Origin of the sequence: Microcoleus sp. Aus8_D2 (genome assembly GCF_036702665.1) — a bacterium.
GTDB lineage: Bacteria > Cyanobacteriota > Cyanobacteriia > Cyanobacteriales > Microcoleaceae > Microcoleus.
This window is the reverse complement of sequence record NZ_JAUBUN010000032.1, coordinates 19718-60712: the sequence shown is the minus strand read 5'-3', so window position 1 is coordinate 60712 and position 40995 is coordinate 19718. Positions and strand designations below refer to the sequence as shown.

Sequence of the window (40995 nt, the reverse complement as noted above, 5' to 3'; positions counted from 1 at the left end):
ACACTTCCAGAATCATCGCTGTCACGGTCAATCAAATCGACACTTCCAGAATCATCGCTGTCATTTTCAATCAAATCAACAGTTCCAGAATCATCGCTGTCGCGGTCAATCAAATCAACAGTTCCAGAATCATCGCTGTCATTTTCAATCAAATCGACACTTCCAGAATCATCGCTGTCGCGGTCAATGACATCAACTGTTTGGGCATCGCCAATATTGATGTCGATATCAATGATGCCAGCCTTTTCAGAATCCTCAATATTGATGTCGATGTCAATGATGCCAGCCTTTTTAGTGCTGTAATTGTCTGCTTTAAGAATTGGTGCAATCGCCATTTTGATTACTCCTTATTGTTGGGTAATTGATACAAAACTTCGCCAGACATTGAAATGAAAGTCCTAGAAAAAACGGGCATTATTCCCGGCTTTTGCGCTCAGATTATAGTGAAAAATTAACATCGTTGTCAACAAATTTAAACACAGAACTATTCAGGTTTAAACCAACTATATTCTGCACGATACCAATCAAATCCTTGGTGCCGTTAGCGCCATTTCTGAAAATCCCCGTACCCTGAACAAGTCCCAATCCCGGAACAACATTAGCTTGATTTTGGACTACAGAATAATCGTTTAATTTGCCGTTAAGCACGATGTTATCCAGTTGTGTGAAATCGGTAATTACGGCGAAATCACGTGTTCCTTGGTCGTCGTAGTAAGCTGCAAATTGATCTCCAAGAGAGAAGCGATCGCTTCCCGAACCTCCTGTCAGGATATCAATCTCTCCTAAACCGGGGTCGCTGTTAATTGGTGGCGCGGAAGCAACACCCGTAATCAGATCGTCACCGCTACCTCCACTCACCGAGTCATTACCTTTACCGCCGCCCAGGTTGTCGTTACCAATACCGCCATTAATTGTGTCCTTACCTTCGCCACCTCGGATCACATCGTTGCCATTTCCACCACTTAAAAAGTCGTTTCCAGATTCACCGTACAATTGATCGTTGCCAGTGCCGCCGTACAATTTGTCGTTGTTACTACCGCCGAATAATTGATCGTTGCCAGCCTCGCCGTACAGGTTGTCGTTGCCACTGCCACCGTACAAGCTGTCGTTGTTAGTGACGTTGTTGCCGCTGTTGCTGCCATCACCGCCGTAGATGTTATCGTTACCGCTGTCGCCGTATAAGCGATCGCTCCCTCCACGACCGTAAATGATATCATTGCCTTCCAGGCCGTGGATTACATCATTGCCAAGCGTTAATACTGGCCCGTTCGGACTTTGCTGCCATTCCGAATCGGTTCCCACTAATGATTTGTGCAACTTACCGTTGCCGTTGACAGTATTGTTGTCATTGAATTTGGTACCTTTGATATCCATTTCAGTTGCTCCTTTGTATTTCAAATTAATTGATTTGTTGAGGAAGGAATGGTTGCTATTTATATTTTTTTGCTGCCCTTTTCGCTTCCTGTTATCAGTTTGTTGCTAAAACTCTTGAACTGCAATGGAGATAAAATCAGGTATTATAAGAGTCGATCGATAGCTTGAATATCTGAATTTATAGGGAAAAATCAGGTGCAGCCTGACAAAGCACCATAAAAATCAGGACTCAGGCATCAGACCAAAGAAACCGGGTTTTTACCTAATCTGTCGGCTGCGACGAAGGATTATCGTAAAAAACCCGGTTTCTGACCCCCGATTTGTATGTCCTAAAAATCAGTGAAAGTCAGGTTGTTTGGCAAATCTCTACATAATCAGGTTTGCGATCGTACAATCTAATCTAGATTTGGGTGCAAGCAATTATGAAAGAATTTCCAGTGAGTTATGAATATCAGATTGGCGGGAGTCTTCCAGCAGATGCGTCTAGTTACGTGACGCGGCAAGCAGACTTGGACTTTTACGAAAGTTTGAAAGCGGGTGAGTTTTGTTACGTTTTGAATTCGCGGCAAATGGGTAAGTCTAGTTTGCGGGTGCGGGCAATGCAAAGATTGCAAGCTGATGGTACTGTTTGCGCTTTTATCGATTTAACTGGGATTGGGAAAGAAGATGTAACTCCCGAAAAGTGGTATGCTGGTATTGTTAATTCTTTGGTCAGTAGCTGTCAGCTAGGAAATCAAGTTAATTGGCGGAGTTGGTGGCGCGAACGCCGGGATTTGTTCTCACCACTCCAGCGGTTTAGTCTGTTTATTGAAGAAGTTGTTTTAGTTGAATTTTCAGAAAATATAGTTATTTTTGTTGACGAGATCGATCGCGTGTTGAGCATGAACTTTTCTACGGATGAGTTTTTTGCTCTGATTCGCTGGTTTTACAATCAAAGAGTTGACAAGCCTCTATACCAGCGTTTGACTTTTGCGCTGTTGGGGGTGGCGACGCCTGCGGATTTGATTGCTGATAAAACTCAAACTCCTTTTAATATTGGTAAGGCGATAAATTTAGGCGGTTTCAAGATTGATGAAGTGCAGCCTTTGATTGATGGTTGGTACGGGCAGGTTGGTAATGCTGAAAGTGCGATCGCCAAAATTCTAGATTGGACGGGCGGACAACCTTTTCTCACGCAAAAGCTGTGCAAGTTGGTGCTTGAGGAATCAGCATTGGGCAATTCGCGATCGGTTGAACAGGTGGTGCAGTTGCGGATTGTGGAGAATTGGGAATCCCAGGATGAGCCTGAACATTTGAAAACTATTCGCGATCGCATTTTGAGAAATCAGCAAAAAGCAGGGCAGTTATTGGGGCTTTACCAGCAAATTTTGCAATCCGGAAACCCCCCCCAACCCCCCCTTGCTAAGGGGGGGCTAAATGCTGAGGAATCTTCCCTGAGTCAGGAAGCAATCACCGGAACTCCCCCCCAACCCCCCCTTAGCAAGGGGGGGCTAAATGCTGGTGAATCTTCCCTTAGCAAGGAGGAAATAACCGGAAACCCCCCCCAACCCCCCCTTGCTAAGGGGGGGCTAAATGCTGGTGCATCTCCCCTTAGCAAGGAAGCAATCACCATAAAACCCCCCCAACCCCCCCTTGCTAAGGGGGGGCTAAATACTAAGGAATCTTCTATTAGCAACGAAGAGCTAAATGCCACTCTTACTCCCCCCCTTAGCAAGGGGGGGCTGGGGGGGGTGATTGCTGATGGCAGTCGGGAACAAACTGAACTCCGGCTGTCTGGTTTGGTGGTTAATCATGCAGGTAAATTAAAAGTTTACAACCGAATTTATGCCGAAGTTTTCAATCTAGAATGGGTAGAAAAACAGTTAGGAAAGCTGCGGCCTTATGCGGAAACTTTTAATGCTTGGGCTGCTGCTAATTTTGAGGATAATTCGCGGCTACTACGGGGAAATGCGCTGCAAGAAGCTTTGGAATGGGGAAAACATCAAAGTTTAAGCCCTCTGGATTATCGCTTTTTAGCAGCTAGCCAGGATTTAGATAAGCGAGAGGTTCAACAGGCTTTAGCTGTTAAAGAAGAAGAAAGCCAGATATTAGCGAATGCGAATAAAATTTTAGTCTTGGCTCAACAACAAGCAAAGGTGGACTTAACTCAATCCAAACGCAGATCTATCCGCATTGTTACTATCGGTTCTATAGTTTTGGGAATTTCTGTAATCGCAGCAATTTTGATTCAATTACAAGTAAATAAAGCTCAACAGGAAGTCGCAGAACAACAAGTAGTCTTGCAAACTTCATTCTCTAAAGCAGCTTTGGTTTCCGATCCTTTTGAAGCACTGCTGAAAGCGTTACAAGCAGCACAACAGATGAAAAATTTAGAAAAATCAGCCAGCAATGATACACAGATTAAAGTAACGAGGGGGCTACAACAGGCAATTTATCATGTTAGAGAACGCGATCGCGCGATCGGTCATCGTGGCGCTATCAGAAGTGTAACTTTCAGTCCCGATGGCAAAATTTTTGCTTCTGCTAGCGAGGATGGTACGGTAAAACTGTGGAATGCTAAACCAGCTACATTAATATCAACCCTGACAGGACATACTGCTAGAGTTACGAGTGTGAGTTTTCATCCTCAAGGCAAGATTTTGGCTTCTGGCAGTGAAGATGGTACTGTCAAGTTGTGGGATGTAGGGCGCAGCACTTTAATTAAAACTATTAACGCTCATCGTAGCTGGGTGAGAACTGTTAGTTTTAGTCCTGATGGTCAATTTTTTGCTTCCTGTAGCTCTGATGGGACTATCAAGTTGTGGAAAACAGCAGATGCTACGTTATTAAAAACTCTGAAAGCACATACCGGTGTCGTTACCCATATTAGTTTTAGTCCAGATAATCAAACTCTCGCTTCTGCGAGTTTTGATACAACCGTGAGGCTGTGGAATATTCACGATGGAACCCTCATAAATACTCTGAAAGATCATAAAAGTAATACCAGAAGTGTCAGTTTTAGTCCCGACGGTAAAACCTTAGCTTCTACCGATGAAGACGGCATAGTGAAACTGTGGAATGTAGCAGATGGAACTTTACTGCAAAACCTCCCAACGCATCGCAGGGCTGCCTGGAGTGCAATTTTTAGCCCAGATGGCAAAACTCTAGCCACTATCAGTTCCGATAGTAAAGTCAAGTTGTGGAATTTAGAGGATATAAACGATAATAAAATCGAACCACAACTTCTCAAAGGACATCGCGGGATAATTATAAGTATCGGTTTTAGTCCCGATGGCAAAACTCTGGTTTCTGGAAGTTTTGATAGTACAATCAAGCTCTGGAATTTAGATGTTAGGGAACCGCAAACGATTAAAGGAAATAGTGCTAATGTTCAAACTGTAAGTTTTAGTCCCGATGGTAATATGTTAGCTTCCGGCAGCGACGACTTTAAAATAAAGTTATGGAATAGGAAAAATGGTACTTTACTCCAAACTCTCAACGGTCATCAAGGTCCGGTGCTAAGTGTTAGTTTTAGTCCCGACGGTAATATATTAGCTTCCGGCAGTGTTGACAAAACAGTTAAGTTGTGGAATGTGCGAGATGGTAGATTACTAAAAACTCTCAACGGTCATAGGGCTTGGGTAAGGAGAGTTCTGTTTAGTCCAGATGGGAAGACTTTAGTTTCTGGCAGTTTTGATAGTACGGTAAAATTTTGGAATATAGCAGATGGTAGGTTGCTGAAAACCTTTAAAGAACCTCGCTGTCGTGTAGCCGATTCAAGTTTTAGTCCCGATGGAAAAGCTTTAGTGGTGGCTTGTTATGACGGTAATATAATGCTATTAAATTTAAAAACAGCTACTTTAACGCAGGCTTTTCCTGCCCATGGCAGTTGGGTAGCTACCATTAGCTTTAGCCCAAATGGTAAATTTTTTGCTTCTGGTGGTTCGGACAGTAGAGTCAAACTATGGAATGCAGAAAATGGCCGATTATTGTTCACCCTAGAAGGACATTTATCTGATATAAGCAATATCATTTTTAGTCCAGATGGCAAGACTTTAGCTTCCTCTAGCGATGATGGTACAGTGAGGATATGGAATGTAGAAAATGGTCTGGAAAGATCAACTTTAGAAGGACACCTTGGCCGCGTTACCAGCGTGATGTTTAGTCCAGATGGCAAAACACTGGCTTCTAGTGGGCTTGACAATACTATCAAGTTGTGGAACTTAGAATTTGATTTAGATCATTTTATCAGGCAAGGTTGCTTGTGGTTGGAAGATTACTTTGCTTCTCATCCCGAAGAGGCTAGAAAATTTAGCCAAATCTGTAAATAACTCAAGTTGCTAGTTACAAGACACTGGTAATGGGTAATGGGTAATGGGTAATTGTAAGGCAGTTATCATATAATCAAACCAAGATTTTGATGCAGGCAATTATGAGAGAGTATCCAGCTAATTATGAATATCACGTAGGCGGTAGTCTTCCAATTGATGCCTCCAGCTATGTAATGCGACAAGCAGACTCAGACTTTTACGAAGGTTTGAAAGCCGGTCAGTTTTGTTACGTGCTGAACTCGCGGCAGATGGGCAAATCAAGCTTGCGGGTGCGGACGATGCAAAGACTGCAAGCCGAAGGGTTTGTCTGTGCTTTTATTGACCTAACCGGAATTGGCAAGGAAGATGTAACGGCAGAAAAGTGGTATGCCGGACTTGTCCAATCTCTGGTAAGCAGTTATCAGCTTGGTAAGAAATTTCAATGGCGGATTTGGTGGAAAGAGCAGCGGGAATTATTGTCACCTGTGCAGCGTTTGAATTTGTTTATTGAGGAAGTTTTCTTAGAAGAGATTGAACAAAATATTGTGATTTTTGTTGATGAAGTTGACACTGTTTTGAGTCAGAGTTTTTCCCTGGATGATTTTTTTGCTTTAATTCGGTTTTTCTATAACCGACGAGTCGATCAGCCCAAATATCAGCGTCTCACATTTGCTTTGTTGGGAGTGGCGACTCCTTCGGATTTGATTGCGGATAAAACCCAAACTCCTTTTAATATTGGCAAGGCAATTTCTATCAACGGCTTCCAACTCCACGAAGTCCAACCGTTAACCGATGGCTTGACGGGAAAGGTGAGCAATCCCCAAGAAGCGATCGCACAAATTCTAGACTGGACAGGTGGACAACCCTTTCTGACACAAAAGCTGTGCCAACTGATGATTGAAGCATCAGCAAAAGGAACAATCCCATCGGTTGAACAGGTGGTGAAGTCGCGGATTATTGAAAATTGGGAATCCCAAGATGAACCTGAACATTTGAAGACAATTCGCGATCGCCTGTTAAGAAATCAGCAAAAAGCCGGACAGTTATTGGGGCTTTACCAGCAAATTTTGGAATCCATGAACCCCCCCCAATCCCCCCTTGCTAAGGGGGGGCTTCCTGACGCTCTATCTCCCCTGAGCAAGGGTGAACTAAATTCGGTTCTTGCTCCCCCCCTTACCAAGGGGGGGCTGGGGGGGGTTCTTGCCGATGGCAGTCCCGAACAAACAGAATTGCGGCTGTCAGGTTTAGTGGTGCAACAGCAGGGAAAATTAAAAGTTTACAACCGCATTTATGCCGAAATTTTCAATCTGGAATGGGTAGAAAAACAGTTGAGCAAGCTGCGGCCTTATGCGGAAACTTTTAATGCTTGGGCTGCTGCTAATTTTGAGGATAATTCGCGGCTGCTGCGGGGAAATGCGCTGCAAGAGGCTCTAGAATGGTCGATCGATAAAAATTTGAGCCATCTGGATTACCGCTTTTTAGCAGCATCTCAAGATTTGGAAAAGCGCGAAGTTGAATTGGCTTTGATACTGCAAGCTGAAGAAAGTCAGATTTTGGCACAAGCAAATGAAACATTGACTTTTGCTCAAAAAACAGCCAAATTGGAATTAACAAAAGCCAAAAAACAAGCTCGAAAAATAATTGCGATCGGCTCGACAATTTTAGCGCTATCTTTAGCGGCGGCGATCGCCGTACAATTGCAAGTAGTCAAGGCCGATCGCTCCCTCGCAGAAACAAAAATTATCCTCGAAAGTGTGTCGTCAAAAACAACTTTAGCCTCAAATCCTTTCCCAGCACTGATCGAAGCACTGCAAGCAGCAGATAAACTTAAAAAATTAGAGGCATTTAGTCCGGCAAAATCCGAAACTAAAACGCAAGTATCGATCGCCCTCCAACAAGCAATTTACAGCATCCGAGAGCGCGATCGACTCATCGGACACCAAGCAGGCGTCAGAAGCGTCGTTTTCTCTCCCGATGGCAAAATCCTCGCATCGGCTAGCGAAGACGATACCATCAAACTCTGGAACCCAGACGGCACATTGCTCAGAACCCTCACCGGACACGGCGATAACATTTGGACTGTCAGTTTCTCACCCGATGGCAAGACGATCGCCTCTGCTAGCGACGATGCTACGATTAAAATCTGGAACCTCGCCAACGGCACAGAAATCAGAACCCTTACAGGACATAAGGGCTGGGTGAGAGCAGTCTGTTTTGCTCCCGATGGATTGACGATCGCATCTTCGGGCTCTGACGGCACTGTCAAACTCTGGAATCCGGCAGACGGAACTTTGCTTCAAACCTTTACAGGACATAGGGGATGGGCAACAAACGTCACTTTTTCGCCCGACGGATTGACGATCGCATCTTCGGGAAGAGATCGCACTGTCAAACTCTGGAATCCCGCAGACGGAACGGAAATTGCCACGCTGACAGGCCATACCAACGCTGTCAGAAGTGTCAGTTTTTCCAACGATGGCAAAACCCTAGCATCCGCTGGCGAAGACGGTTTAGTCAAGCTGTGGGATGTCCAAAACCTGACTCTCCTCAAAACGCTGCAAGCCCACAGCAGGGAAGTCTGGATCGTCAGATTCAGCCCTCCTGGCAGCCACAGCCCAACTCTGGCTACCGCTAACGACGACGGAATCGTCAAATTGTGGAATTTATCGCGGTTGGGAGACATCGAGCCGCAAACGCTCAAAGGACACACCGGCAGGGTTACAGGGCTTAGTTTCAGTCCCGACGGCCGCACTTTGGCAACAGCAGGTACCGATCGCACTGTACGACTTTGGCACCTCGCAGGCATCGAACCGAAAGCTCTGGAAAGCCACCGCAGCGAGGTTTTCACTGCGAGTTTCTCCCCCGATGGCAAAACAATTGCTTCCGGTAGTGGCGATCGCACTGTGAAATTGTGGAATGCACAAAACGGTAGCGAAATCAAAACTTTTTTAGGACATCAAGGTGCTGTCACCAGCGTCAGTTTCGCCCCCGATGGCAAAATTTTAGCATCCGCCGGAGTGGATAAAACTATTAAATTGTGGAACCTAGAAAGCGGCACCGAAATCAAAACTCTTTCAGGACATCAGAGGGGAATTAACAGCGTTGTTTTCAGTCCCGACGGTAAAATTTTAGCATCATCAGCGAGCGATAAAACTGTTAAATTGTGGAACCTAGAAAGCGGCACCGAAATCAAAACTCTCACCGGACATCTGGAAATAGTTAGAAGCGTCAGATTCAGCCCAGACGGCAAAACTTTAGCATCTGCGGGGAACGATCGCACGATATTATTCTGGGATTTAAACAACTTAGAATCTCCCCCAAGAAGCATTCAGCAAGCGCATAAAAGCGGAATTACCAGCATCCGTTTCAGTCCCGACGGCAAAATTTTAGCATCTGCTTGCGCTGACAGCACGATTAAATTGTGGAATGCAGAAACAGGCACCGAACTGAGAACTATTCAAGGACACGGAACTTGGGTAAGAAGCATTAGTTTCAGTCCCGATGGGAAAACTTTAGCATCTGCAAGTTTCGATCGCACAATTAAACTGTGGAATGTCGCAGACGGCAAAACCGCCTCGGAAGCTGTGCCGCTACAAGTTTTTGAGGGACATCGCGATCGAGTTAACGATGTTAACATCAGTCCCGACGGCAAAACTCTAGTTTCTGCCAGCTATGATGCTACTTTAAGGATCTGGAATTTGGAACTAGATGTAGATAGTTTGATGAAGCTGAGTTGCCAATGGCTGAGCAATTATATTGCCAACCATCCTGAAGAAAAGGCGATCGTACAAATCTGTAATCCTTAAAAAAATGGCATAAATCATGACAAAATTCATGGCTTGTAGGGGCGGGTTAACCAACCATTTATGATAAAAATGAATAATATTGTAAACCCGCCCCCACCAACTAACAATAAAAATGTACCATTGATTTATTCAGTAAAATGTTGATGTGAATAAGGGTGGGGATGGGGCGGGTTTATGAGATTATTTATTGGTTTCATAGATTGTTGGTGAACCCGCCCCTACAGAATTTTTTGATGTTTATTGAACACCAATAAACTTGTGAGTTTGTAAAGATAGCCTGTAACTCGGATGCTGTTTCAGCAACTCCAAAATAATCGGAATACCCCGATCGTGCGTTCCCCATTCCGGCTGCAAATATACAGGAATATTCACATTATCAACCAAATACTTACTGTAAAAATCAAGTTCTTCACCAGTGCTAACCACCAACTTAATTTCATTAGCTCTCGTCCAGAAAATCTCTTGCACCGGATATTTAGGATTGACGTGTTCTTTAGGAGAAAGAGTAATCCAAGCCAACGGCGAAACATTCTGCCAATAAGCGCCAGAAGTTTCAATATTCACCTGTTTGTCAGTTGCTAACAAAGCTCGCACTAACTCCGGCAAATTCTGGTGAATAAAAGGTTCGCCACCACTAATGACAACCCTTGGAGACTGCAATTGATCTAGCAATTGTGCGATCGCCTGTGGCACCGATGGCAAACCTTTGCCACCATTTCCGTAGCCTGTATCGCACCAAGGACACCGCACAGGACAACCGGCCAATCTGATAAAATCAACTAAAGCACCAGTCCAGTAACCTTCGCCTTGAACCGTATTCTGAAAAGTTTCGTGAATCGGCAATTTGATTTGTAAGTTCGATCCCAGCATCTTCACCTCAAATTAATTAATAATATTTGTTAGAACTTTGAGTAATTGTAATTTGTAATCAGTAATTGGTATAGTCCTGGATGCACGGGTAGGCAGAAACCGGGTTGATGGACGAAAATACTGTATCGCAGCCTTCAATACAGATAAAAACCCGGTTTCGAGGAGTCTTAATGAAGTTCCCAGTAATTTAAGTTATTTAATTCTGTTCTTCCGGTTCCATCATAGTCGCCCAGCGGCGTTTCAGGGCCAAAGTCAGTCCGTCACCAATGGGAACAACACTGAGAGTAATTCTGGGATCGTTGCGCAACTTGTCGTTGAAACTGCGAAGGGCGAGGGTGCTTGTGTCTTGTACTTGAGGATCGGCAACTCGTCCAGACCACAGAACGTTGTCAATTACAATTAAACCGCCATTCCGCACCAGTTGGAGCGATCGCTCAAAATAAGCCTCATAATTTTCTTTATCGGCGTCGATAAACGCAAAATCAAAGGTTCCGGCTTGTCCCTCGGCTATGAGTTTGTCAAGAGTATTTAGTGCGGGGCCCAACTGCAAAGAAATCTTGTTTGCTACACCCGCAGCTTCCCAATAGCGTCGTGCGATCGAAGTATATTCCTCGCTAACATCGCAAGCAATTATTTTACCGTGAGAAGGCAGCGCTAAAGCTACGCACAGGGAGCTATAACCAGTAAAAACCCCAACTTCTAAGGTTTTTGTCGCTCCCATAAGCTGCACCAGCATCTCCATAAACTGACCTTGTTCGGGAGCTATTTGCATCATACCCATAGGATGATTAGCAGTTTCTTTTCGCAGTGAAGCGAGAATATCTGGTTCCCGCAGGGAAATAGATAACAGATAATCGTAAAGTTGATTTTCTAGGCCAAGAGTTGAGTTCGCCATCGGTTTGTCCTTGCTGCTGACTTTTGATTTGAGATTGTAGACGTGCAGTTATTGGAAATTGCAGACGGTAGAGTTAATTTTGGCACCTATTTTGCTGTCGTTTCTCCTGGGTTCGAGTATCGCCGTCTCGGTTGCCCGTGCTGGTAACTTGCTCTCACGCGCGATCGACCTTCCAATCAGTTTATCTCAGCCACAGCCGATTTAGTAGCCCTGGAAAATAAAATTGCAGATAGGGGAGGGTTTTGAGATTGCTGCGTTCCTCCCCAGGCGTTACACCGTGGGTGATACCAGCTTAACAAAAGAATGCAACGATCGGCCCGTGCTGCAAACCATGATGCAGTAAGTCATTCTTAATCGAGAATCGAAAACTTGTTCGCTCGCCAAGTCGAAGAATCGCCAATCGAAAATGGTATGAGTTGGGGAGAAGGTGACTTCATTCTGACAACTAATCGCCCATGACTAATTATTTAGGACTTACGCACTCCTGACAAACAAACCGTTTTATTTAACTATTATTGATGGTTAAAGCCCCTGTACTTTTCGTCAACAAACCAGGCGTTTGGCAAGCCTTGTGTCCGGGACTATTACTAATAACTAATAAACGGGGTTAATTAGGACAATTTATTAAGTGTCACAGCTTATTGTCCACACCTCAACCACCTACCCACAATCAAAACAAGTTTCTACTATTGAGGCATAGCAAGTATTTTTGTGAAAAAACCTGGTTGTGAGCTACGGTTGCCCCGGACTGTTACTAATCACTAACGAACCGGGAGCGCTCTGACAATTTCTTAACTGTCACAGTTGATTCCTCCACACCTCAACAACTTACCCACAATCAAAACAACATTCCACTAAAGCAACCGCAATGTATTATAGTTTTGCAGGTTTCGGTGCCGTAACTGGCATATTTTTATTGTTAGTTTTTGCCATTCTGCAATGGCTGCACGTTTCCGCCGGCAGTTTTATAGATTGGGTAATTGCCATTGCTATTTTTGAATGGCTGTTGCTGATAGTTACAGTTCCTTGGAATATCCATTTTGAAGCTAAGGAAGTTTTAGCGCAAGGGGCAGAATCTACTAAAAAAAATATTGCTGTCGATTCCGAACAACTCAAATACGTTACTGTATTAGCTAGCCGATCGCTCTGGGTAGCGATCGCCCTTCACCTGTTTAGCGCGATCGCACTTTACGCCCTATCCGCCACCGGAATCAGTGCTGTTGGCTATCTCAGTTCCGGTGCTGCACTCCTGTTAACTCTACTGCGTCCAGCTATCCGAGGTTATCAGTATTTAGCCCAGCGCCTCACAACCATCCGCCGCCAATTCTTGCACCCCCGCGAAGATATTGTCGAACTCCGCAGCCGCTTTGCAGAATTAGAATCTACAGTCAGAAATTTGGCCGCTCAATTAAATTCAGGCGAACCCAATTCGTGGGCTGCTATCCAAGAGCGGCAGCAACGGGCGACCAGGGTAGAATTAACTAATTTAGCCGCATCTGTAGAACATTTGCGATCGACAAATCAGGCAGAACACACTAAACTGGCAAGAGATGCAGAAAGTGCGATCGCCCAACTCACCTCGGACGGACAATTTCTCAACCACGTCCGCGAAATCATCCGCTTCTTCAAAGAAGCATAAAAGAAGTCATTAGTCATTGGTCATGGGGCATGGGGCATGGGGCATGGGGCATGGGGCATGGGGCATTAGTTAGGTATAAAATTCCCAATTACCAATTCCCAATTACCAATTACCAATTACCAATTACCAATTACCAATTACCAATTCCCAATTACCAATTACCAATTACCAATTACCAATTCCCAATTACCAATTCCCAATTCCCTGTTTTGCCCATTCCCAATTACCACTTCCCAATTCCCTGTTTTGCCCATTCCCAATTACCAATTCTCAATTCCCCATTTTGCCCATTCCCAATTCCCTGTTTTGCCAATTCCCAATTCCCAATTCCCTGTTTTGCCAATTCCCTGTTTTGCCAATTCCCTGTTTTGCCCATTCCCAATTCCCAATTCCCCATTCCCCATTCCCTACCTTTAGATAGATGTCAGACCCTCGCAGACTGTGAAACTTTTAATTAAAATAGAACTTTATCAGTCTTGAGGAAGACTCAATAAATGTGTTTTAGATAACAGCAATTTTTGGGAAACTATAACTAAAGATAGTTTGTGAATGAGTTAGCTTCGGCTTAATATTTAAACATAAGCCAAAGACCTTTTTGAAAAAATAACTCAGGAATAAATCATGACTACTAGCAAATCAACACCGGCCGACGAACAAATCGAAGCTAATATGGAAGCTCCCCACTACGACAGGGGCATTACTCCTGCTGAGACAGCAGCGCGCCAAGAACGCGAAGGCTCTAACTTCATGCACACAACCACCGAAGGTAAGCAGCAAAGCGCCAAAACCGACGACCAAACCGATGACGAAAGCATTCACACTACAGATGGTTATACAGTAGACAAGGAAGGTTTGGTTAACAATTACGCGATCGAACCGGAAATGTACATCAACGAACCGGGCGATTTGAGAGCAAAAGAAGAAGCCGAAGCCGCAGAACGCGCTCGAATTCTTGCAGAAATCAAAGATAAAAAAGGTGAGGAAGGAAAATTGACAATGGATGCAGACACCCGCGGCAAAGGCCCAGGAATTATCTAGGTTGTCTGGTTGGTAGTTGCGCTTCTGCGCGGGAGGTTGCAACTGCAAAGCCAAGGGGCTGGTTTTTCTAGATACGGGAATTGTCGATCTTTCCGGTAAAACCCGCCCTTATTTTGCTTTCGACTGATGTTTTGAGAATATACCTCTTGCAAAAATACCGTGGTTAAAAAACCAGGTTGATTAAGTAGGAGTGTTTCTGTTTTTTTTCTTGTGGGATGGGCGGGGGAGCCCGTCCTAAAATTTGATTAAAAGGACTTTTGCTATTCAGGTCTAATTTACGACTTAATATTATCCCCGGTCAATTACCTGCAATAAAAACAGTTCGATCTTGAGGACTTCAGTCAAGCGTCATGGATGAGGGCTGAAGCCATCACTACAAACCAATATTGTCTTCGGATATGATATTACGCACGGGTGGTAAAAAAAACCAGGTTGATTAAGTAGGAGTGCTTCTGTTTTGAGATTTTAAAGTTGACATCAATGCGAATTGAATTAAAATTACTCAATCCCTAACATTTTCCCTGAGCCAATTAAACTTAGCCTGAGCTAGCGCCAAATTTTCCAGGACATTGGGATTAATATCCTCCCGTTCTAATTCCTGCTGCTCCAATTCTATATTGCGACCGTATTCTATATGTCTGATCGTACCGCGCATCCTGTCTGCCAGACACAGCGAAATTCCATAATAAAACCGGGAAGCAAAGCCCATATCATGTTGAAGCTTAATTACTAACTGCCGCCGGGGAATTGCCAGCAAGTGAGTTTCTTCGATCGCCTTCACCGTAGCTAAAGGAGGGCGAGCATCGATGAAAGAAACTTCTCCCACCAGTTCTCCGCTGCCTATTTTAGCGAGTTCTTTACTCTCCTGTGCCTCGATCCAAACGCTCATACTCCCCTTCAAAACAATGTATAGCGCATCGAGCTGTCTCCCTTCATGGATCAAAATCTCGCCCGGAGCGAGAACTTCTTTTTTGCCTTTTTGGACGATCCAGTCGATATCGTCATTATTTAACTGGCTCAAAATAAAAAGTGCTTTTTTTCTACTGCTGTCGGCCATAACTTTAGCTCCCGATCGCTTCTTTATATTAAATTTAGAGGGCGCGCGGTCGCAACTTCTTCCGAAGCAGTCACTCCTCGCTGAATACAGTTTTTTATCCAGCCTAACTTCTTCGCAAAAATGCTTCAAGGTCAGGCATTGCCAATAGTAGATGAATCAAACTGAATCATAATCTCTCAATACTAGCATTGGTTGAACAATCTTTTTTAAATCGATCGGCATTCCCCAAAATCCAGCTTCATGTCCGTCTTAAAACCAATCCGGTTCTCCCCCACAGCATGGGTGCGGTAGGGGGCGCGGGAGACAACGCTCCGCGCCCCATGTAGTCGATCGCTAAATCGATCGCAAATCAGGATAGCCGGCCAACATATCATCAGCAGTCAGAGTATCGCCGCTAGCTTGAGGAGTCCACAGCACCTCAACCGCCAGCAACTGCTCGCTCGATACTCCCCCAATTTGGCGCAAAGCTTGGCGCAAATCTTCAGAGTTTTTCACTGCTGGCAATTGCAACTTGCCTTCAGTACCGACAATCACCGTCACCACAATAAATTCCCCAGGATCTGAATTCAAATCAGAACCAACTAGCGCGCCGTTTTCCTGCAAAGCTGGCAGGTTATTGCTGCTCCCTGCTTGCCGGAGCTGGTTGTTATAATTCGAGAGCGTTTCTTCAGTAAACTTGCTGCGTTCGGCCAAAGAAAACTGGTTAAATTTAGCTTCCGCTGCTTCCAAGCGAGTTTGCACAGAGTCAGCGCCCGCGTAAACCCAGTATTCAGGATGCCGCAGCATCGCCAAAGTAGATTCTTGCAGCACTTGAGCGCGACCGGCCGCTGTATCCGTATTCGCTTTGCGCGCTAGCGAATCGAGTTCCGCCTGCAAACCGCGGGCTTCTGCTAGCAAACCAACTTGTAAGCGGGCCACAGATACGGTGGTAGTAGGGGCGCTGTTGCCGAGTTCGTCGGTTCCGCCCCCGGCGCGGCGGAAGCTTTGGACGAGGAAATTCGCGATCGAAATAAAAATCAAAATTGAGAACAGGCCACCAAACCCGCCGCCAAAGCCGAAAAACGGCAGCAAGAATGGGAAACCGAAACCGCCACCAAATCCGCCTCCGTAGCCGCCCGGGTAGTAACCCCCTCCCGACGGCGCGTAAGTGCGGCTAGGAGACGAGTAACTGCGCGCCGGAGCTCTAAAAGATCCGCCCCCCATCCGTCCTCCGCTGCGAGCAGCCAGAGCTCCGTCAGCGTTACCGAGGGCTAGCGTCAGTACCAGACCGATCGCAAATAGTGATTTCAAAAGCGGTTTGATCTTTGAAATTAGTTGCTTGTACATAAGACCGTTACTATTCGATACATTTATAATTTACAGTCTATCCTCCCTTATGGGCAGCCCGGTTGCAGGTGTGCAGCGTGCGAGATATCCGTACCAACCCATCCCAGCACCCTCAGAGAGCTGAGTCTGGGAACCAGAAAGGGTAGAGGGTAGAGAGGACTAAAGTCCTTACTACGAACTTTTGAGGACTAAAGTCCTTACTACGAACTTTTGAGGACTGAAGTCCTTACTACGAACTTTTGAGGACTGAAGTCCTTACTGCGAACTTTTGAGGACTGAAGTCCTTACTACGAACTTTTGAGGACTGAAGTCCTTACTACGAACTTTTGAGGACTGAAGTCCTTACTACGAACTTTTGAGGACTGAAGTCCTTACTACGAACCATGGATCTCGCGGGTTTTACAGAACTTTACTTAAGTCTAGGGCGATCGACCAACAATAAGCTTTAGACTTTTAAACAAAGGCCGCCAGTCCCAGAAAGCAGGACTTTATCTACCGTAAAAAAACATTATGTTCCCCACTCACCGCCCCCGCCGCCTCCGCAACCATCCCCAACTCCGCCGGATGGTACGCGAAAATATCTTGACAACCAGCGATTTAATTTACCCTCTATTTGCCGTACCGGGGGAAGGTTTTGCTAAAGAAGTTACATCGATGCCCGGAGTTTACCAGCTATCGGTAGACAAAATCGTAGAAGAAGCAAAAGAAGTTTACGACCTCGGCATTCCCGCGATTATTTTATTCGGCATTCCCGCAGACAAAGATACAGACGCGACAGGTGCTTGGCACGATTGCGGTATCGTCCAAAAAGCAACAGCAGCAGTTAAAGCAGCCGTACCGGATTTAATCGTCATGGTCGATACTTGTCTGTGCGAATATACCAGTCACGGTCACTGCGGCTATTTGGAAGTCGGAGATTTAAGCGGCCGCGTTTTGAACGATCCGACACTAGAATTGCTGAAGAAAACCGCTGTTGCTCAAGCTCAAGCTGGTGCAGATATTATTGCACCTTCGGGAATGATGGACGGTTTTGTCGGAGCAATTCGCGAAGGATTGGACTCGGCTGGATTTGAAGATATTCCTATCATGTCCTACGCGGCAAAATACGCCTCAGCTTATTATGGCCCGTTCCGGGATGCGGCGGATTCTGCTCCGCAATTTGGCGATCGGCGCACCTATCAAATGGACCCAGGAAACGGCCGCGAAGCTCTCAAAGAAATTGCTCTCGACATTGCCGAAGGCGCGGATATGCTGATGGTTAAACCCGCTTTAGCATACATGGACATTATCTGGCGCGTCAAAGAAGCAACTAATTTGCCAGTTGCTGCTTACAACGTTTCGGGAGAATACGCGATGGTGAAAGCCGCCGCCCTCAACGGTTGGATTGATGAAGAAAGAGTTGTGATGGAAACCTTGACAGGATTCAAGCGTGCTGGTACCGATTTGATTTTGACTTATCACGCCAAAGACGCGGCTCGCTGGCTGAAAAACTGATTCAACTCGATCAAGGTATTGACTCCATAGCAAAATCTCTTGTTGCTACTGGAGTCAATACCTCTATCGATATATTTTTGAGCCATGACGCACCCTACAAGCTGACTAAAATCTCAAATCTCAAATCTCAAATGGGATGACTTTATGACGGTAAAATTTTGAGTCAAAAGCTTTTTGAGAAACTTTATACAAAAAAGTATTAATAATTACGGAAATTAGTTACAAAATATGTATCAATAAGTATAGTTTTGTAAATCGGGAATTCAATCATTTAGGGTTCCCAAGCAAAATCAACTTTGACTCCTGCAAGACAGTAAAAGTAACACAGTTTAGATAAAACTTAAAGGCACATAGAGCATGACATCAGCGACTAGGGATTCCAGTCACATTCAATTTTGCACAAGTCGCGATCGCGCCGACATCGCACAAATCCAAGAACTATTTAAAGTCGCCGCCTTTTGGGCGAGGGCGCGCAAGATAGAAGATTGGGAAATTGCGATCGCCAACAGCGAACCAGTGGTGACAGTTTGGGATGGGCCGCGGGCGATCGGCTTTGCTAGAGCCACCTCAGACGGCATCTATCGAGCCACCATCTGGGATGTCGCCATTCACCCCGATTACCAAGGTGCAGGACTCGGCCGCAAATTAGTGCAAACCGTCTTGAGTCACCCTCGAATGTGCCGAGTAGAGCGAGTTTACCTGATGACAACTTACAAACAAAGCTTCTACGAGCGCATCGGTTTTCAGCACAACGCCAGCACCACTATGGTACTAGAAAATCAGCTTCTAGAAGAAAATCTAGAATTAGAAATTAGCAATGGCGAATTGCTAACTGCTATTTGCTAAGCAAGCACAAAACTCGCACCAAAATCTCTGATCATATGTAGGGTGCGCAATGCGCACCTTACTACCTATCAATCATTAAATCCGTTAAATCCGTTGCCCTTTTCTCTACCTCCGTTAAATCCCCTAAATCCGTTAAATTAAATCTGTTAAATCCCGTACCTTGCTCGTTGCCGAACTTCCTTCTTTACACACTTGCCAAAGGAATAGAACACTGAGTGCGGTTAAAATTGGACTCTTCCGACTCAGAAGGCACGGCCAGAACCTCCAACTTTCCATTCATCAAAGTTAAAAGAGTCTGATTCATCAATAACCTCATCCCAGAAGACACCTGGGAATTATCGCTGCCCTTAGTACCATCAGACTCCAAATCGTGCTTGAGCAAATCCCAAGACTCGCTCCAAGCACTAACTGAACGCTGATCGTCCACCCAAATATGAACGCATCCAGATTCCGGCGAAGAATGTGCAGAAACAGAAATACTCCCCTCCTCCATCTGAGCAATAGCAGTATCTACCAAATTGACTAAAACTTGCCTCAACCTGGGCCAATCTGCCAATACATAAATCCCCGGATCTGGCGGCAAAATCTCCAAACGAATGCTGCGATTAGCAGCTTGCAAATAAGTTAAATCATCAACTTCATCAAAAACCTTAGCTAACTGGATCGGCTCAATATCCATCCTGTCAGTGCCGTGTTCAGTTTTAGCAACAGAGATAATTTCATCTATCAATTTCACCAGCTTGAGTGCTGCAACGTGAGCTTGTTCGACAAACTCTCGTTCCTCAGCAGGATCGTCGCACAAATCCGAGAGAATTAATTGCAGCGTACCAATCATACTGCTCAGGGGCGATCGCAACTCGTGAGAAGTTCGAGCCAAAAAACCCGCCTTAAACTGACTCATCTCCGATGCCATCTGATAAGCCAATTGAGTTTGCTTCAGTTGCTCGGAAAGGGCATCAAACTTCTCTAAGTTAATTTCTTGAGGAGTTGGTGGCACTTTGGGCGCAGGTTCTGGCTGTTGCGAGCTTTTTTGCCGCCCGCGCCAAATCAAACTGCCTCCCAAACCCAGTCCTAGTCCCATACCTAAATATATCAAGTCGCTCCAGCCGATCGGCGCCATATTACTTTGCCTAGGAGTTTAGCTTTTAGCATTCTAGCTCGATCGCGCCTTGTCGCAATATTTCCCAACCGCCGCCAGTCCATTTAGCCACAGTCGAAGGCAAACTCGAAGCTGTTGCGACTGTTGCTGCGGTTGCTAATTCAGCAGCAACTAATGTCAAGACTTCGGGAAACTGCGCCTCAATTTCTGCCACCGACTCCAAAGGCGCTTGGCCGGATAAATTAGCACTGGTAGTAGCCAAAGGGCCTGTCTGCCCTAAAATCTTGAGAGCAAGGGGAAAATTAGGCACTCGTACTCCGATCGTAGTGCGATCGATCGCATTCATGGCAGCAGGCACCAGCGGCGAAGCCGGCAGCACCAAAGTTAGCGCCCCAGGCCAATAGGATGCGGCCACCTGCTGCCACAATTTGAACTCTGCTGGACTCCCCTGCACGTAAGGCCACAAAGCCTCCGCCGATGCTGACATCAAAATCAGCGGTTTGTCTTGACGGCGCTGTTTGGCTGCAAAAATCAACTCCGCGCGATCGGGCCGCGCAGCCAAAGCGGGTACAGTATCAGTGGGAAAGCTGACAATATAATCTCCTGAAATTGCCCCTTGAACTAGAGCATTTATCGAAACTTGAGTCATCGGATTTGAGATTTTCCATTTTTCGATTTGAGATTTTGCATAAATCTTTGATTGATAATTTATAGCGGTTCGATCGCGTGGTGAGGTATGCCCACGGAGGCCACGGAGGCCACGGAGGCCACGGAGGCCACGGAGGCCACGGAGGCCAGTCGTACCTCATCTTTCTGAGAACCGCTATATACCAATTGAAAAAAATAATGCAACAATATTAGTAGGGTGTGGATCCATCGATAAATATCCAAAAAAAGACGAAAAATGTAGCGAGCGACGCACCATCGACAATATTTGAATAAACTTGCCTCAAGCTCAATTATTGTAGCAAGGATTTTTAAAATTGGTATTAACCGCAGATGTCAGGCAGATCAACATAGATCAACGCAGATAATTTCAAGATCGGAGAGCGAATAAATCCCATGCAAGTCTATTTTAGAATTGCAGCATATTTTTGAAATCTAAAGACGATAGGCTAAAGCAAAGCGATCGATTCCTGCTAAATCCGAAAATATCTGAACTCCACCGTAACTCCCGTGACTTTGCAGCATCTGTGCTACCGCCTCAGCTTGTCCCGCCATCATCTCAACCAACCAAACTCCCCCCGATTCCAAATAATCGGGAGCCGTTTCTACCAAATGCCGGATGCAATCTAAGCCGTCTAAACCGCCATCTAAGGCCAGATGAGGTTCGTGCTTCAAAACTTCCGGTTGCAGAGTCAGCACCGTGCTGCTGGGAATGTAAGGCGGATTAGACACCATGCCGCTAACTTTACCTTTGAGAAATCCTAGCGGTTCCCACCACAAACCTTGATAAAAATTAACTCGCGATCCAAAGCCCAAATTTTCAGCATTCAGTCGAGCCACTGCCAAAGCTTCCGAACTGCAATCTACTGCATGAATCGTAGTATTTGTCAACGCAGAAGCCAAGCCGATCGCGATCGCCCCGCTGCCAGTTCCCAAATCCACCCAATCCGATTTTCCCTTAACTGAATAGCTTGTAACAGCATCCACAGCCAAATCGATCAGCAATTCCGTTTCAGGACGAGGAATTAGCACCGCCGGCGTTACTTTGAGCGAAAAATTCCGCCAATGTGCAACTCCCGTTAAATACTGCACAGGAACCCGTTCCTGCAACCGCTGCTGCCACAGTCGATCGAGTTCTGATAAAGACAACTTTTTTAATTCAATTTTTGGCAAATCTTTAAACGACTCCAAGCGCAGAGCCAGTTTATCCAAACCTGCCAGCTCTTGCAGCAGCCAGTCCAGTTCTCCTTGGGGAATGTCCGAGGCGATCGCCAGAGCCTTAGCTTGATTCACCCACTGCCACAGCTCTAAACCGGAAACAAACATAAGACTTTTGGGGAATGGGGAATTGGGAATGGGGCATTGGGAATGGGGCATTGGGAATGGGGAATTGGGAATTGGGAATTGGTAATTGGTAATTGGTAAATAGTAGGTTGACTCGACCAGTCCAACCTACTAACTCAGTCCTCAACGACAAACCTAATTATCCAGGGTTTCATTCGCCCTACACCTTAACGTCATAAGCAGCCATGAAAGCACTTTTTCCGTCAATGTTCTCTGTAACTATTGACTAATGACCAGCCTTCGGCTTGCTTCGGCTACGCGGTTATCGAGCGAAGTCGAGATACAGCACCAGTCGCTCTTCGGCTAAAATGACTAATGACCACTGACTAATGACCAATGACCAGCCTTCGGCTTGCTTCGGCTACGCGGTTATCGAGCGAAGTCGAGATACAGCACCAGTCGCTCAGGCTAAAATGACCAATGACCAATGACTACTGACTACTGACTATTACCGAGCCGGTCGAGCTGGAGCTGGAGATGCTGCCGGTCGTGCTGGTGCTGGAGATGGAGCTGCCTGTGGATTTTGGTTGCCAGTACCAGCCGGTTGGCGCGATCGCACATATTCCAGCGACTCCCGCGACGGCATCAAAATCAGTTGGCTCAAAGACGGGTCATTTTCAGTACCCAAGGCTTCCAAAATTCTCTCCAAGTTCACTACCTCAATCTTAATTGTGGCAGTCACGTTCGGCTGCTGCTGCTTAAAACGCTCGACCATTTCCTGCAAGTCCTCCTTGTTAAAAAACAGGGGAAGCTCCTCTTTATCGCCCCGCTGAATCGTCAAATAACCATTTTCCGGGCCACCTCTCGCCAAAAACAGAGGTACACCGTTTAACTCGTTAACTTGTTGCCCACTCTGCTGAAGTACAGTTTTCGCCGACTGTACCTGCTGCGCAGCCGGAACAAAAGCAAACAGCAACTGATCCGGCTTACCTTTATTTTCTTGAGCGAGCCGATAAATTTCCCCCAGTGACACGGGTGTCACGCGCGCCGACGCCGCCAACTGAGAATTTGCCGTTTTCAGTTGATCGACAAAAGCTTGAGCATCTTTCTGGCTGATGAAAATTCTGGCTACCGAAGCATTACCAGTTTGACCCTGACCTTGCTTGGGAACAGAAGCGATGAAGAACGCACCCTGACCGTCTGTAATCGTAAATACCGGCACCGGGCGTAACTTTTCTAAAATTTGTGGCACTGGGAGTGCCAGTGCAGACATCTTGCTTGACGAGGGGCCGAGCAGAGTGCAGCCCACAATCCCCAATATTGCGCCCAAACGAACTAATGATTTCATGTTTTTCCACCATCCGCGATCCTGAAACACATTAACGCAAAGACTGGCGCCTTGACACGATCGGCAAAAACTGTCTCCGATCTTTTCATTTTTACCAAATGTAAGCATCAGAGGCAGTTTCTGCTTGAATCGATTATTTAACATTGTGCGATCGGGATGACAGGATTTGAACCTGCGACATCCTGCTCCCAAAGCAGGCGCGCTACCAAACTGCGCTACATCCCGGTGTGATACTTGGCTATCTCTTAACCATTAACGCAGAAAACCCCCCGCTTGTCAAGCTTTTTTTTATTTTAACTTTCGATGCAGCTACGCTGAAGTTTTCTTCAGGTTGTACGGTTTGACAATACTTGCAAAGCTCTGGGCTTCATAACTGCCAAGCTGCGGGGATACATCAAGAGCGTAACTGACCGCAGCGCACAGGCTTCTGAGGTGTTTGGCAGCGTGAATATTGCATTTACTCAACAAATCAACGCTGACCTGCACCGGGCGAGCTAATCTGGATACCAAAACATACCTTTAATCCCCTCCGGATCGGACATGAAGCCCAAATTTCGGTAAAAATCCACCACCTGAGGGTCAGCAAATAAGGTAATGTTGCTGATATCTTCACTGCGGAGTTTTTTAATGATGTATTTCATCAGCGCCTTGCCCATGCCTTTACCCTGGTAATCAGGATGAACTACCACATCCCAAAGCGTGGCATTAAAAGCATGGTCTGAAGTCGCTCTGGCGAAACCGACCAGCCGTCGCTGGCTGCCCCGCAGCTCCCACATAGAGACGACTAGGAAGCTGTGCTGAATAGCTTTTTTGACTTTACGCAGGGGACGGCGGGACCAACCCACTGCATTACAAAGTTCTTCGAGTTCGTAGAGGTCAATGTCCCGATCGCAACTGAAAAAGATGCGAGCGTTGCCGAGTCCGGCGGGTTTGCGAAACGTTGGGGAAAGCGGATCGCCTAACCCAACAGCCACATCTTCCTCAAATTCCGCTGTTTGGGGTACAGAGGCAGACTCAGAACTACTAAATAAGTTTTTCCAAAAACCCATGCAGGCGCGGTTAAGGTAGTAGAAGTTGGACGGCTTGACATCTCCCCAGCCCTTTGAGAGAAGGGGATTCATAAGACTATAATTTAAGTCTTACAGGTGCTGACAATTCACCTCGCATTCGCTCAAAAACAACTACCCGTAAGAAAGGTATTGCAATTGCGCTGACTTTTGTCTGGTTGTGCTTTCCGAGTCCATCCAATTCAATGTTGTGACGCTCTGTGTTCCAAAGAGTGCTTGTTGACCCAGGCTACGGTGATGCCGCTCCTTGATGCCATCATGGGTTACTCCTGAACGAAACACGCTGGAGAGCGTCGATGGTTGTTCCTACTTACAACTCAATTCTAGAATATGGACGTACGGTTGAAACCGCAGCCACGTTGCTCTACACAGAGGTAGCCCGGGGCTTCCCGCTCCGATGAAAGGTGAAACAGAACCCGACAGATCAACCCACTCCGATCGGCGTAGGATGAATTGCGGGTAGCTTTTTGAGCAACAGTTTACGGTACACTCATCTTACGCCGAAAGCAGCGATTTGTGGTCTAACATTGAGTCGGAGCTTTTTTGATTCTCGTCAAGTTTGGTAAAAATGTACTGCTAGCCTGTGCCCAGACAACCCCCTAGTCAGGTAAAATTTGCTGCCCAAGCAGGACAGAGGCACTTTTGGAATTGCTGCTTTTGAGTGCCGTCGATCGCGCCGGAAGTTATACCCTTGCTGGGAAGTACAGATCGAATGGCGCAACTGTGACATTCTAGTTATACGTTCCCAGACAGATTTGACTTCTGCTTTTAGTGAGGAGACCGGCACCATTTAAGTCAATCGTCAAATCGAAAATCCCATTGCCATAAGGCATGGGAGAGCAAATACCTAGTATATCTCCCGCACCTTCTCCTCAATTATGGCTTCGGGTTTAAAACCATCTACACTAGAACTTCTCAAGCGCTTTAACCGAGCGTTTCCACAGTTTTATGAGCAATTTGTCAGCAGCGAAATCCAACTGCAAAACCTCAAATTAGCTTACCAACTTTACAAAACTCGGCAAGCAGTCATCGAAATCAGAGGCGAAGGTAACAAAAGTGCCCTGCATTTTGCTTACCGGAACCAGTCTTTTCTACTCAGCGATATTTTCGGTGTGCTGGCGGCCTACGGGCTGACGATTCACAGTCTGAGTCTCTACGGTCAAATTTACCCGCCGATGCTGGTATTTATCAAATTGGTGGTATCTCGCGGTGGCAAGGTACTGGCAGATAAAACAGCAGAAAACGTCTGTAGGGCGGTTCGAGAGGCCTTGGCGGGGCATTTTGAGGTTGAAGAGATGTTGGCCGTGGAATTTAATTTAGACGCCGGCTTGGAGGATGTGGCAACTGAATTTTACGTCGATCCGGTTTTCCACTTGCCGGCTCTGCTGATTGAAGCAGATAACCAGCCTGGACTTTTTTACAAAGTTATGTATGCCATCTGGCAAGAGGATTTGTTGGTGGTAAATGCTAATTTGCTGGTTTGGCGCGGGCGAACTCGCCTGATTCTCTACTTGTTGGGGCCCAATGAAAGTTTAATTCCCGAGTATCTCGGGCAGAAAATCGCTGAGGGGGTGCGACAAAGATTGTTGGGCGAGCGATTTTAGGGATAGCGCTGACGCTGGTGAAACCGGGTTTCTAGTAACAGCGTTTCTGAGCTATCCTAGCAACCGCCCTGACAGTTAGGAGGCCAATCAACAGTGTAGAGTTTTCTAACAGGTATTCACATTTGCTCACAAACGGTATAGATTGAGTGAATGGCATATATACCACTCAGACTCATAAGTCGAATTTCTGGGCTTGCACGCAAACACCTTAAGAAAGTATGCAGATGAAGGGAAAATCAAGAGCATCAAAAACTGATCTGGACAAAGGCTCTACGATGTCGAGTCCTACCAGCGCGGTGCAATTGGAGTTACCACTATTTGCGAATGTCGCGTCAGTTCAACCAAACAGCGAGACGACCTTGCAAGGCAAGTTGAATTTATGCGAGAACGATATCCAGAAGCCGAAATCGTCCAAGACATCGGCTCTGGACTCAACTTCAAAAGGAAAGGATTGCAAGCCCTACTGGTCAGGCTTATGCGCTCAGATCAGCTCCAAATTGTTATTGCCTGTAAAGACAGATTGTGTCGATTCGGATTTGAGCTATTCGAGTTTATGGTCAAACAAAACGGTGGAGAAATCTTGGTTCTCTCAAACCCTGTACACTTTCCAGAAACCGAACTCACAGCCGATATTCTCGCCATCCTTCACGGCGACCGTTGCAGAATGCACGGCCTGGGAAGCTACAGCCAGAAAATCAAGAAAGATCCGAATATTCCCCAACCCTGAGCAAAAAGCTCTCCTAAAAAAATGGTTTGGTGTTTCCCGATTCGTATTTAATACAACAATTAAATACTTACAAGAGCCGGGAACCAAAGCCAACTGGCTGACAATCAAGACAGGAATTGTCAACTCACTACCGGACTGGGCGTCATCAGTTTTATTTCAAGTCAAATCAATTGCTATTAAAGACGCTTGTCAGGCTGTCAAAAAAGCCAAAGCAGATTTCAAGAAAGACGGACAAGTTCGTCGCTGCAAATTCCGCAGTCGCAAAGATACAAAGCAATCTGTTTACATCCCTAAGTCTGCCATTAAAGACTGTGGCATCTACCACACAATATTGGGTCAATCAAAGCTGAAAGAGGCATTACCAGAAAGTTTCAGTGATGGACGGCTAACACTTGCCTATGGTGAGTATTACCTGATTGTTTCTGAAGAAGTGCAACCAAGTCAGACCGATAACCAAGGTCGCGTGGTTGCCTTAGATCCCGGTGTTCGCACATTCATGACTTTTATTTCCGAGAATTCTTACGGATATCTCGGCAATGATTCCAATCTTCAAATCCAAAAACTGTGCTTCAAGCTAGACAAGCTGATTTCAAAAATGAGTAAAGCTGCTAACGAACAGAAGAAAAGATTTAAAAAGGCGGCTGACAGGTTGAAGTCTCAAATTAAACACATGGTAAAAGAGCTGCATTACAAGACTGCTAAATTCTTGGTTGATAATTTTGATGTCATCTTATTGCCATCATTTGAATCTTCCAAGATTGTCAGCAAGTCACGTCGTAAGCTCCGTTCTAAAACCGTGCGTCAGATGCTTACTTTATCTCATTATCAGTTCAAGAAACACCTTGAGTGGAAAGCTTGGGAATCGAGCAAGGTAGCCTTGACCGATATTAACGAAGCTTACAGGTCAAAAACAGTTTCCTGGACTGGGGAGATTAAGAAGATTGGTGGTTCCCGCGTTATTAAAGACGAGGATGGACGCTGCATGAACAGGGATCTAAATGGTGATCGCGGGATTTTATTGCGGGCATCGGTTGATACACCTTGGTTGAAAGAACACCTCAACTTATGTATTTGTTGACGAATGTTAGCAAAAAAGTATCGGTTCTTAATTCCTGAAACCCTTGATTTTATTGATTATTCCTGCTTTATGCTGCCGACTTCCATTTCTCTTGTGCTCGGAAACTGGGTTTTTGCTCGATGCCTGGCCTTGATTCTGAGAAAGTTAAACTCAGCCGATCGCCCTCCTCGAACTGCCGATCGCTCTGTGTTGATTTCGCGATACGATAAATTTATGGCAACCATCGACATCCTAGGGGTTCGGCACGCTTGCGATTTGACGGCTCCGACTGCAACTTCTCCGGTTCTGGTATTTGTCCACGGCTGGCTGTTAAGCCGCCGCTACTGGCAACCTTTGACCGATCGCTTGGCACCAAACTATCAGTGCCTAACCTACGATTTGCGCGGGTTTGGCGATTCTCAAGCCGACGGCGGCGAGAGTCGCGAGCCAGCAGAATCGCTCAATTCCTGCTACACTGCCTCCGCTTACGCTCGCGATTTGGAAATTTTACTCGAAAAACTGGATATTTCTAGTGCTTGGCTGGTGGGACACTCTCTCGGCGGTACGATCGCCCTTTGGGGAGCCAGCCAATTGTCCGATCGTATTAAAGGTGTCGTCTGCATAAATGCAGGCGGCGGCATCTATCTAAAGGAAGAATTCGAGCGGTTTCGAGCGGTAGGCAAACAGCTAGTAAAAATGCGTCCCCGCTGGCTGCCTCACTTGCCGTTAGCAGATTACGTGTTTGCCCGCGATTCTGTGGCAAGATCGATCGGGCGCGACTGGGGACGGCAGCGCTTGAAAGATTTTGTGGCGGCTCATCCAGATGCAGCTTTGGGGGCTTTGTTGGACTCCACCACAGAAGCCGAGATTCACCTGTTGCCGCAAATAGTGTCCCGACTCAAGCAGCCTGTTTATTTTATTGCCGGCACTAAAGACAAAATTATGGAACCAAAATACGTGCTGCATTTGGCTAGCTTTCACTGGATGTTCCAAGGTTGTGGCGAAAATGTGCTTCAGCTTGATTGTGGCCATTTGGCAATGATGGAACAGCCGGATGCAGTGGCTAGTTATTTGGAAAATATTCTGAAAGAACACACGTGAAGGGAATTGGGCATGGGGCATGGGGCATGGGGCATGGGCCCGCGCAGGGCATGGGCCCGCGCAGGGCAGTGGGGCATGGGGCATGGGGCATGGGGCATGGGCATGGGCATGGGGGATTAGAACTTATAAATCACCGAATAATCAATAACAAATAACTAATAACCAATCACTAATCACCAATCACCGATAATCAATAACCAGTAACAACTGACTTCTTCCTTAACCTAAATCTGTTATCTTAAATAAATAACTCTGCCCGATCGCCATTTTCGGACAAAGGTTTTCAATGGCTTTCAACTCTAAATTCCTATTCTGCTTAAATATCTGTGCGCGTTAACCTCACCGATCGGCAACAACACATCCTTTGGGCAACGGTTCGCCACTACATAGCTACAGCGGAACCCGTTGGCTCAAAAGCTTTGGCTGACGAATACAACCTCAGCGTCAGCCCAGCTACCATTCGCAATGCGATGGGGACTCTGGAAAAAGCTGGACTGCTATATCAGCCCCACACTTCAGCCGGACGAGTCCCCTCTGACTCCGGCTACAGAATTTACGTAGACCAGTTGATTCAGCCATCTGATACCCTGGCACGCAAAGTGGAACAGGTACTAGACCAGCTCAATTGGTCGGACGGTCGCATGGACGCGGCACTCCGAGGCGCTGCTCAAATTCTGGCAACGATCAGCGGTTACATTGCCATGATTACCATACCGCAAACCAATATGGCTTGCTTGCGCCACTTGCAACTGGTGCAGCTAGAGGCTGGAAAGGTGATGCTGATCGTGGTGACAGATGCCTACGAAACTCATTCGGTGTTGGTGCAGTTGCCGAAGGGCGCAGAAGGTAATTTGCCTGATGTCGAAATTGTCGATCGCGAATTGCAGATTTTGTCCAATTTTTTGAATAGCAAGTTACGCGGGCGATCGCTCTCGGAACTCTCGGCTGTAGACTGGAGCGAGTTAGACCGGGACTTTGAACTGTACGCTGAGTGGATGGAAACCATGCTGGCTGCATTGAGCAGCCGTCAAAGCAATCCAACCTACACCCGGATTCTGATCGGCGGTTTGGCGGAAGCGCTCCGTTTGCCAGAGTTTTCGCAGTTGCAGCAAGTTCAAACCCTGGTGCAACTGCTCGAACAAGAACAGGAACTGCTTTGGCCTTTGATTTTTGAATCGCCTGATTTGGACTCGCCCGGGAAACGGGTAACGGTGCGTATTGGCTCGGAAAATTCGTTAGAACCAATTCGGGGCTGTACTCTAATTTCTTCGACTTACCGCCGGGGATCAGTGCCGGTGGGTAGTGTTGGGGTTTTGGGGCCGACGCGAATGGTTTACGAAAATGCGATCGCGGTGGTGGAAGCTGCGGCGGATTATTTGTCAGAAGCTATTGGCGGCAATCGAGTTAATTTTCCTGAAGGATAACATATTGTTATATTCACCATAATTTGAGATAGGCCCAAGCCTAACTCTCTTGGGGTTTTATTGTCTTTGCCGGATGTGGTGGCAACATTAAGAAACCGTTTTTTTTGTCAATAAACCTTTGCTTTCCCGCTGTTGCTGGGGCAAGACACTCAAGCATCGCGCTTCACGATAGATTTTCGTAAAAAACCCGGTTGCTGCCTCCAGGCTCGGAGCGGAAACTGGTAGGAGTTGCGGGCGATCGCCCATTGACAGCAAACCCTCGCGGAGCACCAGTCGAGTGGCTCCTTTCAGCAGCCTAACCGAGGAGTTTGGCTGCAAATCCGGTCGGCGATCCCCGGCACTGGGCCATAGCGCCTGCGAGAAATGAATTGAAGACCCGGGAGCGGCACTTTTATGGGGCCCGAAGGCAGCGAAATATCAAAATCTTAAGACATTTTAGAGAGTTCGTCAAAAAGATCTAAAAAAGATTAGTCTTGAGAGGAAAGCTATATTTCTTTTGGGAATAGCCCGGGTTAAACAATTGCCCACAAGTTGCAGCAATTTTGGCTTGATTGCCACTCCAGAAAAGAGTTAAGCGCTGAGTTAAGATCGAAATTAAATTTAGGGAATTTTCTTTTACCATTCAATGAAATCGACCGATATAACTAAGAATACCTTTGCCATAACAACGCCTCTGTATTATGTCAATGATTTGCCTCACGTTGGCAGCGCTTACACGACTATGGCAGCCGATGCCCTAGCCCGATTTGAGCGGCTGCGGGGCAAATCAGTGTTGTTGGTTACCGGAACCGACGAACACGGGCAGAAAATTCAGCGCACGGCCGAGAGTTTGGGACGATCGCCCCAAGCTCACTGCGATTTAGTTGTTCCAGGGTTTGAGGCGCTGTGGGAGCAACTCTCTATCCAGTACGATCGTTTCATCCGCACAACTTCGCGCCGCCACGAGTACATTGTCAAAGAATTTTTCCAGCGTGTCTGGAACTCCGGCGACATCTACTTGAACCAGCAACAAGGCTGGTACTGCGTCTCCTGTGAAGAATTCAAAGATGAACGCGATTTATTGCCCGGAAATCGGTGCTCTGTCCATACCAGCAAGGCAGTTGAGTGGCGCGACGAAGAAAATTACTTTTTCCGCCTGTCGCGCTATCAAGACCAACTGCTGGCGTTGTACGCAGAACGTCCCGACTTTATCGCGCCAGAAAGTCGGCGCAACGAAGTGCTCAGCTTCGTCAACTCGGGACTCCAAGACTTTTCGATTTCTCGGGTGAATCTGGAATGGGGATTGCCGATACCGGTTGACCCCAGTCACACCATTTACGTGTGGTTTGACGCTTTGTTGGGATACGTCACGGCTCTGCTCGATCCGGACAGCGACCCGCTGTTAGAGAATGCTTTATCTAAATGGTGGCCGATTGACCTGCACTTGATCGGCAAAGATATTCTTCGCTTCCACGCAGTTTACTGGCCGGCAATGCTGATGTCAGCGGGTATGTCGGTACCGGGGCACGTCTTCGCTCACGGTTTTTTGACCAAAGACGGCAAAAAAATGGGAAAAACGGAGGGAAATACTTTAAACCCGGTCGAATTGGTCAATAAATACGGCCCTGATGCAGTGCGTTACTATTTCCTCAAAGAAATCGAGTTCGGAGAGGATGGTGATTTTAACGAAACTCGGTTTATCAATATATTGAATGCTGAGCTAGCAAACGATCTGGGAAATTTGCTTAACCGTACCTTAAACATGGCTCGCAAATATTGCGGTGGCTTAGTACCAAATGTGTGTGGGGAAAACATTTCCGGCGACAACCTTCTCAAGGGTATGAGCCTGGATTTGGGCGATCGAGTAGCGGGTTTTTACGAAGAGTTAGCTTTTAGTAAGGCTTGCGAAGCTGTGCTTGCATTAGTTCGAGCCGGCAACAAGTTTATTGACGTAGAAGCACCTTGGAGTTTGTACAAGCAAGGACAGCTCGAAAGTGTTCAACAAGTGCTATATTCGGTTCTGGAATCTGTTAGACTAGCATCTTACCTTTTATCGCCGATTATTCCGAATATCAGCAACGCTATCTATCAGCAGCTAGGTTTTTCAATTGACTTTAACGATCGGGTGACAGTTAACAGTTTAGCGACTTTTGCAGTTCATGCTGCCTGGGGCGCTTTGCCTGCAAACCAAACTCTGGGGGAACCCCAACCAGTGTTTAAGCGGCTGGAACTACTGGAAACAGTAGCGTCATAGTCGGTAGCCTGCGATCGGGGTGCTATGACAGATTATGAATTAGCACTTATTTCCTTACCAATCTTTCATAAAAATTGAGGCATAACAATCATGTTGAATAGAATAGAAAGCAACGACCTTTTTACGCCGGAACAGGTTCTGGAAAATCGCGGTCGAGTGGCAATTTTTATTGACGGGTCTAATCTTTTTTACGCGGCTTTGCAATTGGGAATTGAGATTGATTACACTAAGCTATTGTGTCGTTTAACTGCGGGATCGCGGCTGTTGCGCTCTTTTTTCTACACGGGTGTCGATCGCACTAACGAGAAACAGCAGGGGTTTTTGCTGTGGATGCGCCGCAACGGCTATCGAGTGATTTCTAAGGATTTGGTGCAATTACCCGACGGTTCTAAGAAGGCAAACTTGGATGTAGAAATCGCTGTGGACATGATGGCGTTGGTGGGTTCTTACGACACCGCCGTTTTGGTGAGCGGCGACGGCGATTTGGCCTATGCTGTGGATGCTGTGAGCTATCGCGGCGTGCGGGTGGAGGTGGTGAGTTTGCGATCGATGACGAGCGACAGTTTGATTAATGTAGCCGATCGCTACATCGATTTGGAAATGATTAAAGACGACATCCAAAAAACTTCGCGCCCTAATTATGCTTACCGCCCATTGTCGGGTTTGAGCTTGATGGACGAACACGACGACAGATAGGGATTTGGTGATGGGTGATGGGTGATGGGTAATAGGTAATGGGTAATAGCTGATGGGTTGAATAATTGAAAATTAGAAGTTAAAAATTTAGCTCAAGTATGACAGATTTTTGATTAGTGTTTTTAATTAGCCAATTACCAATTACCAATTATCAATGCCCAATGCCAAATGCCCAATTATGAATTACCAATGATTAATTTCAAATCTAAAATTCCCAGTCTCCAGTCCCCAAAGTTAATGCTATTTTTAGTAGCATTAATCTTGGGGATTGGTGCTTGTGCGGCTCCGCAAGAGACTCAAAAAAACAAATTAGCTGAGGATCTCAAAACTGCTCAACAGTCAAACAGCAGTTTGACCTTAAATAAAGTAACCCTAGAACAAGCAAACGAAAAGGGTGAAACGTTCTGGAAAGTAAACTCAAAAAATGCCGTCTATAGCAAAGACCAAAAGACAGTTAACGTTCAGAAACCTGTCGGTAAATTGTTTCAGGACGGCCAAGAAATTTATGACATTCAGGGAGAAACTGGGCAGGTATTTCAGGAAGGAAATCAGGTTTTTCTCAAAGGTAATATAGTCGCAACTGACCTTAAAAATGGCGTGGTATTGCGGGGAAACGAGTTGGAGTGGCGCCCGAAGGAAGATATTTTAGTTGTCCGCAATAATTTGACCGGAGAGAACAAACAAGTGACTGCTTCCGCGAAAGAAGCGCGGGTTTTCAGCAGGGCTAAGAGAATGGAGTTATTCGGCTCTGTGGTAGCCAATGTTAAAGATCCTGTTTTGCAATTGCGCACCGAGCATTTAGTGTGGTTTGTGGAGCAACAAAAGGTACATAGCGACCAACCGGCTCAAATTGACAGATACAAAGGTAAAACTGTAACAGACAGCGGTTTTGCCGACAAAGTAGATGTAGACTTAAAAACCAAGATTGCGACTCTGACGCAAAACGCTCAATTGATGCCATCAGACCCGCCGCTGCAAATAGAAAGCAGTTTAATGAGTTGGAATTTTCCGGCGCAAAATGTGGTTTCGCCGGGGCCAGTGAAGATTTTTCACCGCGTGGAAAAGGTGACGATGACTGGCGATACGGGGCGGGGAGATTTAGATAAAAAGATTTTTTATTTGACGGGAAATGTGGTAGGAATTGGGGATAAACGTGAATCTCAATTGAATACCGATCGCGTAACGTGGTATTTAACTAACCAGACGTTCGATGCAGAAGGAAATGTGGTTTACAAACAACTAAATCCGGTGTTTAATTTGACTGGGCCGAGGGCGGCGGGAGAGTTGAAAAATCAAACTGTGGTTGTCAAAGGTAACGGTGGTGGCGGCCAAGTGGTGACGGAATTTGTGCCGGATGAGAACAAGGAAATTTTCGGAAAGTAGATAAGATCATTGCAATTTTTCGAGGTTCGTAGTGAGGACTTCAGTCCGCATTAAGAAGGACTAAAGTCCTCACTACGAACCTTTGCAGGTTGGGGTTTGACCGATCGCGCTATGACGGGTTTCGATAGGGCTAAAAAAATATAAAATTGGAATGCAGTACAGTTTATAATTAAGATGGGATTGAGTAAGGAGCGGTTGGGATGACAGCAACTTTAGAAAAGTTAGAAAGGCTTGATGAACTTATCTTAATTGACGGAATGAGCTGGAGAGAGTTTAAGGCTGTTGAACAGTTGCTCTCACGCCCGGGGGTGAGGCTGTCGTTTTTAGATGGGGTATTGGAGATTAGACGTAGGCCGGGAAGAAAACATGAAACTATTAAAGAACGAATTGGTTCTCTACTCGATCTTTATCTATTGCAAGTTGGAATTGATTATCAGCCTACTGGATCGATGACCCTGGAAAGTCCATCGGGATTGGTGAAGCGAGAAGCTGATAAATCCTATAAATTGGGTGCTAACCGAGAACGTCCTGATTTGGTGGTGGAAGTGGTGGTGACTAGCGGTGGGATTAATAAGTTGGAAGCTTACAAACGCCTGGAAATTCCTGAAGTTTGGTTTTGGGAAAATGGTAGGCTGCGTTTGTACTCGCTTTTGGAAGATGGATATGCAGAAGTCGATCGCTCTTTGGTGTTGCCAGATTTAGATGTGCTACTATTGGCACGGTGTATCAATATCGAAAATCACCTTCAGGCAATGCGCGAATTTAGAGCAGCGATTCAAAGCGTTTAGAGAGCTTGTTTGCGGAAATGAAAAATTTAAAGCAGCAGCTATTTATCGCCACACTCGCCTCAAAGAGAGCACAAATCCGGGCAATATATCTTCACCGGACAACTCGGCTGGACTAATTAATATTTCTACTTCTGCTTGTTGTCGATAAATTTCTACCCGTTGGTTTTGCGGGTCAATTAACCAGCCCAGTCTCGCGCCGTTTTCCATATATTCCCGCATCTTTGCTTGCAGGGTGGAGAGACTGTCAGATGCCGAACGCAATTCTACTACAAAGTCGGGACACAGGGGAACAAAGCCTTTTCGTTCTTTTGCAGTTAGCGCTTCCCAACGAGCTCGACTCACCCAGGAAGCGTCGGGAGAAAAGCGAGCACCGTTAGGGAGAATGAACCCGGTAGAAGAATCAAAGCCTTCTCCTAAATCCTCGTTTGCTTCGCACCAGCGATCCAGTTGTCCGCTGATGCTAAGATTGCGACTACCTGATTCTCCTCCGGTGGGCGGATTCACGATTAATTCTCCTCGTGCAGTTCTCTCTAATCTCAAGTCGCGATTTGCCAATGCTAGGGCCTCGAATTGCTCGCCGGTGACTAAAAGGGCGATCGAATTTGGCACTTCGAGAGATATAGTTTCTGGTTGAGTAAATGTTTGTACCATATTCAATTCCAGACTTTCTGTTTTAGATATAGCAACCGCTAAGACGATTTCCACAATAATTATTATTTGTTGCGGGGTGGGCCGAAGAACCCGCCAGAATTCACAGGCTTTCCGGCCTGTTCCACAGGTTTGTAGTGAGGACTTTAGTCCGCATCAAAGAAAGGACTGAAGTCCTCACTACAAACAGGTTTGTAGTGAGGACTTTAGTCCGCATCAAAGAAAGGACTGAAGTCCTCACTACAAACCATTTTTTACAACTGACCAAAACCTTTTTTCGGCTTGTTTTTTTTCTTTTTCTTCTGACCGGGCATTCCCTGCATTCCTTGCATTCCTGGCATTCCCGGCATTCCCGGCAATCCTCCCATTCCTGTAAAGTTACCTTGACTCATTTGCTGCATCATGGTACGCATTTTTTGGAAGTCGCTGACAAGTTTTGTTACGTCGTTTTCTGCGTAGCCTGCGCCTTTTCCGATGCGGCGGCGGCGGGATGGAGAACTTGCTAACAATTCGGGATTGCGGCGTTCTTCAACTGTCATGGAATTAATCATGGCTTCGGTGCGTTTTAGCTGCACTTCGCCTTGTCGCATTTGTTCGTCGGAGAGTTTGTTCATCCCGGGAATCATTTTCATGATGCCGCCGAGGGAACCCATGTTTTTTAACAGTCTGGTTTGTTTGAGAAAGTCGGTAAAGTCAAACTTTGCCGTGAGCATTTTCTCTTGCATTTTCTCGGCATCGGCGATGTCGAATTCTTCTTGCGCTTTTTCTACTAGCGTTAAGACATCGCCCATGCCGAGGATTCTCGATGCCATGCGATCGGGATAAAATGGTTGCAATGCTTCCACTTTTTCGCCGACGCCGACAAATTTAATCGGCGCACCGGATATTTGTCGCACGGATAGGGCTGCGCCGCCGCGGCTGTCGCCGTCTAATTTCGTTAAGATGGCGCCGGTAATGCCGATTTGTTCGTGAAAGGTGCGGGTTAAATTTGCTGCTTCTTGGCCTGTCATGGCATCAACAACTAACAGCGTTTCGTGGGGTTGTACTGTTTGTTTGATGCGGGCCAATTCTGCCATCATTTCTTGGTCGATTTGCAGGCGGCCTGCTGTATCGACGATGATGGTATCTACGCCTAGTTCTTTGCCGCGTTCGATGCCTTGGCGGGCGATTTCTACGGGGTCAGTATCTTTGCCTAGTTCAAATACTGGTACGTCGATTTGTTTGCCGAGGGTGAGCAATTGGTCGATCGCGGCTGGTCGATAAATGTCCGTGGCGACTAGCAGTGCGGTAAGATTTTGCTTGCGGAGGTGCAGGGCTAGTTTGGCGGTAGCTGTGGTTTTCCCGGTTCCTTGCAAACCGGCCATCAGCACGACTGTGGGCCCGGATTCGGCGGTGGCGAGGGGTACGTTGGTTTCCCCCATGACGCGCACGAGTTCGTCGTGGACGATTTTGATGAATTGTTGGTCGGGACGGACGCCTGTAACGACTTCTGCGCCTTGTGCTTTGGCCGTTACCTCTGCGACGAAGTTTTTGACGACTTGGAGGTTGACATCGGCTTCCAGGAGGGCGCGGCGGACTTCTTTGATGGCGTCTTGGATGTTGGATTCGGAGATTTTATTCTGTCCGCGCAGTTTTTTCCAGGTGGATTCGAGTCGATCGGCAAGGGCTTCAAACATAGGGCTTTGTTGGCTAGTCAGTCTTTTTTATTTTAGGGCTAAATGCGGGTGTTTGGCCCAAAGTTTTGGGCAAAGTTGGATTTTTGGGTTTTTTAACCGCTGATGTAGGCGAATTAACGCGCTTTGGGTTTGGATGTTTTGAAGTTATTTGATATTAGTTTACTCGTTACCAGGCTAGAGCCTGGTAACATATATTCGGAGGCTCTGCCTCCATTTTTTCAACCGAGGCAGAGCCTCTAGATATTGATTCCCAGGCTGGAGCCTGGGAACCAGTTAAAAGCTGGGTTTACTTATCGATCGGCAAAAGGCAGTCATACAAGATGGGTTCATCCTTTACTACCTAATGAACCTATTACCATTGCTGGAAATGATGGCGATGATGCAAAACTGTATTTAGAGAGAGAAGTTAATCGAAAAATTGGCATATTGAAAGCAATTGAAGAAGAGGAATCAGAATGATGAAATTACCTTATATAATTGTTATTCAATGGTCGGATGAAGATAACTGCTACCTAGTTCATTTACCTGATTTTCCATCTCAGCAGTTTCACACTCATGGATATACCTACGAAGAAGCTTTGCAGAATGGAGTGGAGGTATTAGAGCTTTTAGTTGAAGAATATCAGGTAGATGGTAAATCTCTCCCAGAACCTAAAACTTTAGTATAAAACTTGCTGTTTGCTTGAATAAAGAGCCGATTAACGCGCTTTGGGTTTGGATGTTTGGAAGTTATTTGATGTTGGTTTTTACATATTCTGCGATCGCCCGCTGCACACTAAACAACGTACGGCCTAAGTAAACTTTTTCAATTAATGACCTGCGTCTCAAGGATTCCAAGGCTTTGAGGAATTCTGACGGCGATAGTTCGATCGTCTTTGGCTTGTTTGAGATTTCCACTGCTGCGGTTTCATTGGCTAACCAGGACATCACCTGTTTTTCTGGTTCCGACAATCGCTGAAAATGTTGGTGCAATAAATATTCTAAATCTCCTAAAACCAGGCTATCATAAGATAAAAATGCCGAAACTTTGCCGTCAAATAAGTCTTGAATTATTGTCGCTACTATATTTAACCACAATGGATTGCCTCCGTAAAGCTCAATCAATTCTGACCATTTTTCTGATTCAAGTAAACCTTTTTCTGTGAATAGTTCTCGTGCTGATTCGCCTAAACCGTTGAGTTGCAATGTTTGACAATTTTTATGTTCGCCTTCTAATGCTGGGATTTCTCTGGGTTTTTCCCAACTGAGCAAAACTAAGCAACTGTTGTGACATGATTCTGCTATTTGTTTGAAGAAAGTGCCATAATTTTCATAGCTTGGTTTGTAGTTTCCTGCTAGTTGTCTGCTGCTGAAGATTGTTTGGACATCATCGAGTACGATCAGACAGCGGTGCGATCGCAAATATTCGATAACCCCCCCCAACCCCCCCTTGCTAAGGGGGGGAGAAAGAGGTTGAATCTCTTCGCCCTCCCTGGGATAAGGAGGTTGAATCTCTTCGCCCCCCCTTGATAAGGGGGGGGTTGGGGGGGTTAGTTTCTTGCTGCTGCGATAGGGATTGAATTAAGTCGGTTTGGAGTGCACTCAGCGGTGGAGTGTTGCGGAGGCTGCGCCAGATGATGCAGTCGAATTGGTGGTGAATTTGTTGGATGAGTTGGAGTGCGATCGCACTTTTGCCGCTTCCAGCCAATCCTAGGATCGCGATCAGACGGGTGCGGCTTGCTAAAATCCAGTTTTCGAGGGTGGTGAGTTGGGAAGTGCGATCGTAAAACGTGAGGATTTCCGGTGCGTCGCCTAAGTCGATGCGGGGCTGTTTGGCTGTTGGTTGCGGGTTTTGGGGTGTTTTGGGCGATTCCCTGCGGGATAGCTGCGCTTCACGGGCTTTTTTAGAACAAATACTAAGGTTGTTATTAACTGTTACATTCTTACCAAGTTTTATATTATCGCCAACTACAGCTAATTGATAGTTATAAAAATCACCATTTTCTAATATGGGTTTCAAACTAGCTTTAGTAATATTTTCTCCCAATCCTTCAGAAAGTATTTTCCAGAGTTCCGAACCGACATTTCTCACATGACTTGAACTAGAGTAAACTTCCTTAGCAATTTGCGTGTAGGTGCGTTTTTTAAATGTTCCCCGCAGGATAGCTTCTTGCACGTAGTCTAAGTGCTTTCCGGTTTTGACAAAAACTAGGTCATCTGCCAGTTTTAAAACTGCGGCAATATCCATACAGATAGGAGAAGCTGGAGTTTACATGATTTATTGTACCTGACATTTCGTACAAATGAGACAATTTAGATTTTGTCATCTGTCTAAAGTCAGGACTTTTCCTACACAGCTCATCCTTTATAGTAATTTATTAAAGTTTTGGCAGGATATTTTTATGAAGCGAGTTCGGTGGCTCAGTGGTTTGTTGTCGGCTGGGGTGTTGTCTTTTACTCTAGCGACTGTTGGTGCACAAGTGGCACAGGCTCAGCGCCCAATCCATATACTCGACCTGAAATGTCTTGTTACAGGGGGTAAGGTTAACAACTATGGCATACTACAAAATTTTTCCAGGGAAGGTAGCGATATTTCCATAGGCAGACAAATATACACCAGTATTATGAGGGTACGCGAGGCCGGTTGGACTTGTAAACTTCCAGGGGGTCGTGCTTCTCTTCGATTGGAGTATGGAGTTAGCGATCAGGATCAGGAGCTGGTTTCACCACCCAAAATTGAGGTTTATGTAGATGGAAATCAAGTAGCTTCCCAAGTGGGGAAACCTGGGAGGATCAATACAATGCTGGTAGATGTTAGTAATGGTAAAAATCTCTCGATTGATATCTCCTGTTCCACAGCACAAAATTGTATGAACAACCCTTACTTTTCTCAGCCATTTCACTTCTTCAAATTTAATCTAGAGCCGGGGGCAAGCTCTCCAGGGAGAAGATAAATGATAAGTATCAATATGACACAGCAGCGGGGACGGTGACATCTCGCTACGATTTAGTTGAACCGGGGCCGAAAGGTTTTGGGCGTGTTGAGTATACTATTGAAGCGGAAAATCAGCCCCGGCGGGTGATTTTGGTGACTGTGAGGTTTTAGGGAAATCCGGTTATTTCGCTGGGTGGGGGCGGGTTTATTTCACCTGTTTGTTGGTGTCAAATATTGTTGGTGAACCCGCCCCTACAGGGTAATCTGGATGCTGATATCTTGCATGACAATCCACAATCTTGTAGGGGCGGGTTCACCAGTATTTCTAATTCCCATGCAGGGTATTTATAAACCCGCCCCCACCCACGCATAGGGCCGGGGCGGGTTTATTTCATCTGTTTGTTTGTGTCAATTATTGTTGGTGATTTTGGTGACTGTGAGGTTTTAGGGAAATCCGGTTATTTCGCTGGGTGGGGGCGGGTTTATTTTACCTGTTTGTTTGTTTCAATTATTGTTGGTGAACCCGCCCCTACAGGGTAATCAGGATGCGAAAGCTGATATTTTGCAGCACAATCCACAATCTTGTAGGGGCGGGTTCACCAGTATTTCTAATTCCCATGCAGGGTATTTATAAACCCGCCCCCAC

Annotated in this window: 34 protein-coding genes and 1 tRNA gene; 17 read left to right on the top strand and 18 right to left on the bottom strand. The window is 46.1% G+C overall.

The annotated features are described in order from the left end of the window. Both QUB64_RS22730 and QUB64_RS22725 read right to left on the bottom strand, forming a co-directional pair. The coding region (locus QUB64_RS22730; protein WP_333325751.1) for a hypothetical protein at nt 1–335 on the bottom strand (335 nt) is incomplete at its 3' end. Nucleotides 336–438: 103 nt separating this feature from the next. Then, on the bottom strand, nt 439–1374 hold the full coding sequence (locus tag QUB64_RS22725) for a calcium-binding protein (protein WP_333267376.1): 936 nt from the start codon (nt 1372–1374) through the stop codon (nt 439–441). 422 nt (nt 1375–1796) lie between these two features. On the opposite strand from QUB64_RS22725, the gene QUB64_RS22720 reads away from it, so the two are divergent. Further along, entirely contained in the window at nt 1797–5684 is a 3888-nt protein-coding gene (locus tag QUB64_RS22720) for an AAA-like domain-containing protein (protein WP_333267374.1), read from the top strand. 101 nt (nt 5685–5785) lie between these two features. After that, on the top strand, nt 5786–9469 hold the full coding sequence (locus QUB64_RS22715; protein WP_333267372.1) for an AAA-like domain-containing protein: 3684 nt from the start codon (nt 5786–5788) through the stop codon (nt 9467–9469). A 237-nt stretch (nt 9470–9706) separates the two neighbouring features. On the opposite strand, the gene QUB64_RS22710 is transcribed toward QUB64_RS22715, so the two are convergent. Together QUB64_RS22710 and QUB64_RS22705 are read right to left on the bottom strand one after the other, a co-directional pair. Then, nucleotides 9707–10339, bottom strand: a complete 633-nt coding sequence (locus tag QUB64_RS22710) for a 7-carboxy-7-deazaguanine synthase QueE (protein WP_333267370.1) — start codon at nt 10337–10339, stop codon at nt 9707–9709. Nucleotides 10340–10535: 196 nt separating this feature from the next. Further along, nucleotides 10536–11234, bottom strand: a complete 699-nt coding sequence (locus QUB64_RS22705) for a class I SAM-dependent methyltransferase (RefSeq protein WP_333267368.1) — start codon at nt 11232–11234, stop codon at nt 10536–10538. Nucleotides 11235–12102: 868 nt separating this feature from the next. Here QUB64_RS22705 and QUB64_RS22700 point away from each other — a divergent pair. Then, nucleotides 12103–12873, top strand: coding sequence for a hypothetical protein (locus QUB64_RS22700; RefSeq protein ID WP_333267366.1), 771 nt, complete (start codon nt 12103–12105; stop codon nt 12871–12873). A 223-nt stretch (nt 12874–13096) separates the two neighbouring features. On the opposite strand, the gene QUB64_RS22695 is transcribed toward QUB64_RS22700, so the two are convergent. Further along, a complete protein-coding gene (locus tag QUB64_RS22695) occupies nt 13097–13270 on the bottom strand; it encodes a hypothetical protein (protein WP_333267364.1) in 174 nt (57 codons plus the stop codon). A 224-nt stretch (nt 13271–13494) separates the two neighbouring features. Between QUB64_RS22695 and QUB64_RS22690 the strand changes: the two genes are divergently transcribed. Further along, nucleotides 13495–13911, top strand: a complete 417-nt coding sequence (locus QUB64_RS22690; protein ID WP_333267362.1) for a hypothetical protein — start codon at nt 13495–13497, stop codon at nt 13909–13911. Between the two features lie 502 nt (nt 13912–14413). Here the strand turns inward: QUB64_RS22690 and QUB64_RS22685 are convergent. Together QUB64_RS22685 and QUB64_RS22680 are read right to left on the bottom strand one after the other, a co-directional pair. Next, nucleotides 14414–14968: a cyclic nucleotide-binding domain-containing protein gene (locus QUB64_RS22685; RefSeq protein ID WP_333267360.1), complete on the bottom strand. Its 555-nt coding sequence runs from the start codon at nt 14966–14968 to the stop codon at nt 14414–14416. Nucleotides 14969–15301: 333 nt separating this feature from the next. Continuing rightward, nucleotides 15302–16294 carry a DUF1517 domain-containing protein gene (locus QUB64_RS22680; RefSeq protein WP_333267358.1) on the bottom strand — a complete coding sequence of 331 codons (993 nt, stop codon included), beginning with the start codon at nt 16292–16294 and terminating at the stop codon, nt 15302–15304. Nucleotides 16295–16804: 510 nt separating this feature from the next. Between QUB64_RS22680 and hemB the strand changes: the two genes are divergently transcribed. Both hemB and QUB64_RS22670 read left to right on the top strand, forming a co-directional pair. After that, nucleotides 16805–17788, top strand: a complete 984-nt coding sequence (hemB, locus tag QUB64_RS22675; protein ID WP_333267356.1) for a porphobilinogen synthase — start codon at nt 16805–16807, stop codon at nt 17786–17788. Between the two features lie 357 nt (nt 17789–18145). Beyond that, on the top strand, nt 18146–18634 hold the full coding sequence (locus tag QUB64_RS22670) for a GNAT family N-acetyltransferase (RefSeq protein WP_333267353.1): 489 nt from the start codon (nt 18146–18148) through the stop codon (nt 18632–18634). Nucleotides 18635–18818: 184 nt separating this feature from the next. Here the strand turns inward: QUB64_RS22670 and QUB64_RS22665 are convergent, their stop codons facing one another. The 7 genes from QUB64_RS22665 to QUB64_RS22635 all read right to left on the bottom strand — a co-directional run bounded on the left by QUB64_RS22665 (nt 18819) and on the right by QUB64_RS22635 (nt 24080). Continuing rightward, nucleotides 18819–19754, bottom strand: a complete 936-nt coding sequence (locus QUB64_RS22665) for a sensor histidine kinase (protein WP_333267351.1) — start codon at nt 19752–19754, stop codon at nt 18819–18821. Nucleotides 19755–19779: 25 nt separating this feature from the next. Then, nucleotides 19780–20382: an L-threonylcarbamoyladenylate synthase gene (locus QUB64_RS22660; RefSeq protein ID WP_333267349.1), complete on the bottom strand. Its 603-nt coding sequence runs from the start codon at nt 20380–20382 to the stop codon at nt 19780–19782. 452 nt (nt 20383–20834) lie between these two features. Next, the gene (gene prmC, locus QUB64_RS22655) at nt 20835–21725 is read right to left on the bottom strand and encodes a peptide chain release factor N(5)-glutamine methyltransferase (protein ID WP_333267347.1); all 891 of its coding nucleotides are present in this window, start codon (nt 21723–21725) and stop codon (nt 20835–20837) included. A 466-nt stretch (nt 21726–22191) separates the two neighbouring features. Continuing rightward, nucleotides 22192–23031 (bottom strand): Tic22 family protein, encoded by an 840-nt coding sequence (locus tag QUB64_RS22650; RefSeq protein WP_333267345.1) that lies wholly within the window; start codon nt 23029–23031, stop codon nt 22192–22194. Between the two features lie 151 nt (nt 23032–23182). Beyond that, nucleotides 23183–23256 (bottom strand) — tRNA-Pro (locus QUB64_RS22645). Nucleotides 23257–23340: 84 nt separating this feature from the next. After that, nucleotides 23341–23541 (bottom strand): hypothetical protein, encoded by a 201-nt coding sequence (locus QUB64_RS22640; RefSeq protein ID WP_333267343.1) that lies wholly within the window; start codon nt 23539–23541, stop codon nt 23341–23343. Next, the gene (locus QUB64_RS22635; RefSeq protein WP_333267400.1) at nt 23526–24080 is read right to left on the bottom strand and encodes a GNAT family N-acetyltransferase; all 555 of its coding nucleotides are present in this window, start codon (nt 24078–24080) and stop codon (nt 23526–23528) included. The genes QUB64_RS22640 and QUB64_RS22635 overlap by 16 nt, the downstream gene beginning before the upstream one ends. A gap of 896 nt (nt 24081–24976) precedes the next feature. On the opposite strand from QUB64_RS22635, the gene QUB64_RS22630 reads away from it, so the two are divergent. From QUB64_RS22630 to QUB64_RS22595, 9 genes are all read left to right on the top strand, one after another. After that, nucleotides 24977–25702 (top strand): hypothetical protein, encoded by a 726-nt coding sequence (locus QUB64_RS22630; RefSeq protein ID WP_190693416.1) that lies wholly within the window; start codon nt 24977–24979, stop codon nt 25700–25702. A gap of 301 nt (nt 25703–26003) precedes the next feature. Then, the gene (locus QUB64_RS22625) at nt 26004–26429 is read left to right on the top strand and encodes an IS607 family transposase (RefSeq protein ID WP_333267398.1); all 426 of its coding nucleotides are present in this window, start codon (nt 26004–26006) and stop codon (nt 26427–26429) included. Beyond that, the gene (locus QUB64_RS33045) at nt 26332–27507 is read left to right on the top strand and encodes an RNA-guided endonuclease InsQ/TnpB family protein (protein ID WP_369124799.1); all 1176 of its coding nucleotides are present in this window, start codon (nt 26332–26334) and stop codon (nt 27505–27507) included. Before QUB64_RS22625 ends, QUB64_RS33045 begins: the two co-directional genes overlap by 98 nt. 213 nt (nt 27508–27720) lie before the next feature. After that, a complete protein-coding gene (locus QUB64_RS22620) occupies nt 27721–28587 on the top strand; it encodes an alpha/beta fold hydrolase (RefSeq protein ID WP_333267396.1) in 867 nt (288 codons plus the stop codon). 320 nt (nt 28588–28907) lie between these two features. Continuing rightward, nucleotides 28908–30011, top strand: coding sequence for a heat-inducible transcriptional repressor HrcA (hrcA, locus tag QUB64_RS22615; protein ID WP_442921694.1), 1104 nt, complete (start codon nt 28908–28910; stop codon nt 30009–30011). Nucleotides 30012–30636: 625 nt separating this feature from the next. Next, complete coding sequence (metG, locus tag QUB64_RS22610) at nt 30637–32244, top strand: methionine--tRNA ligase (RefSeq protein ID WP_333267338.1); 1608 nt, start codon at nt 30637–30639, stop codon at nt 32242–32244. Nucleotides 32245–32334: 90 nt separating this feature from the next. Next, on the top strand, nt 32335–32940 hold the full coding sequence (locus QUB64_RS22605) for a LabA-like NYN domain-containing protein (RefSeq protein WP_096831201.1): 606 nt from the start codon (nt 32335–32337) through the stop codon (nt 32938–32940). Nucleotides 32941–33129: 189 nt separating this feature from the next. Next, entirely contained in the window at nt 33130–34323 is a 1194-nt protein-coding gene (gene lptC, locus QUB64_RS22600) for an LPS export ABC transporter periplasmic protein LptC (RefSeq protein WP_333267336.1), read from the top strand. 200 nt (nt 34324–34523) lie between these two features. Further along, nucleotides 34524–35111 (top strand): Uma2 family endonuclease, encoded by a 588-nt coding sequence (locus QUB64_RS22595; RefSeq protein ID WP_333267334.1) that lies wholly within the window; start codon nt 34524–34526, stop codon nt 35109–35111. A 42-nt stretch (nt 35112–35153) separates the two neighbouring features. Here QUB64_RS22595 and QUB64_RS22590 read toward each other — a convergent pair whose 3' ends face one another. Continuing rightward, on the bottom strand, nt 35154–35762 hold the full coding sequence (locus QUB64_RS22590) for a Uma2 family endonuclease (protein ID WP_333267394.1): 609 nt from the start codon (nt 35760–35762) through the stop codon (nt 35154–35156). A 251-nt stretch (nt 35763–36013) separates the two neighbouring features. After that, nucleotides 36014–37435, bottom strand: a complete 1422-nt coding sequence (ffh, locus tag QUB64_RS22585) for a signal recognition particle protein (protein ID WP_333267332.1) — start codon at nt 37433–37435, stop codon at nt 36014–36016. Between the two features lie 243 nt (nt 37436–37678). Here ffh and QUB64_RS22580 point away from each other — a divergent pair, with 243 nt between their 5' ends. Together QUB64_RS22580 and QUB64_RS22575 are read left to right on the top strand one after the other, a co-directional pair. Beyond that, entirely contained in the window at nt 37679–37894 is a 216-nt protein-coding gene (locus QUB64_RS22580; RefSeq protein ID WP_333267330.1) for a type II toxin-antitoxin system HicA family toxin, read from the top strand. Next, nucleotides 37894–38103 carry a type II toxin-antitoxin system HicB family antitoxin gene (locus tag QUB64_RS22575; protein WP_333267392.1) on the top strand — a complete coding sequence of 70 codons (210 nt, stop codon included), beginning with the start codon at nt 37894–37896 and terminating at the stop codon, nt 38101–38103. Before QUB64_RS22580 ends, QUB64_RS22575 begins: the two co-directional genes overlap by 1 nt. 61 nt (nt 38104–38164) lie before the next feature. Here QUB64_RS22575 and QUB64_RS22570 read toward each other — a convergent pair whose 3' ends face one another. Continuing rightward, nucleotides 38165–38857, bottom strand: coding sequence for a hypothetical protein (locus tag QUB64_RS22570; protein ID WP_333267328.1), 693 nt, complete (start codon nt 38855–38857; stop codon nt 38165–38167). 10 nt (nt 38858–38867) lie between these two features. Further along, the gene (locus QUB64_RS22565) at nt 38868–39662 is read right to left on the bottom strand and encodes an NB-ARC domain-containing protein (RefSeq protein ID WP_333267326.1); all 795 of its coding nucleotides are present in this window, start codon (nt 39660–39662) and stop codon (nt 38868–38870) included. Between the last annotated feature and the right edge of the window lie 1333 nt (nt 39663–40995).

Bases quoted from the DNA above. Each gene is read 5' to 3' on its own strand.
- QUB64_RS22635 (WP_333267400.1), bottom strand. From the start codon at position 24,080: ATGGGTTTTTGGAAAAACTTATTTAGTAGTTCTGAGTCTGCCTCTGTA.
- QUB64_RS22660 (WP_333267349.1), bottom strand. From the start codon at position 20,382: ATGACTCAAGTTTCGATAAATGCTCTAGTTCAAGGGGCAATTTCAGGA.
- QUB64_RS22685 (WP_333267360.1), bottom strand. From the start codon at position 14,968: ATGGCCGACAGCAGTAGAAAAAAAGCACTTTTTATTTTGAGCCAGTTA.
- QUB64_RS22700 (WP_333267366.1), top strand. From the start codon at position 12,103: ATGTATTATAGTTTTGCAGGTTTCGGTGCCGTAACTGGCATATTTTTA.
- QUB64_RS22715 (WP_333267372.1), top strand. From the start codon at position 5,786: ATGAGAGAGTATCCAGCTAATTATGAATATCACGTAGGCGGTAGTCTT.
- QUB64_RS22595 (WP_333267334.1), top strand. From the start codon at position 34,524: ATGACAGCAACTTTAGAAAAGTTAGAAAGGCTTGATGAACTTATCTTA.
- QUB64_RS22650 (WP_333267345.1), bottom strand. From the start codon at position 23,031: ATGAAATCATTAGTTCGTTTGGGCGCAATATTGGGGATTGTGGGCTGC.
- hemB (WP_333267356.1), top strand. From the start codon at position 16,805: ATGTTCCCCACTCACCGCCCCCGCCGCCTCCGCAACCATCCCCAACTC.
- QUB64_RS22705 (WP_333267368.1), bottom strand. From the start codon at position 11,234: ATGGCGAACTCAACTCTTGGCCTAGAAAATCAACTTTACGATTATCTG.
- lptC (WP_333267336.1), top strand. From the start codon at position 33,130: ATGATTAATTTCAAATCTAAAATTCCCAGTCTCCAGTCCCCAAAGTTA.
- QUB64_RS22590 (WP_333267394.1), bottom strand. From the start codon at position 35,762: ATGGTACAAACATTTACTCAACCAGAAACTATATCTCTCGAAGTGCCA.
- QUB64_RS22695 (WP_333267364.1), bottom strand. From the start codon at position 13,270: ATGGGGAATTGGGAATTGGGAATGGGCAAAACAGGGAATTGGCAAAAC.
- QUB64_RS22630 (WP_190693416.1), top strand. From the start codon at position 24,977: ATGGCTTCGGGTTTAAAACCATCTACACTAGAACTTCTCAAGCGCTTT.
- QUB64_RS22665 (WP_333267351.1), bottom strand. From the start codon at position 19,754: ATGGCGCCGATCGGCTGGAGCGACTTGATATATTTAGGTATGGGACTA.
- QUB64_RS22690 (WP_333267362.1), top strand. From the start codon at position 13,495: ATGACTACTAGCAAATCAACACCGGCCGACGAACAAATCGAAGCTAAT.
- QUB64_RS22680 (WP_333267358.1), bottom strand. From the start codon at position 16,294: ATGTACAAGCAACTAATTTCAAAGATCAAACCGCTTTTGAAATCACTA.
- metG (WP_333267338.1), top strand. From the start codon at position 30,637: ATGAAATCGACCGATATAACTAAGAATACCTTTGCCATAACAACGCCT.
- QUB64_RS22720 (WP_333267374.1), top strand. From the start codon at position 1,797: ATGAAAGAATTTCCAGTGAGTTATGAATATCAGATTGGCGGGAGTCTT.
- prmC (WP_333267347.1), bottom strand. From the start codon at position 21,725: ATGTTTGTTTCCGGTTTAGAGCTGTGGCAGTGGGTGAATCAAGCTAAG.
- QUB64_RS22670 (WP_333267353.1), top strand. From the start codon at position 18,146: ATGACATCAGCGACTAGGGATTCCAGTCACATTCAATTTTGCACAAGT.
- QUB64_RS22725 (WP_333267376.1), bottom strand. From the start codon at position 1,374: ATGGATATCAAAGGTACCAAATTCAATGACAACAATACTGTCAACGGC.
- QUB64_RS22605 (WP_096831201.1), top strand. From the start codon at position 32,335: ATGTTGAATAGAATAGAAAGCAACGACCTTTTTACGCCGGAACAGGTT.
- QUB64_RS22710 (WP_333267370.1), bottom strand. From the start codon at position 10,339: ATGCTGGGATCGAACTTACAAATCAAATTGCCGATTCACGAAACTTTT.
- QUB64_RS22620 (WP_333267396.1), top strand. From the start codon at position 27,721: ATGGCAACCATCGACATCCTAGGGGTTCGGCACGCTTGCGATTTGACG.
- QUB64_RS22565 (WP_333267326.1), bottom strand. From the start codon at position 39,662: ATGGATATTGCCGCAGTTTTAAAACTGGCAGATGACCTAGTTTTTGTC.
- ffh (WP_333267332.1), bottom strand. From the start codon at position 37,435: ATGTTTGAAGCCCTTGCCGATCGACTCGAATCCACCTGGAAAAAACTG.
- QUB64_RS22575 (WP_333267392.1), top strand. From the start codon at position 37,894: ATGAAATTACCTTATATAATTGTTATTCAATGGTCGGATGAAGATAAC.